At 41.9% G+C, this 57671-nt stretch carries 45 protein-coding genes and 1 tRNA gene (1 of these 46 running past the window's edge); 23 read left to right on the top strand and 23 right to left on the bottom strand.

What is annotated here, in order from left to right:
* Together AC1DYB_RS09240 and AC1DYB_RS09235 are read left to right on the top strand one after the other, a co-directional pair.
* Positions 1 to 541, top strand: the 3' portion of a protein-coding gene (locus tag AC1DYB_RS09240; protein WP_477434292.1) for an aminotransferase-like domain-containing protein. It extends 911 nt beyond the left edge of the window; the window shows 541 of its 1452 coding nt (coding positions 912-1452); the start codon falls outside the window, past its left edge; the stop codon is at positions 539 to 541.
* Between the two features lie 199 nt (positions 542 to 740).
* The gene (locus AC1DYB_RS09235; RefSeq protein WP_477434290.1) at positions 741 to 1322 is read left to right on the top strand and encodes a porin family protein; all 582 of its coding nucleotides are present in this window, start codon (positions 741 to 743) and stop codon (positions 1320 to 1322) included.
* A 621-nt stretch (positions 1323 to 1943) separates the two neighbouring features.
* On the opposite strand, the gene AC1DYB_RS09230 is transcribed toward AC1DYB_RS09235, so the two are convergent.
* On the bottom strand, positions 1944 to 5369 hold the full coding sequence (locus AC1DYB_RS09230) for a ThuA domain-containing protein (protein ID WP_477434288.1): 3426 nt from the start codon (positions 5367 to 5369) through the stop codon (positions 1944 to 1946).
* Between the two features lie 234 nt (positions 5370 to 5603).
* Here AC1DYB_RS09230 and AC1DYB_RS09225 point away from each other — a divergent pair, with 234 nt between their 5' ends.
* A complete protein-coding gene (locus AC1DYB_RS09225; RefSeq protein ID WP_477434286.1) occupies positions 5604 to 6278 on the top strand; it encodes a DUF6624 domain-containing protein in 675 nt (224 codons plus the stop codon).
* 239 nt (positions 6279 to 6517) lie between these two features.
* Here AC1DYB_RS09225 and AC1DYB_RS09220 read toward each other — a convergent pair.
* Positions 6518 to 6629: transfer RNA gene (locus AC1DYB_RS09220), tRNA-Asp, on the bottom strand.
* A 152-nt stretch (positions 6630 to 6781) separates the two neighbouring features.
* Between AC1DYB_RS09220 and AC1DYB_RS09215 the strand changes: the two genes are divergently transcribed.
* Positions 6782 to 7258, top strand: a complete 477-nt coding sequence (locus AC1DYB_RS09215) for an Lrp/AsnC ligand binding domain-containing protein (protein ID WP_076373882.1) — start codon at positions 6782 to 6784, stop codon at positions 7256 to 7258.
* Positions 7259 to 7653: 395 nt separating this feature from the next.
* On the opposite strand, the gene AC1DYB_RS09210 is transcribed toward AC1DYB_RS09215, so the two are convergent.
* A complete protein-coding gene (locus AC1DYB_RS09210) occupies positions 7654 to 8370 on the bottom strand; it encodes a hypothetical protein (RefSeq protein WP_295718298.1) in 717 nt (238 codons plus the stop codon).
* A gap of 56 nt (positions 8371 to 8426) precedes the next feature.
* On the opposite strand from AC1DYB_RS09210, the gene AC1DYB_RS09205 reads away from it, so the two are divergent.
* Both AC1DYB_RS09205 and AC1DYB_RS09200 read left to right on the top strand, forming a co-directional pair.
* Positions 8427 to 9137, top strand: coding sequence for an SAM-dependent methyltransferase (locus AC1DYB_RS09205; protein WP_477393521.1), 711 nt, complete (start codon positions 8427 to 8429; stop codon positions 9135 to 9137).
* 3 nt (positions 9138 to 9140) lie between these two features.
* Positions 9141 to 10736, top strand: a complete 1596-nt coding sequence (locus tag AC1DYB_RS09200; protein WP_477434284.1) for an FAD-dependent oxidoreductase — start codon at positions 9141 to 9143, stop codon at positions 10734 to 10736.
* Here the strand turns inward: AC1DYB_RS09200 and hflX are convergent.
* Positions 10730 to 11914 (bottom strand): GTPase HflX, encoded by a 1185-nt coding sequence (gene hflX, locus AC1DYB_RS09195; RefSeq protein WP_477434282.1) that lies wholly within the window; start codon positions 11912 to 11914, stop codon positions 10730 to 10732. The genes AC1DYB_RS09200 and hflX overlap by 7 nt on opposite strands.
* A 192-nt stretch (positions 11915 to 12106) precedes the next feature.
* Between hflX and AC1DYB_RS09190 the strand changes: the two genes are divergently transcribed.
* From AC1DYB_RS09190 to ruvC, 5 genes are all read left to right on the top strand, one after another.
* Complete coding sequence (locus AC1DYB_RS09190) at positions 12107 to 14077, top strand: DUF3857 domain-containing protein (RefSeq protein WP_477434280.1); 1971 nt, start codon at positions 12107 to 12109, stop codon at positions 14075 to 14077.
* 86 nt (positions 14078 to 14163) lie between these two features.
* Complete coding sequence (locus AC1DYB_RS09185) at positions 14164 to 16098, top strand: DUF3857 domain-containing protein (RefSeq protein WP_477434278.1); 1935 nt, start codon at positions 14164 to 14166, stop codon at positions 16096 to 16098.
* Positions 16099 to 16105: 7 nt separating this feature from the next.
* Positions 16106 to 18046, top strand: coding sequence for a DUF3857 domain-containing protein (locus AC1DYB_RS09180; protein WP_477434276.1), 1941 nt, complete (start codon positions 16106 to 16108; stop codon positions 18044 to 18046).
* A gap of 10 nt (positions 18047 to 18056) precedes the next feature.
* Positions 18057 to 18695 carry a leucyl/phenylalanyl-tRNA--protein transferase gene (gene aat / locus AC1DYB_RS09175; RefSeq protein WP_477434274.1) on the top strand — a complete coding sequence of 213 codons (639 nt, stop codon included), beginning with the start codon at positions 18057 to 18059 and terminating at the stop codon, positions 18693 to 18695.
* Between the two features lie 19 nt (positions 18696 to 18714).
* Complete coding sequence (ruvC, locus tag AC1DYB_RS09170; protein WP_477434272.1) at positions 18715 to 19296, top strand: crossover junction endodeoxyribonuclease RuvC; 582 nt, start codon at positions 18715 to 18717, stop codon at positions 19294 to 19296.
* A 236-nt stretch (positions 19297 to 19532) separates the two neighbouring features.
* Here ruvC and AC1DYB_RS09165 read toward each other — a convergent pair whose 3' ends face one another.
* From AC1DYB_RS09165 to AC1DYB_RS09155, 3 genes are all read right to left on the bottom strand, one after another.
* Positions 19533 to 19925, bottom strand: a complete 393-nt coding sequence (locus AC1DYB_RS09165; protein ID WP_295718304.1) for an HIT family protein — start codon at positions 19923 to 19925, stop codon at positions 19533 to 19535.
* Positions 19926 to 20038: 113 nt separating this feature from the next.
* Entirely contained in the window at positions 20039 to 20512 is a 474-nt protein-coding gene (gene greA, locus AC1DYB_RS09160) for a transcription elongation factor GreA (protein ID WP_295718269.1), read from the bottom strand.
* Positions 20513 to 20780: 268 nt separating this feature from the next.
* A complete protein-coding gene (locus tag AC1DYB_RS09155; protein WP_477434270.1) occupies positions 20781 to 21710 on the bottom strand; it encodes an NAD(P)-dependent oxidoreductase in 930 nt (309 codons plus the stop codon).
* A 193-nt stretch (positions 21711 to 21903) separates the two neighbouring features.
* Between AC1DYB_RS09155 and AC1DYB_RS09150 the strand changes: the two genes are divergently transcribed.
* Positions 21904 to 22458: a hypothetical protein gene (locus AC1DYB_RS09150; RefSeq protein ID WP_477434268.1), complete on the top strand. Its 555-nt coding sequence runs from the start codon at positions 21904 to 21906 to the stop codon at positions 22456 to 22458.
* 59 nt (positions 22459 to 22517) lie between these two features.
* On the opposite strand, the gene AC1DYB_RS09145 is transcribed toward AC1DYB_RS09150, so the two are convergent.
* Positions 22518 to 24410 carry a DUF4153 domain-containing protein gene (locus AC1DYB_RS09145; RefSeq protein WP_477434266.1) on the bottom strand — a complete coding sequence of 631 codons (1893 nt, stop codon included), beginning with the start codon at positions 24408 to 24410 and terminating at the stop codon, positions 22518 to 22520.
* 141 nt (positions 24411 to 24551) lie between these two features.
* Here AC1DYB_RS09145 and AC1DYB_RS09140 point away from each other — a divergent pair, with 141 nt between their 5' ends.
* Together AC1DYB_RS09140 and AC1DYB_RS09135 are read left to right on the top strand one after the other, a co-directional pair.
* Positions 24552 to 25535, top strand: coding sequence for a pyruvate dehydrogenase complex E1 component subunit beta (locus AC1DYB_RS09140; RefSeq protein WP_477434264.1), 984 nt, complete (start codon positions 24552 to 24554; stop codon positions 25533 to 25535).
* 113 nt (positions 25536 to 25648) lie between these two features.
* Positions 25649 to 25867: a zinc ribbon domain-containing protein YjdM gene (locus tag AC1DYB_RS09135; protein WP_295718256.1), complete on the top strand. Its 219-nt coding sequence runs from the start codon at positions 25649 to 25651 to the stop codon at positions 25865 to 25867.
* A 54-nt stretch (positions 25868 to 25921) separates the two neighbouring features.
* On the opposite strand, the gene AC1DYB_RS09130 is transcribed toward AC1DYB_RS09135, so the two are convergent.
* Positions 25922 to 27475: a tetratricopeptide repeat protein gene (locus AC1DYB_RS09130; RefSeq protein WP_477434261.1), complete on the bottom strand. Its 1554-nt coding sequence runs from the start codon at positions 27473 to 27475 to the stop codon at positions 25922 to 25924.
* Positions 27476 to 27662: 187 nt separating this feature from the next.
* Here AC1DYB_RS09130 and AC1DYB_RS09125 point away from each other — a divergent pair, with 187 nt between their 5' ends.
* Complete coding sequence (locus AC1DYB_RS09125; protein ID WP_477434259.1) at positions 27663 to 28172, top strand: hypothetical protein; 510 nt, start codon at positions 27663 to 27665, stop codon at positions 28170 to 28172.
* A 220-nt stretch (positions 28173 to 28392) separates the two neighbouring features.
* Here the strand turns inward: AC1DYB_RS09125 and AC1DYB_RS09120 are convergent, their stop codons facing one another.
* The 3 genes from AC1DYB_RS09120 to AC1DYB_RS09110 form a co-directional block, all read right to left on the bottom strand.
* A complete protein-coding gene (locus AC1DYB_RS09120; RefSeq protein WP_477434257.1) occupies positions 28393 to 29088 on the bottom strand; it encodes a molybdopterin-dependent oxidoreductase in 696 nt (231 codons plus the stop codon).
* Positions 29089 to 29303: 215 nt separating this feature from the next.
* Positions 29304 to 30377, bottom strand: coding sequence for a peptide chain release factor 1 (prfA, locus tag AC1DYB_RS09115; protein ID WP_295718247.1), 1074 nt, complete (start codon positions 30375 to 30377; stop codon positions 29304 to 29306).
* A gap of 211 nt (positions 30378 to 30588) precedes the next feature.
* Entirely contained in the window at positions 30589 to 31362 is a 774-nt protein-coding gene (locus tag AC1DYB_RS09110) for a UDP-2,3-diacylglucosamine diphosphatase (protein ID WP_477434855.1), read from the bottom strand.
* Positions 31363 to 31509: 147 nt separating this feature from the next.
* Between AC1DYB_RS09110 and AC1DYB_RS09105 the strand changes: the two genes are divergently transcribed.
* Both AC1DYB_RS09105 and AC1DYB_RS09100 read left to right on the top strand, forming a co-directional pair.
* On the top strand, positions 31510 to 31740 hold the full coding sequence (locus tag AC1DYB_RS09105; RefSeq protein ID WP_295718241.1) for a hypothetical protein: 231 nt from the start codon (positions 31510 to 31512) through the stop codon (positions 31738 to 31740).
* A gap of 121 nt (positions 31741 to 31861) precedes the next feature.
* The gene (locus tag AC1DYB_RS09100) at positions 31862 to 32206 is read left to right on the top strand and encodes a hypothetical protein (protein ID WP_477434255.1); all 345 of its coding nucleotides are present in this window, start codon (positions 31862 to 31864) and stop codon (positions 32204 to 32206) included.
* Between the two features lie 54 nt (positions 32207 to 32260).
* Here the strand turns inward: AC1DYB_RS09100 and AC1DYB_RS09095 are convergent, their stop codons facing one another.
* Positions 32261 to 33016, bottom strand: coding sequence for a hypothetical protein (locus AC1DYB_RS09095; RefSeq protein WP_295718236.1), 756 nt, complete (start codon positions 33014 to 33016; stop codon positions 32261 to 32263).
* A 317-nt stretch (positions 33017 to 33333) separates the two neighbouring features.
* Here AC1DYB_RS09095 and AC1DYB_RS09090 point away from each other — a divergent pair, with 317 nt between their 5' ends.
* Together AC1DYB_RS09090 and AC1DYB_RS09085 are read left to right on the top strand one after the other, a co-directional pair.
* The gene (locus AC1DYB_RS09090; protein ID WP_477434253.1) at positions 33334 to 35454 is read left to right on the top strand and encodes a prolyl oligopeptidase family serine peptidase; all 2121 of its coding nucleotides are present in this window, start codon (positions 33334 to 33336) and stop codon (positions 35452 to 35454) included.
* Between the two features lie 444 nt (positions 35455 to 35898).
* Entirely contained in the window at positions 35899 to 38163 is a 2265-nt protein-coding gene (locus tag AC1DYB_RS09085) for a Tex family protein (RefSeq protein ID WP_477434251.1), read from the top strand.
* Positions 38164 to 38477: 314 nt separating this feature from the next.
* Here the strand turns inward: AC1DYB_RS09085 and AC1DYB_RS09080 are convergent, their stop codons facing one another.
* The 3 genes from AC1DYB_RS09080 to AC1DYB_RS09070 form a co-directional block, all read right to left on the bottom strand.
* Positions 38478 to 39380 carry a LysR substrate-binding domain-containing protein gene (locus AC1DYB_RS09080; RefSeq protein ID WP_477434249.1) on the bottom strand — a complete coding sequence of 301 codons (903 nt, stop codon included), beginning with the start codon at positions 39378 to 39380 and terminating at the stop codon, positions 38478 to 38480.
* A gap of 8 nt (positions 39381 to 39388) precedes the next feature.
* Positions 39389 to 40171 carry a hypothetical protein gene (locus tag AC1DYB_RS09075; RefSeq protein WP_477434247.1) on the bottom strand — a complete coding sequence of 261 codons (783 nt, stop codon included), beginning with the start codon at positions 40169 to 40171 and terminating at the stop codon, positions 39389 to 39391.
* A 258-nt stretch (positions 40172 to 40429) separates the two neighbouring features.
* A complete protein-coding gene (locus AC1DYB_RS09070; RefSeq protein ID WP_295718225.1) occupies positions 40430 to 41437 on the bottom strand; it encodes an aspartate-semialdehyde dehydrogenase in 1008 nt (335 codons plus the stop codon).
* A gap of 261 nt (positions 41438 to 41698) precedes the next feature.
* Between AC1DYB_RS09070 and AC1DYB_RS09065 the strand changes: the two genes are divergently transcribed.
* From AC1DYB_RS09065 to AC1DYB_RS09050, 4 genes are all read left to right on the top strand, one after another.
* Complete coding sequence (locus AC1DYB_RS09065) at positions 41699 to 42649, top strand: NAD-dependent epimerase/dehydratase family protein (RefSeq protein ID WP_477434245.1); 951 nt, start codon at positions 41699 to 41701, stop codon at positions 42647 to 42649.
* Between the two features lie 136 nt (positions 42650 to 42785).
* Positions 42786 to 43511 (top strand): YebC/PmpR family DNA-binding transcriptional regulator, encoded by a 726-nt coding sequence (locus AC1DYB_RS09060; RefSeq protein WP_295718220.1) that lies wholly within the window; start codon positions 42786 to 42788, stop codon positions 43509 to 43511.
* Between the two features lie 138 nt (positions 43512 to 43649).
* Entirely contained in the window at positions 43650 to 43868 is a 219-nt protein-coding gene (locus tag AC1DYB_RS09055; protein ID WP_295718217.1) for a DUF2442 domain-containing protein, read from the top strand.
* Positions 43869 to 43951: 83 nt separating this feature from the next.
* A complete protein-coding gene (locus AC1DYB_RS09050) occupies positions 43952 to 44944 on the top strand; it encodes a hypothetical protein (protein ID WP_477434243.1) in 993 nt (330 codons plus the stop codon).
* Positions 44945 to 45212: 268 nt separating this feature from the next.
* Here AC1DYB_RS09050 and AC1DYB_RS09045 read toward each other — a convergent pair whose 3' ends face one another.
* From AC1DYB_RS09045 to AC1DYB_RS09015, 7 genes are all read right to left on the bottom strand, one after another.
* A complete protein-coding gene (locus tag AC1DYB_RS09045; protein WP_477434241.1) occupies positions 45213 to 46568 on the bottom strand; it encodes a glucoamylase family protein in 1356 nt (451 codons plus the stop codon).
* A gap of 22 nt (positions 46569 to 46590) precedes the next feature.
* A complete protein-coding gene (locus AC1DYB_RS09040; protein WP_477434239.1) occupies positions 46591 to 48261 on the bottom strand; it encodes a glucoamylase family protein in 1671 nt (556 codons plus the stop codon).
* Between the two features lie 99 nt (positions 48262 to 48360).
* On the bottom strand, positions 48361 to 49194 hold the full coding sequence (locus tag AC1DYB_RS09035) for a LamG domain-containing protein (RefSeq protein WP_295718208.1): 834 nt from the start codon (positions 49192 to 49194) through the stop codon (positions 48361 to 48363).
* 16 nt (positions 49195 to 49210) lie between these two features.
* On the bottom strand, positions 49211 to 50692 hold the full coding sequence (locus AC1DYB_RS09030) for a RagB/SusD family nutrient uptake outer membrane protein (RefSeq protein ID WP_477434236.1): 1482 nt from the start codon (positions 50690 to 50692) through the stop codon (positions 49211 to 49213).
* A 20-nt stretch (positions 50693 to 50712) separates the two neighbouring features.
* A complete protein-coding gene (locus AC1DYB_RS09025; RefSeq protein WP_477434234.1) occupies positions 50713 to 53736 on the bottom strand; it encodes a SusC/RagA family TonB-linked outer membrane protein in 3024 nt (1007 codons plus the stop codon).
* 259 nt (positions 53737 to 53995) lie between these two features.
* On the bottom strand, positions 53996 to 56890 hold the full coding sequence (locus AC1DYB_RS09020) for a ligand-binding sensor domain-containing protein (RefSeq protein WP_477434232.1): 2895 nt from the start codon (positions 56888 to 56890) through the stop codon (positions 53996 to 53998).
* A 240-nt stretch (positions 56891 to 57130) separates the two neighbouring features.
* Positions 57131 to 57671, bottom strand: a 541-nt coding sequence (locus AC1DYB_RS09015; RefSeq protein ID WP_477434230.1) for an integrase core domain-containing protein, incomplete at its 5' end; no start/stop codon positions are given.

Genomic DNA, 57671 nt, shown 5'->3' with positions numbered 1-57671 from the left:
TTATCACTATCAAAACAAACCCCTGATGCCGCTGGCGAGCGCCGATGATGCCGGTATGGTGTTGTATTGCGGTTCTTTTTCAAAAACAATATCACCAGCTATAAGGGTTGGGTATTTGGTTGGCCCCGAAAATGTTATTGAACACCTTGCGCAACTTCGCAGAACCATCGACCGGCAGGGCGATACAATGCTCGAAAACGCCATGGCTGAGCTATTACAAAATGGCATTATTCAACGACACCTACGTAAATCATTGCGGATGTACCAGGAACGGAGGGATATTTTTTGCAGTCTGATGGGTGATTTCCTTAAAAACTATGTTGATTTTAAAGTGCCTGATGGCGGCATGGCCGTATGGACACATTTTGATGATAAGATTAACCTGCCCGATCTGGCTCAGGGTGCATTAAAAAAAGGACTCTACTTCCAGGGCGAAAATAATCTGTCGGCCCCTAATTTTACCCGGTTGGGCTTTGCATCCTCAACACCTGCAGAGCTGGAACGTTGTGTAGAAATACTGGCCAAACTACTTGCAAAATGACAAGCAGTAAGGTCATGCTGATTTATTTTTATCTCTTTATAAAAATAACGCTTAAGCAACGTTTAAAAACTTGGCGCGTCAATTGATAGGCAATAATAAGGCTATCAATAGGGCCAATTTTATAAACTATCTATGTTTAATAAGGGGTTTGTGCTATTGATGTATAAAAAACAGCTACGCCCCGCTAAAATTAAAAATTATGAAAAAGTATTTATTGAGTGCAGCATTACTGGTAGCGGTAAGCATCAGTGCAAAAGCACAGTTTTCTTTAGGCGTTAAAGGTGGCGTCAATTTTTCAAAAATCAATACCGATAATTTAAAAGAATCAACCCTCACAGGTTACCAGGCAGGTTTATTTGCCCGGATAGGCAATGGCCTTTATTTGCAGCCAGAGCTTTATTTAAGTGGAACTGGCGGTAAATTCAGTGCTAATAATAATGGCACCGACTACAGCGGAAAAGTAAGATTCACTAACCTGAATGTTCCACTTTTGGTTGGTAAATCCTTTGGTGCAAAGGATTTGAATTTTCGCGTTATGGCTGGTCCTATATACACTTACCAGTTAAATAAGAGCGAAAGTTTTTCAAATAATTTTAACAATGCTTACCAGGATTTTGGCAACTATAACAAAAGTACTTTAGGTTTCCAGGCCGGGGCAGGTGTTGATATCGGTGCTATAACTGCCGATCTGCGTTACGAAGGTGGTTTATCAAAAGTAAATTCAAATTACGGTCAGCGCCAAAACCTTTGGGCTTTAAGTGTGGGCTTTAAAATATTTTAAGATGAGTTGAAGGTTGTTTGTGAGGACAGTTAGATGTCCGGAAGAAATAAATTTAGGGGCAATGTGCGATTCCTTCCTCGGGGAAGGGGAGATAGGAGTTAAATCAGGCGTTCAAGTACCGTTGCAGATGGCATGTCGGCGAGACCCCTCCCTGCCATTGCGCACATTTCAGCCGCACCCCTCCCGTTGGGAGGGAATTAAAAGAGACTTCCCAAAGCCTATAGCAAGGACACAAACAACGATCGAACAATACAAAAAATCCCGACAAGTTAACCTGTCGGGATTTTTTGTATTTGGTAAGTCGGATGTTCGGAAGGATAAAAAGCCGGGCAATGTGCGATTCCTTCCTCGGGGAAGGGGAGGTAGGGGTTAAATCAGGCGTTCAAGTACAGTTGCAGACGGCATGTCGGCGAAACCCCTCCCTGCCATTGCGCACATTTCAGCCGCACCCCTCCCGTTGGGAGGGAATTAAAAAAGTCTTCCCAAAACCTATAGTAAGAACACAAACAACAGTTTTAAATAAAAAAAATCCCGACAAGCTAACCTGTCGGGATTTTTTGTATTTGAAACTTTTCTTTTTAAACCCTCTTTGCTTCACTATAAAGCTTGGGGCTAAAGCTCCTATTTAGCGCTAAATATTAAACCTGTAACACCTGCCTGCATCGCAACAGGTTTTATTGGTTTGTAAATAAAATATAGCTGATGCATTTTGCCATCGGTAACCGGGCTAACGGTTATATGGGCAATGCCCCCTTTTTGATCTTTAGCTGGTGTTGGTAAGCCGCCTTTACCTATTAATTTGCCATCTGGTGCATCCATCCTCAGCTCAAAATTAAGGCCGATTGTTGGCGCTACCTGCCAAAAGGTAGTCATATTTATCGATTTAACGCCAGTAAGATCAATGTTATCCACCGCAAACCAGCCCTCATTTTGTGGGAGGATAAGCAGGTTAATGCCATTGAATTTAAACGCGGTAAAGCCATTAAACTTCTCTGCGCCGGTAAATGTATAGTTGCTGCTGTTTAAAGTAGCTACACCTGCACCGGTTAATGCTTTGATGGCACCGGTTGCATCATCTGTATATTTGGCCGATAATACCAGGGTAGCAGCAGGCTGTTTACCCGGATCTGGCATAATGACGCCTGATGGAGGTAAGGATTTCTTCTGATTATTTTTATTGCTTAATGACATTACCCAGGTGATGATCTGCTCCAGGTCGCCTTTTTTAATGTTCGGGTGAGCAGACATTGCTGTTTCGCCCCAAACACCCGCGCCGCCTTTAATTACTTTTTGGCTAAGCTTGTTCATGGCATCAGGATCTTTCTGGTATTTGGTGCTTACATCAGTAAACGCAGGCCCAATTGATTTGCCCACTTCCTTATGGCAGCTTTTGCAATCCATAGTAAGCATTAGGGTTTTGCCGCTGTTTTCTGGCGCTGTCTGTTCCAGTTTAGATGCTTCTATTGGTTTCTTATATCCGTCTATATAATCCACATTAACGATGATGCGTTTAGGGTCAATCTTTTTAGTATCTGCGCCATCGGTTACAGTTACAGCGTAACTTAACGGAGAGCCCGGAAGATAAAATGATTTATTACCACCAACTAATTTTACTGTTACCTGTGGCTGCTCGTTTCCGGCATAGATATTTACCGGCGAACTTTTGCTCACTGCACCCTGGCTGTCTTTTGCTTCCACAGTAATTTTGTAATCACCTGGTTTGGTGTAAGTATAGTCAAGTTGCGGAGCATCGGTTTCTTTGGTAGTTCCATCACCTAAAGTCCATTTATAGGTAATTTTATCACCTTCGGGATCTTTAGCCTGCGTGGTAAGCTTAACAGCAAACGGCAAAAGCCCAGATGTTTTATCCACTTTTAAATTGGATATTGACGGCGGCCTGTTGCCTGCGATGTAGTCAATCCGTATTAAACCGGCATCCGGGTTATGGGTAAACCAGCCGCTTCCGTACTCTAAGCCATATAATCTTCCATCCGGTCCAACTTCCATATCAATCATAGAATTTGCTTTCAGGCCCGGAAAAAACGGCTCCATTTTATCAAAATCACCTTCTGGTGTAAGGCTAACAGCTTTTATCCAGCCGCGCATCCACTCGTAGGCTAAAAATTTGCCATTGTAATAATCAGGCAAACGGGTTTCGGCAGGGAACATATCGGTATAATAAACCGGGCCTGCCATGGCGTTACGACCACCTGAACCTACTTGCGGGAAATCGGCCGATGCCCCATAAGGGTACCATATAAATGCAGGTTGTGCAGGTGGTAAATCAGTTAAACCGGTATTGTTACGAGAGTTATTTACCGGGTGTTTAGGATCAAATGCTGGTCCGGATTTGCCGGTGGCGTAATCATAAACATGGTAAGGCTTGTTGTTGCCAACAAAATATGGCCAGCCAAAATTACCGGCCTTGCGGGCCTGGTTTATCTCATCATAACCCATTGGGCCACGGTTGTCAAGGCTATCATTATGCGCATCCGGGCCAACCTCGCCCCAGTATAGGTTGCCATTTTTCTGATCTACAGAGATACGGTAAGGGTTTCTATCGCCCATAACATAAATTTCGGGGCGTGTTTTTGGCGTGCCTTTAGGGAACAGGTTTCCTTCGGGGATATCATAAGTGCCATCGTCCTTTAATTTTATACGCATGATTTTACCACGCAGATCGTTTGTATTACCAGCCGAGCGGCGGGCATCAAACTGCAGGTGACCCGGTCTGTCATCCAAAGGAGCATAGCCGCTGGTTACGTATTTTTGTCCTTTTTCATCAAAAGGGGTAGAGTTATCACCTGCCGAGAAGAACAAGATTTTATCAGGCCCCGGTCCAAAAGCGATGGAACCACCGGTATGGCAGCAAATTTCGCGCTGGGCTTTTACTTCCAGTATTACCTTCTCGGTTTTTTTATCAAGTGTATCGTTCTTAAATGTAAACCTCGATAGGCGGTTTACCGAGCTATCGGCAGGGCTATAATAAATATAAACCCAGTCGTTATTGGCAAAGTCGGGATCTTTAGCCAGGCCAAGCATACCTTCTTCGGCATTTACGCCTGGTGTGTGCAGTGTTTTGTAGTACACATCAAAAAAGCCCACCTGTTTAACTTTTTGAGTTTCGTGATTGTACCGCATGATTTCGCCGCGGCGCTGTACCACTAAAATATCCAGGTTGGGCAGAACTGTCATTTCCGTAGGCTCAAAAAACTGACCGGTTGAAAGCTGGGTTTTAGAAAAACGGTCTTCATCTGGCGGCAATTGTGATTTTGCTTTGGAGTAATCGAGTTCTTTATTTTCGCCAATGGTATATTTGATACCAGCAAGCAGCATTTTTAGGTAGTTATCATCTTTATAGCTTTCTTCGGTATGCCCCATTGCGGTGTAAAACGCACGACCGCCATCAAAATCATGGTACCAGGTTGCAGGGTGTAAGCCCATTCTTTTACCTCCCTTATAGGTGCTTTCATCAAGCGTGATCAACACGTGAACATCGGGGGCAAGGGCCTTTTTAAAGCTATAAAACTCATCTGTACGTTTCCATACTTTGGGCAGGTGTTTGGTAGCATCATTAGTAGCATCAACTACGTTATAGGTACCTGGCTGCACATTAGGATTTTTATCGTGAATGCCCGGGTGGTCATAAAACCAATCGCCCATGAGGCGGCCATACCATCCCCAGTCATATTCGGTATCCGCTGCGGCATGTACGCCTACATAACCACCGCCGGCTTGTATATAGCGCTCAAACGCGGCTTCCTGGCGGTAATCCAGTACATCTCCGGTAGTGCTTAAAAAAATAACAGTCGAATATTTTTTAAGGGTATCCTCATTAAACATTGCTGGGTTTTTGGTGGTGTCTACCTCAATGCCATTTTCTTTGCCCATTTTTTGGATGGCTGCAATACCGGCATCTATTGATGTATGGTGGTAGCCCATGGTTTTTGAAAATACAAGCACGCGGGGTTTGCCTGGTCGGGCTTTGTTACATGAAAAGTAAGTGCAGCTGAGTGCTACAAGGACCAATAGGGCGATTTTCTTCATATTGATTAAATATGGGTTTGGTTAATTGGATTTAGATATTGGTATTCCGGAGCTATTTCTGCAATTGATACAATCGATTGGCAGTTTCCAAATTTATAATAAAATATTGAAGTGTCAATACCAATGTGTTAAAATGACACAGTAATATTTGTAATACAAACGAAGTTTGGGTTCATATAAACTTGATTATTGTTTATCTTGTAAGGTGTGGAATTAACCGGCCACAATATCTGTATGAAAACCTTATTCTTTTTCTTTGCGCTTTTGCACATCTGTTCATTATCTATGGCGCAGGTTAGTACCTTCCAAATAGACAGCAGTAAGTTTAATAAACTTTTAATGGTTACTTTAGATAGCCTTTACAAGCAGGACCAGGTACCCCGGAATAAATATGGGAATGCTGTTTATAATAAACTAAGTGCACATGTAATTGATAGTTTAGAGAAAATAATGAGGGATGCAGACGCACGAAACCTCATCGTGGTGAATAAGATAATAGCACAATATGGTTGGCTTGGCCCCGAAAAGGTAGGAGTAAATGCGAGTGAGGCCTTATTCCTGGTTATTCAGCATGCCGATTTGAAAACACAGAAAACGTATTTACCTATGATAAGAACAGCCGAAAAAAACGGCGAAACGCTATCAAGTAACCTGGCTATATTGGAAGATAGGATAAACATGCGCGAAGGTAAAGCGCAGTTGTACGGCAGCCAGGGATTTACAGATAAGCAAACTGGTAAAAAATATATTTACCCTGTTAAGGATGTTGATCATCTTGAAGAGCGGCGTAAAGCTATGGGGATGACTGCGATGAAAGATTATTTTAAAGGATGGGATTTGGAAGATTATAAAAAAAGCCTGCCCGAAATTGTAAAAGCGGCCCAGCAACAGGGCATACTTAACAAATAGTGTTTATTGAATAGCAAAAAGCCTTCAAAACAGCAAAGCCCCTGATGGGCAGGGGCCTTTACTAACCAATTATAAACCTAAATTATGAGAAGAGCTGTAGGAGAAGGAGTCGAACCTCCACGGAGTGGTTATTTTTATTGCTAAAAGTTTCCCAAATTCTCCGCCACCGCGACAAGGAGGTGTGTCTGCCAAAAATTTCACCATCCTACAGTATATAAATCCCGTCTTTCATGGATTTGCTGTTGGGGAAGGATTCGAACCTCCACAGAGTAGTTAGCCCGCTTCGGGTTTTCTATGATCTCCGCCACCGGGACAAGGAGGTGTGTCTGCCAAAAATTTCACCACCCAACATTGTTTTTGTTTTAAAGAACGATTAGCATTTTGTCATTTGCTTGATACAAATCTAATAGACCTATCAATTCCTTGCAAATATTTCAACAAAAATATTTTATTTTTATTCAAATTTTAATTAAACTTGTATTTCAATATAGATATTCAAATTTATGTCCCACAGAAAAGCTCAAAATTTAGAAATTGATAATCTCGATATACAGATTTTATCAATATTGATGAAAAATGCTACCACTCCATACACTGAGATAGCTAAAGAGTTGATAGTTTCTGGCGGAACCATACACGTGCGGATGAAAAAGTTGGAGGAGATGGGTGTAATTAAGGGAGCCAGTTTGGAGGTAGATCCGCAAAAATTAGGGTACGATATTACTGCTTTTTTGGGCATTTATCTGGAAAAAGGCTCGCAATATAACGAGGCTGTAAAACAGTTAAAAACTATAAAAGAGATAGTTGAGTTGCATTATACCACCGGCGAGTGGAGTATTTTTGCCAAAATTGTATGTCACGATACCACGCACCTGCGCGAAGTTTTAAACGAGCAGATTCAGGGTGTTAAAGGCATTCAACGTACGGAAACCTTTATTTCATTAGAAGAAAGTATAAGGAGGCAGATCACTTTGGAATAAACTTTACTTAAAGATTTTAATGATTTTTTAAGAAAGGCTGTTATGTTGAGTTTGTGCTTAGCGTAATGGTCTTTTTTTGTGCGGAGTGAATTGTCTGAACCGAAATCTTTTGAATTGAGGAATAACAGAATTTAATTTTAAGCTGTTTTTAGAGGCTGTCTGAGTTTGATACATTAGTTTTTTTATACTTCTAATGAAGTATATATCCGCGCGTCATTGCGAGGTACGAAGCAATCTCCAAGCTGCACAAAGAGGCTCTACAAGGTCGATCTACCTGTGTAGAGATTGTTTCTTTTGTTAGACCAAAGGCAATGACAATCTATTTATTTAATTTTAAAGAGCCTCTTAGGAAATTCTGTTAATTCAAAAAATTCGTTTAATTCCGGTTCAGACTGCTACGCTGCCTTTGATATATATTTCACGAGGCTCCTTTTGGCCACCGGCAATAATGTTTGCTCCAGCGGGAAGGTGATATCGCTGTGCACATAATATACTGCCGGGTTGGGCATAAACTTATCGCGTTTTAATAAATTCAGCTTAATAGCTTCGGGCGTATTAACAATGCTATGCTCGTAGGTATCAATGAAAGTTACGTTGATGCCCCGGTATTTATCGTCCTTACCCTCAAAAATAGTGATCTGGTATTCATAGATCCAGCCGGTACGTTCCTTGCCGTTACGTAGAGAGAAATAGCCATGAAAGGGCATCAGTGGCATAATACCTACCGGATTGATATTAAGGTGACTTTCTACAAAATCATAAATTTCTTTGCCTGTTTGTATTGCCGGGTTCATTTTTGACATAGCGTAGGAGATGATCATTTCTATCTCCTGCATGCTTTGATCGTCCTGAATTATTTTTTGGTACGTAAGCTTTACGGCATCAATATCCGCCTGGGTTAATCGCTGCGGAAAAGCCTGCTGCATCAGCGATTTGTTCTTTTTAAAATCTACAAGGTTATTGTAATGAAATATCAGGTCGGCAAGGTTGGGGTATAACTTGCTTTTATCAAAATGACGGTTAATTTCCTGTAAATAATTAAGCAGGAGATACTTTTTATGCTCAAAATCAATGTATCCCTCAATAAACCAGTTAACACCTAATGGTTTCATATTTTTCAAGCTCCTTTCAATAGCTTAAATTAAACAAAAAACACCAACTTTGCAATATGCCCTATGGAACCCTTTATTTAATACCCGTACCGCTTGCCGAAGAAGCGGCAGCCAAATCATTTACACCTTATTTGGTTGATACGATTAATAGTATCAAAGAATATATTGTGGAGAATGAGAAAACCGCCCGCAAGTTTTTAAAAGAGGCCGGATTAAAAACCCCGCAAAGCGAACTCGTAATTCATGATTATAGTAAGTATAGTCGTGATACTGGCACAGCCGATTTTTTTAAAGGTTTACAGGCCGGTAACGATGTAGGCCTCATGAGCGAAGCCGGTTGTCCCGGTATTGCCGATCCCGGCGCCGAAATTGTTGATAAAGCCCACCGCATGGGTATAAAAGTTGTGCCATTGGTTGGTCCAAGTTCTATTTTGCTGGCGCTGATGGCTTCGGGATTTAACGGGCAAAGCTTTACCTTTAATGGTTACCTGCCAATTGATAAAGTGCTTCGCAGCAAAAAGATTAAAGAGCTGGAAGGTCTGGCCACCAGGCTTGATCAAACACAGATATTTATTGAAACGCCTTTCCGTAATAATTCTTTACTGGAAGAAATTTTAAAAACGGCATCGCCCAAAACAAAACTGTGTATAGCTACTGACCTTACCGCCGCTACCGAATTTGTGCAAACCAAAACCATTATGGAATGGCAAAAAAAGGTGCCCGAACTGCATAAGCGCCCAACTATTTTTTTACTTTTTCATGGATAGTTAATGACCATTACGCAGCAACATACCAGCGTGTTGATAGTAGGTGCGGGGCCATCGGGATTAATGATGGCAGCCCAGCTATTGCGTTATGGTGTGCAGCCCGTAATTATTGATAGCAAGCAAGGCCCAACGGATAAATCCAAAGCGTTGGCTGTGCAAGCCCGTTCGATGGAAATTTTCAGGCAGATGGGGCTTATCGATAGGGTCATTGCTGACAGCAAGGCCGTTGCGGGAGCAGTTATTAACCAGGAGGGGCTTGAAATGGCATCATTAGCCCTTGATGGCATCGGCGAAGGAGTAACTGCCTTCCCATACATTTATATGTATCAGCAAAGTAAAACGGAGCGCCTCCTGCTTGATTATTTAACGCTGAACTGCTGTCCCGTTTATTGGGATACTACCTTTATAAGTGTTGACCAGGATAAGTCAAAAGCAACCCTGCAGCTGCAAACCGGTGATGAAACGCAAACATTAACATGCGACTGGCTGATAGCTGCCGATGGCGCTCGCAGCCCAATCCGCAAGCAATTACAGTTACCCTTCAACGGTGATACCTACCAACATCAATTTTATGTAGCCGATGTTAAAATTGAGGATGTTTTAGGTGATAAAGTGAATCTTTATTTATCAAAAAAGGGATTCGCCGCTTTTTTCCTGATGCCCGAAGAGCACTATTGCCGCATTGTTGGCAACCTGCCCGATGCGTTTGATAACCGCGAGGACATACAAATGGAAGATGTATTGCCTTATCTGGATGGTATAACCGGGGCGGGCGTAAAAATAGAGCACACCAACTGGTTTGCTACTTATAAACTGCATCATCGCATGGCGGGTAAATTTAGAGATCATCGCTGCTTTTTAATAGGCGATGCAGCGCATATTCATTCGCCGGTTGGTGGGCAGGGGATGAATACGGGTTTGCAGGATGCCTATAACCTGGCCTGGAAATTGGCTGGTGTTGTTAATAATCAGCTTAAAGAATCAATTTTGGAAAGCTATGCCACCGAACGGATGCCGGTGGCCCGGGAACTATTGAATACTACCGACCGGATTTTTAAAATGATCCTCTCCCGTAACTTGTTTGTAAACTTATTTAAGAAATGGTTGTTGCCGGTAGTGCTAAAAAATGCCTGGAGCAAGCCCGGATCAAGGCAAACATTTTTTAAGCGGATATCGCAAACGGGTATTAGTTATCGCGATAGCAAGATCAATCTTAATCTGAGCCATGCCACCAAAATAAAAGCTGGCGACAGGTTGCCTTACCTTAAAGTATTCGACGAAAAAAAACAACTGGAAACCGATTTGCATGAATGGTGCGCAAAGCCCGGCTTTACCATGATTGCCATTGGCAAACTGCAGGAGATTGACCTGTTTACCCTTGCCAAATGGATCACGCAGAAATATCCTTCCAATCTTAATTTTTTTTACCTGCCGCCTTCAGCCAGAAACCAGCAGGTATTTGATGTTTTTGAGATCAGGGAAAACCAGAAAAAAGCACTTATCATTCGGCCCGATATGCACATCGGTTTTATCAATGATGTAATTGATATTGAAATGATGGATAATTACCTGCGTAATATAGTTGGCTTTAATCAATAAAGCAGCTGATCATACGGAAACCTACTGGTATGTATAACTTTTACTTCTTCATAAAGCAGGCTCCTGAATTCTTCCACGTTTTCTTTTTTTGTGGCTGATATAAATATGGCGGGGCTGTTGTTTTTAGCCATCCAGCTATGTTTAAAATCATCAAGGGTAAGCGGTTCTGCCTGCTGGTCTAACTGATGCTGCTCGGGTTTAAAGGCATCTATTTTGTTAAATACCGTGATCATTTTTTTATCAATAGCGCCAATATCTTTCAGGGTTTCATTAACCGTGCGAATCTGATCTTCAAAGTTGGGGTGCGAAACGTCAACTACATGCACTAAAATATCGGCCTCGCGCACTTCATCCAGGGTCGATTTAAAACACTCCACCAAATGGTGAGGCAACTTGCGAATGAACCCTACCGTATCAGATAGCAGGAAAGGCACATTTTCAATTACTACTTTACGTACCGTGGTATCAAGTGTTGCAAATAGTTTGTTTTCGGCAAAAACATCTGATTTGGATATCATATTCATGATGGTTGATTTGCCCACGTTGGTATAACCTACCAAAGCAGCACGCACCATCTGGGTTCTGTTTTTGCGTTGTGTTTCGTTCTGTTTATCAATCAGCTTTAACTTATCTTTTAGCAGCGATATTTTATCCAGGATTAAGCGCCTGTCGGTTTCAATTTGTGATTCACCTGGTCCGCGCATACCGATACCACCCTTTTGGCGCTCAAGGTGAGTCCATAAACGGGTAAGGCGTGGTAATAAATATTGTAGCTGTGCCAGTTCAACCTGGCTTTTGGCCTGCGCGGTTTGCGCGCGGTTTGCAAAAATATCCAGGATCAGGTTATTACGATCAAGGATCTTAACCTGCAGTTCCCGCTCAATATTGCGTAATTGCGATGGGGTAAGCTCATCATCAAAAACAACCATATCAATTTCTTCCTCTATTACAAAAGCTTTGATATCCTCCAGCCTGCCAGAGCCTACAAAAGTTGACCTATCCGGTCGCTGCAGTTTCTGGGTAAAGGTTTTTACCGTTTCGCCGCCGGCAGTCATCACTAAAAACTCCAGTTCCTCTAAATATTCCTTATTCTGCTCATCAGTTACATGAGGTGTCATCACGCCAACCAAAACAGCTTTTTCCTGCTTCACAGCAGTATCATAAAATTTTTGCTTCATTAACTATGGTTTATCAATCAAAGTGCCAGTTTACTAATATATACACAAACCGGTATACTTTGTGCCAAAATAGCATGTATAATGTAATCTGGGAACAGGCAGCTCTATAAAATTGGTTAACAATGCCCTTTTTATAAAATGTTTATACTTATTGTTATATTAGACCACCGTTATTTCCCTTATCACATTAATATGAACAAATTTTTTACTCTCCTGGCGACTGTAATATTTGCGTTTACTGCACATGCGCAAACTACGCCTACTATTATGCCCTTTGGCAAAATTGATAACGCCGATCTTGAAATGACCAAGTGCGATTTTGAGCCCGATGCCAATGCAGAAGTACTTTTTAATAAAGGCGACGTTTATTACGACGGCGTTTTTACCATCCAGGGCGAGTATCATAAACGGATCAAAATATTTAATGATAACGGTAAAGATGAAGCCAACATCCGTATTGAGTATTATGGGGGCAACCGGTTGGAATATGTTAATGATATACAAGCCGAGACCATTAATTTAGTTAATGGCAAGCCCGAAATTACAAAGCTTGATAAAAAGCTCATTTATACGCAAAACATTGATAAGGTACGCAGTGCCATAGTTTTCTCGATGCCAAATGTGAAAGCCGGCTCTGTTATTGAATATAAATATAAGTATCATACAGAATCCATCAGCAATTTTCCTTCCTGGGATTTTCAGCAAAAAATACCTGTACGATACAGTGAGTTGGATACAGCTATTCCTGATCTGTTATATTTTAGGGAAATAAGCCACATTTGGCAATCCTATTTTAAATCTGAGCACTCCAGCGAACCCCGAAGTACTGGCGGCGGCGGCAATGCGTTGACATATAATGAAGAAAAGCGAAAAAGGATATTGGTAAATATTCCATCGCTGCATGATGAGCCTTATATGAGTTCATACGCCGATAATTTGATGTCATTGCATTTTAATCTTACCTCAATAAAATCAAGCTATGGCTTCATGAAATCCTATTCAGATACATGGGCAAAGGTTGGTGGCATAATTGCCGATGATGAAGATTTTGGCGGCCAGCTTAAAAGAAAACTAACAGGCGAGGAGCTGATTATTAATAAAGCGAAAGCCTTAAAAACCGATGATGAAAAGATAGCCTTTGTATTTAACCAGGTTAAAAACGCGATGAAATGGGATGGAATAGACAGATGGTATACTACCGACGGCACATACCGTGCCTGGGAAAAGAAAACCGGCAACTCGGCCGAAGTTAACCTGATTTTATACCACCTGCTGAAGCAATCGGGAGTAAAAGCATACCCGATGATAGTGAGTACGCGCGAGCATGGAAGGGTTGATGGATACAATACTTCATTATCGCAGTTTAACCGGGCTGTTGTTTATGTGCCTGTTGATACCGTTAAAGAATATATTCTGGATGCTACCGGCAAATATAATTTGTATAACGAAACACCTGATGTTTTGCTTAACTCATCGGGTTTATATATTGATAAGGCTACAGATCAATATGATATCGTTTTTATAACTAAGGAAGCGCCGGTAAGGCAGGTAGTTATTGTAACCGCCGATATTTTGCCCGAAAGCAAAATAACAGGTACCGCGGATATCAGCAGCTTTAGCTACAATAAAATAAACAGCACCCAGCGCTATAAAACGGACGGTGAAAAAAAATACACCGATTTTATACGCGATAATGACAACAACCTTAAAATATCATCCATAAAAATGAATAATTTGGAGATTGATACGTTGCCATTGACGCAAAATATAACCTTCAACCTGGAGCTAACCGGATCAGACGGGACCTATATTTACTTTAACCCCAATTTATTTACTACCATGCGCACCAACCCGTTTTTGAGCGAAAACCGGGCTACCGATATTGATTTTGGATATCTGAACCGGTATGAGCTAATGGGCAATTATAAAATGCCGGCCGGTTATAAAGCCGAGGCCCTTCCCAAAAACGTGCGCATCATTATGCCAGATCAAAGTATCAGCTTTAAGCGTTTTGTTGCCGAGCAGGATGGTTATATATCCGTGAGGTATGTTATTGATCATAATAAAGCGCATTATTCAAAAGATGATTATGCCGAAGTAAGGCAGTTTTATAAGCAAATGCACGAGATGCTTAACGAGCAGATTGTATTAAAAAAGATATAGTATTTTCTACTTCATTGGTGCCCTACAAATAGCCGCATAAATAGTTTTATTTATTATTATATTCGTCCTGATTAAACCTTATTACAATGAATAAACTTTTTACCCTGCTATTGGTAGGGGCACTGGGCTTTTCTGCAAGCGCCCAAACTGCAACTCCTGTACCCACCGTTCAATCCTTCGGAAAAGTTGATAAAGCCGACCTTGAAATGACCAAGTGTAGCTTTGAACCGGATGCTAATGCCGAAGTGCTTTTTGATAAAGGAGATACCTACTTTGATTCGCAGTATTATGTTAATACTGACAGGCATAAACGAATTAAAATTTTTAATGACAACGGTAAGGATGAAGCCAATATCCGGTTAGAATATTATAGCAATAACCGCGCACAATACATAACAAGCCTGCAGGCGCAAACCATTAATTTGACAAACGGCGCTGTTGAAATCATTAAGGTAGATAAAAAACAGATATTTACCGAGGTGGTTGATAAATACCGCTCGGCCATAGTGTTCTCATTTCCTAATGTAAAACCGGGATGTATTATTGAATATAAATACAGATTAACCAGTGTTTCGGTATCGAATTTTCCTGATTGGTATTTTCAAGGCAATCTTCCTACCCGTTACAGTGAGTTAAATACTACTATACCCGATATTTTAACTTATAAAAGACTTCCAAACCTTCACTCGTCTTATGTGGTTGATAAAACAAACTCATCAAATACCCACACAGAGGCTATGGCCAATATAATATCCTTAAAGGACGAACCTTATATGGATGCCCGTGATGATAATTCTGAACGCATACTTTTTCAGCTGCTGAGTATTCGTATCCCAGGCTATTTTTATCCAAACTTTCAGGATTCATGGATGAAAGTTGGTGAAAACAGGATGAATAACGAAGATTTTGGCGGCCAGTTGAACAGGAAGCTTACCGGCGAAGAACTAATTATTAGCAAAGCAAAAACCCTTAAAACGGACGATGAAAAAATAGCATATGTTTATAAAGAGGTTAAAAACGCGATGAAATGGAATGATGTTTATGGCATTAACAGTACTGATGGTACACCAAAGGCCTGGGAAAAAAAGGTAGGTAACTCGGCAGAAATAAACATCATACTTTACCACTTACTTAAAAAATCTGGACTTAAGGTTTACCCCATGATGGTAAGTACGCGTAAAAATGGTCGTATAAATCCGGGATATCCAAGCGTTTATCAATTTAACAGTATGGTTGCTTATATACCGGTTGATAGTGCTAAATACTATGTGCTTGATGCCACCGGTAAATACAATCTTTACAACAAAACACCTAACACCTTTTTAAATTCGTTTGGCTTTTACATTGATAATGAAAACAAGGTATATGAGCTCCAGTTTTTACAGGAGCAAGAACCTGTTCGCCAGGTTGTTTTGATAACTGCCGAAATTAAGCCCGATGGCAAAATGAATGGTACGGCCGATATCAGCAGTTTTAGCTATAACAAAATGTACTATACAGAAAAGTACAAAAGGGATGGCGAAAAAAAGTATGGCGATTTAATCCGGGATAATAACAACAACCTCAAAATATCGGCCCTAACATTTGAGAACATGGATGTTGATACGCTGCCACTAAGGCAAAAGCTGAATTTTGATCTGGAGCTTACGGGGGGCGATGATAACTATATTTACTTTAATTCAAACCTGTTTGCCGGTCTTAAAACAAATCCGTTTTTGGCCGAGAACCGCTTTACCGATATTGATTTTGGTTATCGTGATAATTATGCCATAACTGGTATTTTTAAAATACCTGCAGGCTACAAGATAGATGCTATGCCCAAAAGCCTAAGTATGGCAATACCTGATGGAACAATGGTTTTTAAGCGTTTTGTTGCCGAGCAGGATGGCTCAATCATGGTGCGCTTTAGCATCGACCATAAAAAATCATTGTATTTCAAGGAGAATTACCCGGAGTTCCGTGAGTTTTGTAAAAAAATGTATGATATGCTTAACGAGCAAATAGTACTTAAAAAGGGCTGATAAAATTATGTTTACTAAATATTATACCCGGCTGCTGTTAACCACAGCAGCCTTATGCGCATTATACAACCAAAGCTACAGCCAGGATAAAAACATCCCTAAAGAGTTGTATGTGGCTGCAACTATTCCTGACTCGTTAAAGGAGGATGCAAATTCTGTTGTTAGGTACTCCAGTGAAGAGGCCGTTGTAAAAGGACCCGGAAAAATGCTGATTAAGCATCACAGTATAGTAACCATCTTAAATGAAAAGGATGATAGTGAAGCTATAATGGAGATGGGTTACAATAAAAAGTATGATTCTTATAGCGATATTGAGATGAATATTTTTGATGCAACAGGTAAGCAGATAAAAAAATACCGCAAAAGTGATATGTACGATGGTTCTGCAGCTAATGATGAAACCATGGTTACAAACGAAAGGTTTTTAGCTGTCAGGCACGCTATTGCTGCCTATCCAATAACAATTGAGAAAATTTACGAAGAGGACGAGAGCAGCTTTATAGGCTTAGATACCTGGTATATCCAGGATCAGGTTGAGCAGTCTGTTCAGGTTTCGTCTTATAAAATTTCAGTTAACCCCTCTGTTGGGCTTCGGTTTAAAAATACCAACACAAAGATCAAACCCGAAAAAGGGAATACCGATGGTTTAGAGACTTATTCGTGGAGCGTTAAAAATTTAAAAGCCATAAAAAAGGAAGAGAATGTTTTATCCTGGACCATTTTGCCTAAAATCTCGTTCGCTGCAAGTTCATTTGATTGCTATGGCTACCCCGGCGATTTTAGTAGTTGGCAGTCTTTTGGTAACTGGATTAAATCATTATATAGTGATGCCTGTGTATTAAGCCCTGAGCGTACTGCAGAGATAAAAAAAATGACCGATACGATAAAGACGGATAAAGATAAAGCCCGTTTTTTATACAATTACATGCAAAAGAGCATGCGCTATGTAGGCATTCAATTAGGAATAGGCGGATATAAACCTTTTCCGGCAAGCTTTGTAGATCAAAAAAAATATGGTGATTGTAAGGCTTTATCTAATTACATGCGGGCTTTGCTTAAAGCCGTTAATATTGATTCTTATTATACTATAATAAGATCTGCCACTAATAGCGAGCCTATTGATGTCTCTTTTCCAGCAAACACGTTTAACCATGCTGTTTTATGCATTCCTTTTAAAAATGATACTACATGGTTGGAATGTACAAGTAATACAAGGGCTTTTGGAAAGTTAGACCCATCCACACAAAACACAAAAGCTTTAATAGTAACAGAAAATGGCGGCAGACTGATAAATACTCCCAAAGGTGTAGCTGCCGATAATCAGTTTAACAGCGAAGTTCATATTGTATTGGATGCCGATGGGGGAGCTAAAGCGCAGTTAAAGATATTTAGCACCGGAATCTACCGGTCTGATTATATAGGTGTTGAGGCCTTAAAAACGGATGAGCAAAAAGAGTATATCATTCGGGACCTTAAAATGAAACAGCCTTCGGTATTTGATTTTAAGCCATCAACAGATAAAGACGGCATAAAAGAAGTGGAGATTAACCTGGAATATGATAAATTTTGTGACATAGCAACGGGCGATAAGCAGTTTTATAGGCCATGTGTATTTTCCCTATGGCAAAAAACAGTGCCTATTCAGGAAAAGCGGAAAAATGATTTTTACTTTACCGCTCCCTTGCAAAAATCATGCGTAACCACAATTGATCTTCCGGCCGGATTTGAAGTAGAAACGCTGCCAACTAACCAAACTTTGAAATTTAGCTATGGCACCTATGATGTAAAATATGTTTATGATGCGGCCAAAAATCAGGTAACAAGTACGGCTAAATTTAACCTTACAGATTACATCATGCCTGCAGCCAAATACACCGAATTACAGGTATACCTTGATGCTGTGGTTAAAGCGCAAAATAAAAAACTGGTGATACACCGCAAAGCGTAAATTTGCCCTGATGATATTCAGGCTTGATGAACAGTTATTATTTCCTGAGCCCGATCTGGCCGAACCAGACGGGCTTTTGGCTGTAGGCGGCGATCTTTCAACACCAAGGTTGCTGCTCGCTTATCAAAACGGCATCTTTCCCTGGTATAGTGATGATACGCCCATTCTTTGGTATTCGCCTCATGAACGTTTTGTGCTTTATCCGCAGGAATTAAAAATCTCTAAATCAATGCGGCAGGTGCTGCGGTCAGGCAAATTCAGGGTTACCACCAATACCTGCTTTGCCGAAGTGATAAAAGCCTGCTCGGTTGCCCCGCGTGAGGGGCAGGACGGTACCTGGATAACGGATGATATGCAGGCTGCTTATATTAAACTCCATGAGGATGGTTACGCCCATTCTGTTGAAGTATGGGAGCAAAACGAATTGGTTGGTGGCTTATATGGTATGTGGGTTGGTGAAGTTTTTTGTGGCGAAAGTATGTTTAGTCGCGTGAGTAATGCTTCAAAAGCAGCCTTGATCTACCTGTGCCAAACTAACAGGTTTAAATTAATAGACTGCCAGGTACACACCAGTCACCTGGAATCAATGGGGGCAAGGATGATAAGCCGCGAGCAATATATAGCCGTTTTGCACAATAGTTTGCTTTGATTGGTTAACTTTGAAGGGTATGCAGCAGGCCAACACAAAAGAGAGAATAATTTTAGGCATCGACCCCGGCACAGCAGTGATGGGCTACGGATTGGTTAAGGAAACAGGCCCCAAAATTGAGCTTATTGCCCTTGGTGTTGTAAAAATGGAGAAGCTGGATGATCATATGCTGAAGCTGCAGCGCATCTTTGAAAAAACGGTTGCCCTTATTGACAACTACCACCCGGATTGCCTGGCCATTGAAGCCCCGTTTTATGGTAAAAACATACAGGTAATGCTTAAACTGGGCAGGGCGCAAGGGGTGGCAATAGCCGCCGCACTATCGCGCAATTTGGATATTACAGAATATGCTCCCCGTAAAATAAAACAATCTATAACCGGTAATGGTAATGCCACCAAAGAGCAGGTAGCAGCCATGCTGCAAAACCTCCTCATTTTTAAAGAAACTCCCGACTTTTTGGATGCCACGGATGGACTGGCCGTAGCTGTTTGTCACTCTTTCCAAAGAATGAGCACCGGCAGCAAATCCAGCTCGGGCAGTAAAAAATCTTATTCGGGCTGGGATACTTTTGTGAAGGATAACGCGAAGAGGGTAGTTTAGATGTGCAGATTTCAGATGTGCGGGTGTGCAGATGTGGAAAGGGTGCACGTGTTGAATAGCTATAAAAACGCGTCATTGCGAGGTACGAAGCAATCTCCATACCATACAGAGCGAACAAATAGGTGTTAAACTTTTACAGCGGACCTGCCTGTGTAGAGATTGCTTCGTACCTCGCAATGACGCGGTTTTATAAGTATCGCATGTTAAAAAAAACATTTGAAAGTTTAGTACATCCTTTAAAACGCCGCCTTGATCTTATCCTTGGTAGCGCTTAGCTCCTCATTGGTAAAGCTCAATTTGGGGCGGGAGAAGTTAAGGTCATTCACCTGGTTCATGGGGATGAGGTGGATATGTGCATGTGGAACTTCAAGGCCAATCACCGCTACACCAACCTTTTTGCAGGGGATGGCTTTTTTAATGGCAGTTGCCACTATTTTAGCGAAAATCTGCAGGCCCGTATAGGTTTCATCATCAAGATCGAAAATATAATCAACTTCCTTTTTAGGGATCACCAGCACGTGGCCTTCTGCCAGCGGACTAATATCTAAAAAAGCCAAAAACTCGTTACTCTCGGCCACAACATGTGCCGGGATCTCGCCTGCTATAATTTTTGAAAAGATGGTCATAATGGGTGAGTGGTTGATAAAGTTGATTGGGTGAGTGGTTGCATTTACATATGGTTTATAGGTTGATTAAATGAATTGTTTTGAACACACTCACTTAATCAACCATTCACCAATAACTACCTACTCACTTCCAGTATTTCAAATTCAATTTTTCCTGCCGGTACAGTGATCTCAATTTTTTCGCCCACTCTTTTGCCCAACAAGCCCTTTGCAATAGGTGATGCTACAGATATTTTACCGGTTTTCATATCGGCTTCGCTTTCTGCCACCAATTGGTAGCTCATGGTAGCGCCGTTTTTAAGGTTCTTTATTTTTACTATAGATAAAGCAAGCACCTTTGATAAATCCAGTTTAGATTCATCAAGCAAGCGTGCGTTTGCCAAAGTTTCCTGCATCTGGGATATTTTAGCCTCATGAAGCCCTTGGGCTTCTTTTGCGGCATCATATTCCGCGTTTTCTGATAAATCGCCTTTATCGCGGGCTTCGGCAATAGCTTTTGATATATCCGAACGTCCGGTTGTTTTTAACCTCTGTAACTCTTCTTTTAATTTCTCTAAACCCTCTTTGGTAAAGTATGATACCTCTGCCATAACACCTAAATTAATTATTGTTTATTCTATTGGTTATCCAAAAAAAACCGCCCTCCCTTTATAAGAAGGACGCAATGACTATAAAAACAAACAAGACTATATGGGCCATGCCTACATAGTCTTGTTTCTGTATTTAACGAAGATAAGTGATTTAAATTTTAAATACCAAATTTTTTTGGAAAGGTGAGTGGTTGATTAAGTTGATTAGGTGAATGGTTTGCTAAATGGTATTAAACATCAAACCTAATTAACTACTCACCTAATCAACCTAATTAATCAAATTAATCAACTTCTCGGCCATTACTTCACTTATTTTACGGTACGAGTCGAATGTCCAGCCGGCAACGTGCGGGCTTAATATTACTTTACCGCTTTGGCGCAGTTCATCAAACCAGGCTTGTTCTGTAAGTGCAGGGAATTTTTCTACTTCCAGTACATCAAGCCCGGCACCTATAATTTTGCCCTGCTTAATGGCATTTAACACCGCGCTCACTTTGGCGGTTTTACCACGCGATGTATTGATGAAAAATATAGGCTTTTTAAAATGGAACAAATACTCGTCATCCACCAGGCCGTTGGTTTCGGCGGTGAGGGGTACGTGTATGCTCAATACGTCGCTATGTTTAATTATCTGCTCCATGCTTACCTCGCGGGCATATCTATCGCTAAATCCGGTTTTGTATTTATCATAAGCAATTACATCAACCTGGAAACCAGATAGTTTACGGGCAAAGCTGTGCCCCATATGGCCATAGCCTATGATGCCTACCGTTTTGCCTTTCAGTTCGTGCCCGCGGTTGCCTTCACGATCCCATTTACCCGCCCTGATCTCGGCATCGCCCCGGTTAAGGTTGTTCATAAGGGACAGCAGTAAGCCTATGGCGTGCTCGCCTACGGCATCAGAATTGCCTTCGGGAGCATTAATAAGGGTTATACCTTTTTGTATGGCGTAGGCCTCGTCAATATTATCCATACCGGCACCGGCGCGACAAACAAAACGCAAACTGGTAGCTATGTCAAATACTTGTTTGGTTACCAAGAATTTAGAACGGATAACCAATCCTGCGTAGTCGCCGATGATCTGAAGCGCCTCTTCGGCTTTTATTGTGGGCCTGTAATCGCATTGGTATCCCCTGGCTTCGGCCTGCTCCATAAAAATGGGGTGTACATCATCAACAATAAGAATGTTATTTTTCAACTGAACTATAATTTTTTATGAACCGCGAATTTACTAAACAACCATGATAGTTACATAGTTACCCATTAATACCTTTACTTATTACAAAATACCGACTAATAACCTGCCACATTTGCCAGCAAAATAAACTGGCACGGGAATAGCAAGGATAATGCAGGAGACCTGGTCCCGCTAAAATTAAAATCTAAATACCATGATGTCAATAAAAAAAATAGGCACCGATATAAAGCTCTATTCTGAAAAGCTCTCGCACGATGGGTTTAAACAGGTATTTGACCATATAGATCAATTCAAGATTAAAAAAGGAGTTGATAAAATGGGGCTTGATAAATTTATAAATCAATGCGCTATAATGGCTGCCGGCACCGGGGCCTTATCAGGCAGCGGCGGCGTTTTAACCATGGTAGTAGGGATGCCTGTTGATGTAGTGAACCTGATTACGCAACAATTTAGGGTAACTATGGCCATTATGTACTACAATCGGGGCAGCTACCAAATGGGCTTTGAAGAATTTATGAAGCTGGTGGCTATTTCTTTTAAGGTAGAAACCGGCGTAGCCCTCTCCAAAACAATGATGGAGGGTATAGCCGAAAAGATAATCCTTAACCTGGGAGTACGCACAGCCGAAAGATTAATACCCGTTGTAGGTGCTGTAATTGGCGGCACAACCAATTACCTGTTTATTAAACGGATGGCGAAATCAGTTAAAGAGTTGCAGAGTGTACCTGTGGTGATACAGGTGGGTTAAAAGTTCCGGTGCAATAAAAAGACGATGGGGTTTACTCATCGTCTTTTTTATTTGAAGGCCTATTTTCGTTTTATGAAATAACTAATAGTTATAAACATAAACTGAGGTTTTTTATCCTTTATTTTTGAAAATCTGGTATTTTCAATCTGGAACTTGACATCAAAATTTTTACCATGACTTGTAAGGGATAAAAACTCCGCTGGTATTTTATAAATACCAGCGTAATCCTTTGCTGATGGTTTAAACGTATTTAGTTTTTTTGGATCCGCGAACAAGCCCTTAATAACATCGGCAGGATCAAACCTAAATACCTCATTGTTTATTGTTAAAACAGATACCTTATTGACGAGAGTTCTGTGACTAAATCTTATAGAATTTAGACTATCGTCAAGACTGTCAACGGTGTAACCAGGACTAAAATTTAAATTATAACCGCTGATATCTTTTATAGACGATGCCACATTAAATTCATAGTCGTCGCTAATTTTTTCTATGTCATTATTGGGGAAATTGTAAGGCTCGAAGTGGCCAAGTCCTAGTTGAGTTTTAGCCCACTCATATTTAACTTCCCGTAACTCGTACTTACTATACCAATCGGATGCGGTAAAGTTTTTATGTTTTAGTTTTTCTAATGAATCCGATACTGTCCTTAGATTTTTATAAAAATAAGGCTGTAAAGCCGAAAGATCATATTTGCTAATAAAATATTGCAGGGCTGCCACCGCATGATTGCCATCTTTTATACTAACCTTGGTGCTATCGACGGACAAAAACTTCCCCTCCTTCAGCGCATTATTCTTTTCAAAAAAATGAACAAGAATGCGCCGTTGTGAATACATACTCACTGAAAACGCGCTCTGCGGTCCATAAACTGATAACAACGTTAGTATGCACAGTGATATTGGGATGAGCTTAATATTTTGCTTTTTAAAAGCTAGAAAGTAAACCGATATAAATAAAAGCCAGCAAGCCAATGCAATTAAAAAGTATCGCCACTCGGTAATGCCATACATAAATACCCGTGCGCCAACCGCCACAAATAGCAGAATGAGTAGAGGAATGAGTAAAAAATAAAAGCTGCGGGCATAGGTTTTAATCCATTTGTTACCATCACGATCCTTAATTGGATAAACAAGCAGTAGTGAGAGAATGCCAAATACAGCATAGCTTAATATCAGATTGGATACTAATCCCTTGGGTAAGCTCCATTTTATTAATATTTTAACCTCATAAGCCAGCAAGATGAGCACATAGATAGACGATAGCGGTATCAATACATACTGTGTAAATATTTTCAAACCCTTTGGATAGCTCAAATCGTCATCAAGTGAACGCAGATCAACAGGTACTCCGGCTAAAAAGAAAGTTGTAGTAAACATACCTACAATCCAAACCCATAATATGGCATAGGTATCCCACTCAAAATTAAAATTGAATAAAAAGTTGGTTGCACCTATGGCCGCAGCAATTCCTAAAAATAGTACTACACCGTAAAGTACACTTGTTAAGAAGCGCAAAAACAAAGTTTTATTAAATTGCCAGAAACCGTTGAGCTGCCCTTTTGCAGTAAACCCGGCAAACGCGACCAATAGGTGAAAGGCCAGGCAAATTAAAAAGAACCGGATATAATCTGCCTCGCGGGCGGTCGGGTCGATAATAAATATCAGCAAGGCGGCAAAAAGAGCCGCACCCAGTTTGATTAAAAAAGTATTTCGCTTTGCTATTTCCCGGCTTTGGGTATATAGCGTGGCTGATAAACTTAGCAGCAAGCCCAGGTTGGCTATCATTATGCCACGCATCAGCCAACCCTCATGTACACGGTTAAGGTGCCTCAATTCTACCTCAATGGTGCCGGCTATGGTACCAATTAAAGCAAACAAGAGCTCAAACGGATAGCGTTTTAAGGTAGATATAAAGCTTTCGGCAAGTGTTTTTAGCGACGGGAATTTCATTGTGGATAGGGTTTATACTACCAATGTAGCATATTTTGTAAAATATATGTGTTAAAAATGCAAAGTACATGACCTGCAATTGCATTTCACACATTAGTGATTATATTTGCGGTCGCAAAAAACATCATTTTATATAATATAATGAGAGAAATACAATTCAGAGAAGCGCTACGTGAGGCCATGGTCGAAGAAATGCGCAACGACGATAAAATATACCTGATGGGTGAAGAGGTTGCTGAATACAACGGAGCCTATAAAGTAAGCCAGGGTATGCTGGATGAATTTGGTGCTAAACGCGTTATTGATACGCCCATCTCTGAATTAGGCTTTGCCGGTATAGGCATTGGCTCGGCCATGAATGGATTACGCCCCATCATCGAGTTCATGACCTTTAACTTTTCGTTAGTGGCTATCGATCAGATCATCAACGGTGCAGCCAAGATCATGTCAATGAGTGGTGGCCAGTTTTCGGTGCCTATCGTTTTTCGCGGTCCAACCGGTAACGCGGGTATGCTTAGCTCACAGCACAGCCAGTGCTTTGAGAACTGGTATGCCAACTGCCCGGGTTTAAAAGTGGTAGTACCATCAAACCCATATGATGCAAAAGGTTTACTAAAATCAGCAATACTTGATCCGGATCCGGTTATTTTCATGGAATCTGAATTAATGTATGGCGATAAAGGCTTAGTGCCCGAAGAAACTTACTATATCGAGATTGGTAAAGCTAAAGTAGTATCTGAAGGTACTGATGTAACTTTGGTAGGTTTTGGTAAAATCATGAAAGTGGTTATTGCAGCAGCGGCCGAACTTGCTAAAGAAGGTATCAGTGCCGAAGTGATTGACCTGCGTACAGTACGCCCTATTGATTACGCTACTGTTATCAATTCGGTTAAAAAAACAAACCGTTTGGTTATAGTTGAAGAAAGCTGGCCTTTAGGTTCAATTGCTACCGAGGTTGCTTTTAAAGTACAAAAAGATGCGTTTGATTACCTTGATGCGCCTATTCTGCGTATTATGGGCGGCGATGTGCCTTTGCCTTATGCACCAACTTTAATACAGGAATACCTGCCAAACCCAGAAAGGGTTATTAAAGCGGTTAAAGAGGTAATGTACGTTACCAAATAATACACGATTACATGATTTTTAGGATGGACAGGATTTCCTGTCGCCTTTAGATTTTAAATATACAAAGAGCCCCGTATTCAACTACCGGGCTCTTTATTTTTATACAGTTAACAATGGAAACATCAAACGTAAAAGACAGCAACGGCAACATTCTTAAAGATGGCGATTCGGTAACACTGATTAAAAGCTTAAAAGTTAAAGGTGGCGGTACCACCCTTAAGCAAGGCACATTGGTAAAAAAGATCCGCCTTACCGATGATGACCAGGAAGTGGATTGTAAAATAGATGGAATGAGCATTGTGCTCAGGACTGAATTTTTGAAAAAGAGATAGTGGGTTATTCGGGTAAGGACTTGAGCCCTTACCCGGATTTAATCCTATTTCAAGCTATTTTGCTGTATTGTTATTCGCCATGGTAGCTATATAATCGGGCGTTTTGCGGATGTTATCAAAATCTTCGTCATTAGCCGCAAACTTTTTTGAATAGCCGGAATCAATAGCTTTTTTCAGATAAATATTAGCTTCCTCGGGTTTGTTCATGATTGAAAATACACAGGCAATATTATAATAATGGTTAAGCACATCATCAGGGTTTGGCGTGCTCAAAACCTGTTGTTGCAATAGTTTCATGGCCAAATCCTGGTGGCCTGTATAAAATTGTGAAAAAATATAGCTTACCGTTGCTTTTGAAGTATCCAACTCCATAACCTTATTAAAGTCGGCCATTGCCCTTTCGTTGTTAAACAATCTTTTTGCATATAGCTTGCCCCTTGTAAAATACGATGACTGGTCATTGGGATTCAAAATAATGGCAAGATTACATTCGTCCATGGATTTTTTATTTTCTTTGAGAATATAATAATTCGCGGCGTTATGGCAATGTAGTATAGCAAGCACCTCTTTGTCATTTTGGTAAAAATCAAGGGCTTTAGTGAAGTTTTCAATAGCGTGCATGCAGTCGCCTTGCTCACTATAAATGCCACCTCTGGTCCAATGCATATACCCTTTTTGTGGGTCTAAAGCTATTGCATTATTTATATCCTCAAGGGCTTTTTTATATTGGTGTATATCTGCTTCATTAATGGCTCGGTTATGATACAATCTTGCCAGGCCCTCTTTATTGTTATTAAAAAAAGGAATAGCTGTGGTATAATCATTAATGGCCAGTTGATAGTCGCCATTGTTTCGGTACGCTTGCCCGCGGTCTTTGTAAAAATTACCATTTACAGGGTTCATCCTTATCGCTGTATTCAAATCATTTATCCCTTCTTGGTATTGCTTTTGTTTAATTTTAACATTTGCCCTATTGGCATATAATAAGGCAATAAATTTTTGATTATCCTGGTTATTAAACATGGCTGTTGTATAGTCATCAGCAGCCAATTGGTAATCGCCGTTAAGTTCATATGCCAGGCCCCTATTCCAGTTTGCGTACTTGTTCCTTTTATTTAGATCGATAGATTGATTATAATTATAAATAGCTTCCTTATATTTTTTCAGGTTTCGCAGAGCGTTGCCAATATTATTATATAATGTTGATAGGTTGCTTTTATTACCAGCATTATAGGAAAGGGCCCTGGTAAAGTTGTCAATAGCCAATTGGTAATCGCCGATACTATCATATGCTCTTCCCAGGTTCCAATATGCATCGCCGTAATTAGGATCTACGCTTAATGCCGTTATTTCATCTTTTATAGCATCTTTATATAAATCAGTGTCTATTTCAGCAAGCGCCCGTTTATCAAGTAAAGAAACCAACAATGCTTTGTTTTTTTTGCTGTCGTTTATTGCCTTAGTGAAATTTTCAATAGCTCCTTTATAATCTTTATTCCCATAAAGGGAATCGGCAATTGTTTGGTAATCTTTTTTACTTTGGCAATAACCAGGAGTTGCAGAAATAACAAAAGCGAGTAGCAAAAAAAGAGGCAAGAATCTTTTCATATTGGCTCAATAAGTAATAAAGTAATGGCAATTGAATGTAAGTATTATAGTGTTCTTATCATATAAAATATCGACCTTTTTGATGAAAACTTTATAAATACCATGGCGGCTATTAAATTGGGCATATTTATGACCCGCTAATGAATGCCTTTTTATATAAAATCCCTATTTTAGGCACACAAACACCATGAGCATGCGAAATCTCTTTTCAAAAGGCATAAAGTCCTTTTCTTTGATCTTGTTAGTATCGGCCATTTGCGGCACTGCGTCAGCCCAAACTACACCTGCGGTAAAAACCGAAACTGTAGTTAAAACTCCCGCAGGGTTAATTACCCCAACTATACTGATTGAAAAGTTTTTTAAAAGCTATGATAAAGAGAGTACCACAAAAGCGATGATTGATATATTTAAAACCAATCCGCTTATTGATACAAATAGCCTGGTACGCCTAATTACTAAAATAGATACCACCCGCAGTATAATAGGCCCATATATGGGTAAAGATTTAATTGTGCAGCGTAAGGCATCAAATAGTTTAATACTTTACAGTTACCTTGTAAAGCACCAGACACAACCGCTAAGGTTTACTTTTATGTTTTATAAACCCAAAAATGAATGGGTAATTTACCGCCTTTATTTTGACGATTCGGTTAGCAGTGAGTTGGAACAATCTGCTAAAATATCAGCAAAACCGTAAGGGAGCTAAAGGCTTAAAACAGAAAGCTCTTTTCTGAGAGACTTCTAAACATAAACACCCTTCATTGCGAGGTACGAAGCAATCTCTACATAGGCAGATCGAACTAGCGTAGTCTCCTCTGTACTGCATAGAGATTGCTTCGTACCTCGCAATGACGCCGCGGATATGTATTTCATTAGATGTAAAAAAAAACCAAGGCTTTCTGCCTTAACCTTTCAGCTTAGTCGCTGTAACGGTCGTTACGCCAGGGGTAGGCGGTGTTTGAATAGCCGCGGTCTTCCCAAAAGCCTAATTTATTTTCGGTTAAAAACTCAATACGCTTTATCCATTTGGAGCCTTTCCAGGCATAAAGCTGTGGGGTGATCATGCGTACCGGGCCGCCGTGCTCTATTGGTAAGGGTTGGCCTTCAAAAGTATGCACCAATAATACGTCGGGCTTTAAAGCTTCTTCCAGCGATATATTGGTGGTGTAAGTATCATATCCATAACACATCACGTGGGTAGCATTTTCATGAGGATGTACCAGGGCGGCAAGATCAAGCAGGCTTACACCTTTCCAGGGCATATTAAGTTTTGACCATGTGGTAACACAATGAAAATCGGAGGTGTCTTTTGTTTGCGGCAGATCCATAAACTGTTTCCAGGAGAGTTTTACCGGGTTTTCAACAGCGCCATCAATAGTTAGTCGCCAGCGATCAATAGGTATATTGGGCTGATATCCCAGATCAAGCACCGGCCATTTTACAGTTATAGTTTGCCCTATTGGTACAGACGGCATACCATGCCGGTTTATTCCGCCCGATCCGCGTGGCGCATCATCCGCAACAGAAGGCGTAAGCTTCATCTTTTCCTCAAACCGGGCCTTCAACTTCATCCGGGCCTCAATAATACGATTCAGTTTTTCTTGCTCTTCCATAATATTAAAGTTACGAAAAAGCTTAAAGCACAAAGCGGAAGGCCGAAAGCTTTTTTTGGGAAAAAGAAAAGGCTTAAAGCATTATGCTAAAAGCCTTTAATATAAATAGGTGGAGCTTAAAGCACAAAGCGGAAGGCCGAAAGCTTTTTGAGGGGAAAAAGAGAAAGCTTTTGAATAAAAGGCTTTCGGCCTTTAGCTTTAAGCCTTCTGCTTTCTTAAGCTACAGTTCCTTCTTTAAGTTTTTCGGCATTTTCTGCAAACTGTAAAGCTTCCATTATCTCCTGTAAGTCGCCGTTTAGTACACCGGGCAGGTTGTATATGGTAAGGCCAATACGGTGCTCTGTTAAGCGGCCCTGTGGGTAGTTATAGGTACGCACCTTGGCCGATCTGTCACCGGTTGAAACCATGGTTTTACGCTTTTTAGAGGTTATTTCCAGGTGCTTTTGAAGCTCCATTTCATAAACCCTTGAGCGAAGTACCTGTAATGCTTTATCGTAATTTTTTAACTGCGATTTTTGATCCTGGCATTGTGCCACAATACCCGTAGGGATGTGGGTTAACCTTACGGCCGAATAAGTGGTATTCACCGACTGTCCGCCCGGGCCGGATGCGCAGAAAAGGTCCTTACGGATATCGCTCACCTGTAAATCAATATCAAATTCATCAACCTCTGGCAATACCACAACCGATGCAGCCGATGTATGCACACGGCCTTGTGTTTCAGTATCCGGTACCCGTTGCACGCGGTGTACGCCCGATTCATATTTTAATGTACCGTAAGCATCCTCGGCATTAACGTTGAATACAATTTCCTTGTAGCCACCACTGGTACCTTCGGTATAATCAACCAATTCGGTTTTCCAGCCGCGTTTTTCGCAATAGCGCATATACATGCGGTAAAGATCGCCGGCAAACAAAGCAGCTTCGTCGCCACCAGTTCCGCCACGGATCTCCACAAGAGCATTTTTAGAATCCTCGGGATCTTTAGGGATCAGCATCAAACGGATCTGCTCTTCTTTTTCTTCCTGTTGAGTTAACAGCTCGTCCAATTCAGATTTGGCCATATCGCGAAACTCTTCGTCCTTTTCAGTAGCCAAAATTTCCTTATTGCTGTCAATATTGCTCATGATGTTGCGGTAAATGTTATACTCGTCAACAATCTTGGCCAGGTCTTTATATTCTTTATTCAGCTGGGCATAGCGTTTCATGTCCTGCATTACTTCAGGATTGCTCAATTCGCCTTCAACGTTTTTCCAGCGTTGATATATCAGTTCTAATTTCTCTAACATAATCTGTTTTCAATAGCTAATTGAAGCAGCTATATGGATGATGGCCCGGCTAAGAAATGCGTTACGTTTCGGTCGGTTTACAGGCTTGCTTCAAAAAACGCACAAAAATACGCATTTTAGTGCATATATTTTTTCAGGCGATTGTAAGTTCTGCTGAAATAGTAAGCCCTTAGCAAATGCCCGGCTTTATATGGCCAATTGCTCCAAAAATCTACTGATTTTGGCCCTCAACCACAGGTTTTTCAAAATATTCCAGCTTTAGCTCATGCCCATCAAATACGGCATAGGTATAATAATTTACCCATTCGCCCAGGTTAATGTAGCGGCTATCGGCGTTAAGCTGTATATCAAGGGGTAAATGGCGGTGACCGAAAATGAGAAAATCGTAATAGTTGGTTTTTAGTTCTTCCCGGCAAAAGCTAACCAGCCATTCCTGTTCACCAGGTTTGGGTATTTCTTTTTTCAAATTGCTTAAGCGGCTATTGGTTGACCAGTAATTGGCAATGCCCACGCCCAAATTAGGATGCACCCTGGCAAACAACCATTGGCAAAACCCGCTGCGAAAAAAGTTTTTTAATAGTTTATAAAAATTGTCGCCCGGTCCAAGGCCATCGCCGTGATGAAGGAAAAGTTTTTTGCCATGCCGCTCAATTGTTAATTCATCGCTAATGATAGTTGCGCCAAGTTCATTTTTAAAATAATCAAACATCCACATATCGTGGTTGCCCTTAAATAAATAAAGCTTTACACCGGCATCGGTAAGCTCGGCCAGCTTGCCCAAAAAACGAATGTATCCTTTGGGTACTACCGCTTTATATTCATACCAGAAATCAAAAACATCGCCCATCAAAAAAAGTTCGGCGGCATCGGCTTTTATGCTGTCAAGCCAGCGTACTATCCTGTCTTCGCGTTCGCGGCTGGCAGCGTATCCACCGGTGCCTAAATGAAAATCAGAAGCAAAATAAAGTTTGTTACGGGTTGGCATACCTGGCAAAAATACATTTAAAGGCTGAAAGGAAAAAATGAGTATTTCCCCTGGAAACGCGCTGTTTTTGTGAAGAATATACATACATATATGCAAACAACAGGTTATCTTTAGGGTTATAAAAGATATATTAAAACAATAGAAATTATGCCACTTCCAGAAAATCCAAATCTTGACGATAACCAGGATGAAAAAGATACCGGTAATGATTATGAACAGAATGAAGGCCAGGACACCGGTAACCAACGCCTGGATAATGATGTAGCCGATACTGCCGGCATTGAAGCCGCTACCCGCGCCTCGGAGGCTGCCTTTACATTAAACCTCGATGATGACATCCCCCCGGTTCAGGACGATAAAAACGAGAAAAAAAAGTAAACATGAATATTTGCGGGTTTGCCGCAATTGAATTTAATAACACTAATTTTTAATGGATAAATTAAACATGTCCATTAAAAATTAGTGTTACTCGCAGTTTTTCGTGTAATTAATACTCCTTATGAAAAAACTCATACTGCTTTCTTTTTTTGTAGTTGCTGTTGCAGGCACAGCCCGTGCTCAAAATAAGTTTAACGCGGCTGATTTTAAAGCCAAGCTGGGTAAAACCGGTACCTTGTGCGATACTGTTTACTCCTTAAAAATAGTAAGCGATACACTTACCCTGCTTAATATGGGTGCCGCTTATCCCCGGCAAAAATATACTGTTGCAGTAAAAGGCAATAAAGTAACGCTCGATTTGGCAAATATTAAAGGTAAAGCCATGTGCGTTACCGGCGTTTTTGAGCTTTTTAAAGATCAACCCGAGGTAGTGGTCAGTCGGCCAGATCAATTTGAAATGCATTAAAACAAAAAAGGCAACCCGTTAGCAGGTTGCCTTTTCCATGTTTATATAGGTAGATTAAAATTCTTTGTACAAGCCAAATAATAATTGACCTTCTGTAATTGCCTGGTTAGCAACAGTACGGCCAACCACAAGCGTACGAGCGGTATAAGTAATTTTGGGCCCTGTTGAGTTAACGTAATTGCCTTTAAGAAATAAACCCCAACCTGCACCTGTATTTAAACGGATAGCAGCGCTGCCGCCATAGGCAAAAGCAAATTTATTGGAGCTTTGCTGAATAAACTCCCCGGTTTGCGCATCTACGCCTTGTATCTGCACGGCAACCTGTGGTGTTGCAAAGCTTTTTATCGCTCCGGCTGATGCCCTAAAATCAAAAGCGAATGAATGCCATACCAAAGTGTACTGTGGCCCTAATAAAATGTTAAGGCTTTTGTAGCGTTTGTTGGCTGTAACTACTGATCCATCGGCTTTGTAGTCATCAGTATAACCCTGTGAAAGTTTCAGGTCATCATCATAGGTTAAGTTACCTTGATCCTGGTAGCTTACGGTGTAACCTAAAGCGGCACGTTTGAAAAAATAATGTGCACCATCAATAGAATAAACGATGCCCTTTTTTGCAAAACCAGCTTTAGGGTTGCTGTAATCAGCTACTTTAAATGCGCCAAATGGTTTTGATATACCTGCACCTAAACTTATGTAGCTTTTTGATTTTTCGGGGGCCGCGTCATCATCCTCTTTAACATCCTGAGCTTTTGAGTTAAGCGCAATCAGCATACAAAAAGCTGCAGCAAAAAGTGTAAAAGTTTGTTTCATGTTGTAATAGTCCTAATAATAAATAAGGCTTGCTTTTACCCTTCTTATTTGGTTTAGCAAACGTGTAAAAAAAAGCATTATTATCATTAACCATACTGATCATCAAAAAATCAGTTGCCGGTAAATAATAAAATGTGCCCAAATGGCAAAAGCATCAGCAGATGCCTCATTTTAATTACGGCTGCTAATATAGCTTGCCCTGCTCAATTAAATGGCAGCAAAGGCCAAAATTAACAACTTTTAACCTTTATTAGCCCACTCCTTTGCGGGCATCTGGCTCAAATCCCTATCTTTAGTTCCCTGTAATTTAATTTGAGATGAAAAAAACAACCTGTTTATTTGCATTAGCTGTTTTAGTTTGCAGCCATACCTACGCGCAACAAATGAATAGTAAAGCACTCCAATACCCCCAAACAAAAAAGGTTGATACCATTGATACTTACTTTGGCACCCAGGTGCCCGATCCTTACCGCTGGCTGGAGAATGACCAGGCCACTGATACCAAGGCATGGGTTAAGGAAGAAAACAAAGTAACCCAAAGCTACCTTAAACAGATCCCTTATCGTGAAGAGATGCGCAAGCGACTGGAGCTTTTGTGGAATTATGAAAAATACAGCGCCCCGTTTAAAGAGGGCAAATACACTTATTTTTATAAAAACGACGGTCTGCAAAGCCAGGCAGTATTGTACCGCCAGGTAGGTGATAACGGAACACCCGAAATGTTTTTAGATCCTAACCATTTCTCGGCCGAGGGTACTACTTCATTGCAGGGGATAGATTTTACAAAAAACGGAGATCTGGCTGCATATCAGATCTCGGAGGGTGGATCAGACTGGCGCAAGGTGATCGTCATAAAAACAAGTGATAAAAGTGTTGTAGGCGATACGCTTATTGATGTAAAATTTAGCGGACTGGCCTGGAAGGGTATCGACGGATTTTACTACAGCAGTTATGATAAGCCAAAGGCTGGCAGCCAGCTTTCGGGATTAACGCAGTATCATAAACTATTTTACCATAAACTGGGCACTCCGCAGAGCACCGATAAGCTTATTTTTGGTGGCGATAAAACCCCGCGCCGTTATATTGGAGCTTACCTTACCGAGGATGAACGCTTTTTGGTGATCACCGCGGCCACATCAACCACAGGGAACGAACTCTATATCCAGGATTTGAGTAAACCGGGCAACCAGATTGTGAACGTGGTTGATAATTTTGATAACCAGCATTCTGTATTGGATAATGTGGGCAGCAAGCTTTACATCATCACCAATATATATTCGCCAAACTTTAAAATTGTTACGGTTGATGCTGAACACCCAAGCATTACCCATTGGAAAAACCTGATCCCCGAGACTAAAAATGTATTGAGCGCCAGCACAGCAGGCGGGAAAATTTTTGCAGAATACTTAAAAGATGCCACCTCGTTTGTACAGCAATTTGATATGAACGGAAAACTGGAGCGTACCATAACCCTGCCGTCGGTAGGTACTGCCACAGGTTTTGGCGCTAAAAAAGAAGAGAAGGAAACCTATTATACTTTTACCAGCTACGTATACCCATCAACTATTTTTAAGCTGGATATTGCGAGCGGGCAATCAACGGTATATAAAAAATCGGGCGTTAAGTTTGATCCCGAACTGTATGAATCCAAACAGGTGTTTTATACATCGAAGGATAAAACCAAGATCCCGATGATCATCACCTATAAAAAGGGCACTGTGCTTAACGGCGAAAATCCATTGATGCTTTATGCTTATGGTGGCTTTGGGGTGAGTTTAACCCCGGCATTCAGCACATCAAACATTATCCTGCTGGAGCATGGCGGTATTTACGCTGTGCCCAATTTGCGCGGCGGCGGTGAGTATGGCGAAACATGGCACCGTAAGGGCATTAAAATGAAAAAACAAAACGTGTTTGATGATTTTATTGCCGCTGCAGAATATCTTATCAAAAACAAATACACCTCAAAAGAGCATCTGGCAGTTTCGGGAGGATCAAACGGCGGCTTATTGATTGGCGCTATGCTTACCCAGCGCCCCGACCTTTTTAAGGTGGCCTTCCCGGCAGTAGGTGTTATGGATATGCTGCGCTATAACAAGTTTACCGCAGGTGCCGGATGGAGCTATGATTATGGCACAGCCGAGGATTCAAAAGAAATGTTTGAATACCTGTATAAATATTCGCCATACCACGCGCTAAAACCACTGGAATACCCGGCAACAATGGTTACCACTGCCGATCATGACGACCGTGTGGTGCCTGCACACTCCTTTAAATTTGGCTCGCGCCTGCAGGAATATCAAAAAGGTACAGAGCCTGTATTAATCCGAATTGAAACAAACGCAGGGCACGGTGCAGGCCAGTCAACCGCGCAGGTAATAAGCGGTCAGGTTGATAAATGGGCCTTTATGTTTTGGAATATGGGCATGAAGTGGTAGTAGGGTTAAAAAGGTGATAGAATTCCGATTCTGTATGTCCGCAAGTTGGTTAGCATGACTTTGATTTGGCTAAAGCCCCTTGCTTCTTTGTTTATCCGTCCCATAAATGGGACGGCAATGAATTAAAGCGTTATTTGCCTTCAATTCATTGCTGTTAGTTTCAACCAACGGATAGAAAGTATATACAAGGATGGCTTTAGCCTAAATATATAGAATGACGGATGGAGGTTGTGATAGCGAAGAACACACCCCTGCTGTCACACTATCCAACGCGATTTATGTTATTATGGGCTACCAATCTGCACGAGCCTAAGCTGATCGCATCCCTACCTTTTCCCTTTCGCTTTTATCCTTTCACATCCTATTTCCCTTCCTCAATTGTTAACAATCTTTTTTTGAATTGTAAAGGTATTCTTCTCAACTTCGCAGTCCGAAATTTGATGTATGATATCTCATTCTAAAAAAATAGCTGCAGAGCTTTCTATTTCAGAAAAACAAGTAAGCGCAACATTAGCATTGCTTGATGAAGGCGCAACCGTTCCGTTTATTTCCCGTTACCGTAAAGAGGTTACCGGTACGCTTGATGAAGTACAGGTTGCGGAGATCCGCGACCGTGCACAACAACTGCGCGATCTGGACAAACGCCGCGAGGCCATCCTGAAATCGCTTACCGATATGGGCAAACTAACGCCCGAGCTGGAAAAACAGATCAACGAAGCCGAAACTATGGTTACGCTGGAGGATATTTACCTGCCTTATCGTCCTAAGCGGAAAACTCGCGCTACCGCCGCCCGCGAGAAAGGCCTGCAACCATTGGCCGACCTGCTGCTGGAGCAACGGAAAGCCGACCTGCAAACCGAAGCCGCAACTTTTATTGATGCCGAAAAAGGGGTTAATAGTATTGAAGAAGCATTGGCAGGGGCAAGGGACATTATTGCCGAAACCGTAAGTGAAAATGCCGAAGTGCGTACCCGCATCCGTGAACTGTTTGTTGAGAAGGGAACTTTTCAGTCAAAAGTTATTGACGGCAAGGAACAGGAGGGCATTAAATATAAAGACTATTTTGATTGGACCGAGCCTGTAAAATCGGCCCCATCGCACCGCATCCTGGCTATGCGCCGTGGTGAAAAGGAGGAAATTCTTTGGCTGGATATAAAACCTGCCGAAGAGGAGGCCATTGCAGCATTGGAGGACAGCTTTGTTAAAGCCAACAATCCATCGGCCGACCAGGTAAAACAGGCCATTGCCGATGGCTATAAACGCCTGTTGAAGCCATCTATGGAAACAGAGGTGCGCCTGCTTACCAAAAAGAAAGCAGATGAAGAAGCCATCCGTGTGTTTGCCGAAAACGCCCGCCAGCTTTTGTTGGGTGCACCGCTTGGTCAAAAACGGGTAATGGCTATTGACCCCGGCTTCCGTACCGGCTGCAAGCTGGTTTGTTTGGATGAACAGGGTAAGTTGTTGGAGAATACAGCCATCTATCCACATACCGGCGCAGGACAGGCAAGGGAAGCCGAAAAAACAGTACAACATCTTTTTCAAAAATATAACATCGAAGCTATTGCTATTGGTAATGGTACCGCCGGTCGCGAAACAGAATTGTTTGTGCGCAACCTTAACCTGCCGGGTGTAGCTATTGTAATGGTGAACGAAAGCGGGGCATCTATCTATTCTGCATCTGATGTGGCAAGGGAGGAGTTTCCGGATAAGGATATTACGGTGAGAGGTGCGGTTTCTATCGGCAGAAGGCTGATGGATCCATTGGCCGAACTGGTGAAGATTGATCCAAAATCAATTGGAGTGGGCCAGTACCAGCATGATGTGGATCAAAACAAACTGCAAACTTCGCTGGATGATACCGTAATGAGCTGCGTAAATGCGGTTGGTGTTGAGCTGAATACGGCATCTAGGCAAATCCTGGCCTATGTATCGGGGCTTGGGCCGCAACTGGCGCAAAATATTGTGGAGTACCGCGATCAGAACGGGGCATTTAAACAAAGATCTCAACTTAAAAAAGTTCCCCGCCTTGGCGAAAAAGCTTTTGAGCAGGCAGCAGGTTTTCTGCGCATTCATCATGCAGAAAATCCGCTTGATTCAAGCGCGGTACACCCTGAGCGGTATAGTTTGTTGGAGCAGATAGCGAAAGATATGAAATGCACGGTGAAGGACCTGATGGGTGATGCAACCTTACGCAGAAGTATCCCCTTGCAAAAATACACCTCTGAAACGGTGGGTTTACCTACCCTGAACGATATCATGGCCGAGCTTGCCAAACCGGGCCGCGACCCTCGTGAGCAGTTTGAGGCATTTAGTTTTACTGATGGGGTAAATGCCATTGGCGATTTAAAGGTAGGCATGAAGCTGCCGGGCATAGTAACCAATATTACCAATTTTGGTGCTTTTGTTGATATCGGCGTACACCAGGATGGGCTGGTACATTTAAGCCAGATCACCAATCGTTTTATCAAAGATCCTAACGAGGTGCTTAAGGTTCATCAAAAGGTGGAGGTTACGGTTACCGAGGTTGATGTAAACCGCAAGCGGATCGCGCTATCCATGAAAGAAAATGATAAAAGCAATCCATCCGAAAGAAGAAATGAAGATAGAAGGCCAGCGGGGAATAAACCACAATTCAATAAAAGACCCGAGCCTGCACCAGAAACGGATATTGCCATAAAATTGGCGGCTTTGAAGAATAAATTTAAATAGGGGGAGGGCTACTCTACAAGCTCCCTCATGTCATACGAGCGCAGCGTGGCAATCGGGAACTTTGCAGGATGGACTTGCATGGTTCGCGATTGCTTCGTCGTTCCTCCTCGCAATGACATTTTTTGTAAAAAAAGCTTTTTGTCATCCTGAACGATAGTGAAGGATCTACTCTCCACTATGCTTTTCCGCCCTGTATAGTCTGCGAATAGATCCTTCGTTCCTCAGGATGACAAACCTTTTAAAACGTCATTTCTCCTTCATAGTTTCGCTAAATTTCATCACGCGCAAAGCCGCGGCTACTGATAAGCTATCGATCACTTCCCCTCAATATGCTGCAATGCAAAATTGATGAAGTTGCTTGTTAACCCATAATCTTCTGTACCCTTACGGCGGATGAAGAAGAAATCGCGGGTGATCTTGAGGCCTTCTACAGGCACTTCCACCAGGTCGCCTTCGGCGAGCTGACGTATAATAGAGGGGCGGGGCATAAAGCCCAGGCATTGATCGGCCAGCAGGAAATTTTTCAACGCTTCGGTACCGCCAAGGCGGATCTTTACCGATAGATCGGCCGGTTTTATATGTAATGCTGATAGCGACTTTAGCACAGCGTTCAATGTGCCCGAGCCGCGTTCACGTACGGCCAATGGCGTTTTTACAAACTGCTTTAAGGTTAATGATTTACCCGCCAGCGGACTTTTAGCCGAACATACAGGGATTACCTCATCACTCATGAATGGTTTGTAGGATACCGTAGTGAGTTTGTTATCAACTTCGATAATGCCAATATCCACCTCATGATTAAGCAGTGCGTTCAGGATATATTCGGAGTTTCGGTTAACCAGCTGTACATCCACATTGGCATACTCGCGCTGAAAGCCGGATAATATCGATGGCAATATATAAAGCGCGATGGTAGTACTTGCCCCTAAACGCAAATGCCCGGCCGCTTGCGACAGGTTGCTCAATACAGATAGGTCATATTCTATTTTACGCTCAATCTCGGTAGCTTGCTGCAGGTATTCGTTCAGCTTGTTACCGGCTTCGGTAAGCAGGATGCTGTTGCCCTTGCGCTCGAAAAGGGGTACTTTATATTGATCTTCCAGCGCTTTAATGTGCTTGCTGATGGCTGGCTGGGTCACAAACAGTACTTGTGCTGCTTTTGAGAAACTCAAATTGGCGGCAACTTCCATAAAAACCCGGTGAGCGAAAGAGATCATGGGCGAAGTTAACTTTTTACTTTCTCAAAAAACCTACCCGTAAATTTATAGGTAATCAGTTTATGGGTCATTTTTCCACTATAATCAACTAATGGGGTATGAATAGTTTTGGTGCCATTATCAAAATAGATACTTGGGAAGGCTTTCCAATCGGCCACCGAAAGCAGGCTGTATTCATAATATAGCCTGCTTAATACAGCGGTGGGGGTTTTTACCATGGGTACACGGCCATTCAATACGCCTTTTTCAATGGCATAGGCCCTGATACCCTGCCCTGCTTTATTGGCCGACATTACAGAATTGTACACCGCTAAATAAATTGTTTTGTTGTTGGCCACAAAGGTGTAAATCTTCGGGAACCAATAGGCCTCTTTTCCGGGTTGGTCCATTTTTAATAATGATAGCGTTTGCCCGTCAACCCTGTATTGCAGTATGTTGTTAAAATCGTATCCTACAGTGCCTAATTTGGTATCCCAGGAATAGGCGCGGAACATGCCATCTGCAGAAGTTGCGATAACCAGGCGTTCCTTTACCAGCGAGGTAAATTTAAAGCCAATAGTAAATGGATATTTGGAGGTATAGTACTTAAGTTTATATGCAAAAATACTATTCATTTTTTTGAGCGAATCAATAGCTTTCCACTCTTTTTTGTGCGCCCCGTAATAATTTATCCTTTGAAAAATGCGCAGCAGGTCGTTCTCAATATCCTGCGGGTTACTGCCTGTTTGCGCAAAAGAATTTGCAGAGATGGTGCAGCAACAGAAAACAACAAATAGCTTAAAGGCTTTCATTGGGAAACAAGTTAGCAAAAAATGGCGATATTGATAAGCAATAGTTATAATTAATAACTATTACTTGCTTTTTTATTGCGCTAATAAGTGTGGAATGAAATAAAACGGCAATAAAAGGAAAGGAGCCAGCAGGTTTTCATCGAAAATATTTATAAAAACAAAATAGGGATAATCGTTTGATCATCCCTATTCTGATTTTAGGTTTTTGATTGATTAAGTTAACAGCTGTTAATCTAATCAACCATTCACGCAAATAGCTTACGCTTCAACCGGCTGGCCGATCAAATGTTTGGCAGCTAAATATTCTGCAATTTGTACAGCATTGGTAGCCGCGCCTTTACGCAGGTTATCAGATACTATCCAGCAGTTTAAAGTATTGTCCTGGCTTTCATCACGACGCAAACGGCCAACAAAAACCTCATCTTTATCATGCGCGTCAAGCGGCATAGGGTATTTGAGGTTCGCAGGATCATCAACAACGATGATTCCCGGCGAATTAGCCAGTAATTCCCGTACTTCGCCCAAATCGAAATCATTTTCAAACTCGATATTTACCGACTCTGAGTGACCACCCATAACCGGGATACGCACGGTAGTGGCAGTTACCTTAATACTGTCATCGCCCATGATCTTTTTGGTTTCCAGAATCATTTTCATTTCCTCTTTGGTGTAACCATTTTCGGTGAAAACGTCAATCTGCGGAATAACGTTCAGATCGATAGTGTAAGGGTATACCTTTGGCCCATCAACACCATTACGTTCGTTAAATAACTGATCGACAGCTTTTACGCCGGTACCTGTTACCGATTGGTAGGTTGAAACAACCACCCTTTTTATTTTATATTTATCGTGCAGTGGCTTTAAGGTCACCACCATTTGTATGGTTGAGCAATTTGGGTTGGCAATGATCTTATCGTCAGCGGTCAATACATCAGCATTAACTTCGGGCACAACCAGTTTTTTGGTTGGATCCATACGCCAGGCGGATGAGTTATCAATAACGGTTGTACCAGCCGCCGCAAATAACGGGGCCTGCTGTAATGAAGTGCTTCCGCCGGCGCTAAAAATAGCTACATCCGGCTTCATCTTAATCGCATCCTCAACAGAAACCACCTTAAACTGCTTACCCTTAAAAGTAATTTCTTTACCAATACTTTTCTCTGAAGCTACGGGAATTAATTCTGTAACGGGGAAGTTGCGTTCTGCAAGAACCTGCAACATTTTGGTGCCTACTAATCCTGTAGCACCTACTACTGCGACTTTCATTGTGTTAATTTGTTTTTAAATGTAATGAAGCTCCCTTCTGGGGTTCATTGATTGTTAATTTGTTATATAATAAAACATTAAACTTCAAAGATGCATAATTTTTTGGATAATCTACTTAGTTGGTAGTTAATTAGTGAATAGTTAGTGGTTGATATTGGATCGGGTTGGTTATAAATATGCACACTTGATTGGCAATATGGGGTTTCCCAGACCGTCAACATTTCACCCAAATTCCTACCTTTGCCTAAACTCAAAAACTGAATGAGCGAAAAGATTTTAGTGATCGGGGCCAATGGCCAGATAGGAACCGAACTGGTAATGGCTTTGCGAGGTATTCACGGAGCAGAAAACGTAATAGCATCTGATATTAATGATCCAACCTACGCTATACGCAACAGCGGACCCTATGAAATTGTAAACGTGCTGGACAAAGATAACCTGCACCATATTTTTGATAAACATCGCCCAACCCAGGTTTATCTGCTGGCAGCCATACTATCTGCCGTAGGCGAGCAGAAACCTAAAATGGCCTGGGATCTGAATATGACCGGTCTGCTGCATGTACTTGATTTTGCTGTTGAGTTTAAAACAGGCAAGGTTTTCTGGCCAAGTTCTATAGCTGTTTTTGGTCCGCATTCGCCGCAGTTTAATACGCCGCAGTATTGTGTAATGGACCCCAATACCGTATATGGTTTTAGCAAATTGGCCGGCGAACGCTGGTGCGAATATTATTATACCAAATATGGCGTTGACGTGCGCAGCATCCGTTACCCCGGCTTAATTGGCTGGAAGGCATCACCCGGTGGCGGTACTACCGATTACGCCGTACATATATTTCATGAGGCATTAAAAAAAGGCAAGTATGAAAGTTTTCTTTCTGCGGATACCGCGCTGCCAATGATGTATATGGAAGATGCCATACGGGCAACCATCAGTTTGATGGATGCACCGGCAGAAGACGTTAAGATACGGTCATCATATAACCTGGCGGGTATAAGCTTTACCCCGGCGCAACTGGCCGAAGAGATCAAAAAACATATTCCTGCCTTTGAGATGGGTTATGTAGAAAGTGATCCACGCCAGGCCATTGCCGATAGCTGGCCAAAATCAATTGATGATAGTAGCGCGCAGCAGGACTGGGGCTGGAAACTGGAATACGATCTGGGAAAAATGACGGCTGATATGCTGGAGAATTTAAAAAGGGTTATATAGTTATATATAGAGGCAAAAGTATAAAGGCGAAAGGATAAAGGTTTTACCTTGTTGTTTTACAAAATTTATATAAAAACAAATTATATTCGCTGAGTTTATGGTCTGTAGAACATAGATGATGGATAAATAAAAAGTTATGGGAAGAGCATTTGAATTCCGCAAAGAGAGAAAGTTTAAGCGCTGGGCTAAAATGGCAGTGCAGTTTACCCGTTTAGGTAAAGAAATTGTAATGGCTGTGAAAGCCGGTGGTGGTGATATTAATACCAACTCGCGTTTAAGAACTGCTGTTCAGAACTCCAAGGCTGTTAACATGCCCAAAGATAGGGTGGAAGCCGCTATAAAAAGGGCGACCAGCCGCGATGAAAAGGATTACGAAGAACTGGTTTATGAGGGATATGCGCCCTACGGTGTAGCCGTTTTGGTAGAAACCGCGACAGATAATACCAACCGTACCGTTGCAAATGTGCGTAGTTACTTTACAAAATATGGAGGCTCGTTGGGTAAAACAGGATCGCTTGATTTTATTTTCACCCGTAAATCTGTTTTTACTTTTGAACCCGGCGACCGCGACCTGGAAGAACTGGAATTTGAACTGATTGATGCCGGCCTTGAAGATTTGTTTGTGGAAGCAGATGAAGAAGGTAACGATATTGGCGTTATACATACAGCCTTTGAAGATTTTGGAAAAATGCAAAAAGCGCTTGAAGAGTTAGGTGTTGAAGTAAAATCGGCCAAGCTGGAGCGTGTTCCGCAATCATTCCATGAAGTAACCGAAGAACAGGTTACCGATATTATGAAATTGATTGACCGCTTAGAGGAAGACGACGACGTGCAGGCGGTGTACCATAATATGGCAGAGTAAACGGATTTCGGATTTCTTCACCACTCGTCATTGCGAGGAACGAAGCAATCCCCGGTCGGCAGGTCAGCTGTTCAAGTTCGCTCTGTATATTAGGGATTGCTTCGTGCCTCGCAATGACGGGGATTAAAAATTAATACTATGCCACTATTCAGCTCACGTAAGGAAGAAAAGAAAGTTAAGGTAACCTTTGCTAACGGCTTGCTTTTTGTTGAAAAAGCTGATGGCAAGCAGCAGGCTTTCCCGCTGGAATGGTTCCCCAAGCTGATGAACGCTACCGACGAGGAGCGGAACGACTGGAAACAAACCGATAAGGGCATTCATTTTAATCAGTTGGATGTGGACGTGAATTTCAATTGATTTGAAAATTTGAATATGTGCCAATTTGAAAATTAAAAAGGTATTTTCAAATCTTCAAATTACCAAATCTTCAAATTAATCAAATGGTTTTCGAAGAGTTTTTTAAAAAGAAAAAGATTGACCTGGCAGCTTTGCAAGCCGCGGAGGGATCGCTGTTTTCTGAATTTAAAGAGCACTTTGAACAAATGGGCGAAAAGAGTTTCGATCATACCAAAAAATATTGGTTCAATAAGCTCAGGCGCAGGTTTCCTGCTCCGCAGGAAATAAAAACGGAGAAGTTTAACACACCAAATCCTATTGCCGAGCAAACTATAGTAGAAAGTTTGACAGAACCAGTAACACCTTCGCCTAAAGTTGGTTTTACACCTAAATTCAGGGCAGCTATTACTCCCAAACCTGTGGAAGAAAAGCAGGAGGAAGTTAAATCGGCAGAGGAGACAACACCCGCCGAAAACAGTGCCTCAAAACCTGCTTTTAAGCCCCGTTTTAACCCAGGGATGGTGAAGCCTAAACCTATAGAAAGCACGGAGGTTAATGAGGAAAAGCCCGAAGTAAAAGAGGAGTCAGCCGCCCCGCAGGCAGAATCACCTGTTGCCAAACCTGGCTTTAAACCGCGCTTTAACGCGGGTATGGTTAAGCCTAAACCTGCAGAAAGTGCAGATATTAATGAGGAAAAGCCGGAAGTAAAAGAAGAGCCGGTTGCCCCGCAACCAGAAACACCCGTTGCCAAGCCAGGCTTTAAACCACGCTTTAACGCGGCTATGATGAAACCAAAGCCAGTTGTTGAAGACGCTGCACCTGCAGAAGAGAAACAGGAATCGACTCCTGAGCCGGCAACGGATAAAACAGAAGAGAGCCCAGCCCCAAAGCCTGCTTTTAAACCGCGCTTTAATGCTGCGATGATGAAGCCCAAAACTGTTGAGACAGAGGAAAAACCCGAGGAAAAAGAAGAAACAATTTCACCGTCGGTTGAAGGGGCTGAAACAAAGTCTATCGAGGAAACTCCGGCCGCCAAACCCGCTTACAAGCCAAAGTTTATTATGAAAACCCTGCCTAAAAAACCGGAGCAGGAATAGCATGTAATCAAAAAGGCCACGATTTCGTGGCCTTTTTGATTACATAAATCTATGCCATTGCACACTTCGGGATTGTAAATGAAGTATTTGCAAAAAAAAACTTTGTCATCCTGAACGCAGTGAAGGATCTACTCTCCACCATGCTTCTTCACCCTGTAAGGTTTGCGAATAGATCCTTCGTTCCTCAGGATGACAAACCTTTTAAAACATCATTTTTCACCTTCAGCGTTTTGAAAAATTTTATCACTCGGCGATAGCGTGACTCATTTTATTTCTTTGCAATTGCCGGGCTTTCAAAACCGAGCTTAGTTAAGCCGTGCTGCACTTCGGGGCTGCTCATGAAAAGTTTCCAAAGCAGGCCGGTGCGGTAATTTTCTATCATCACTACAATTGGACCCTGATCAATGGCCAGGTATGATTTTGCATACCAGTTATGCGATTCGCTGAAGGCATCGGTAAAGCCATATTCGCCCCAGATTTTATCGCCCAGGTCATAATAAAAATGGCGTAGTGCTTTCATGGATTGCTCCGGTGTGTATGGAAATGCTGATAATGCGGCCGTTGGTGTTATTACTCCAAGATCATTAGTGGGCGAGTGCGCATTGTAGCCTTCAAAGTTATCACTTGCGGTAAGTCCCCAGCAGTTTTCGCCGTAACCTTTAAATTTTTTAGGATTATCTACGCAGTAAGCATAGTTAATGAGGCTATGGTTTTTATTCTGTTCCCAATAATCGGCATACTGATCTTTTAACCCTGTGGGATTTAGACCCATGAACGAGTATTGTGAAAAGAAGAGCGGTCCGCCAAAATCAAAGCCTAACGGCAGTTTATAACCATAAAAGGTTTTGCCGTTTTTGAAGAAATCGCTTTGCGCCCAGCCTCTGTGGTAAACATCGGCGCTTACAGGGTATCTATCTGCGGATGCAGCCAGCACGTACGTTATAAGGCATTCATTAAAGCCGTGGATAGGGAAATTCATAGCCCAGCCGTTATTGGGGCTCCAGTGCCAGTAAAGGGCGTCTCTGCCATCGCGGGTGTACCAGCTCCACTCCATTTCGCCCCACATCCAGCTGATTACGTCGCGGATGCGTTGCTCTTTGGGATTGTCGGCTGTAAAATATTGTTTAGCGCATAAAAGCCCCTGGAATAAATAGGCCGACTCCACAATATCGCCACCATCATCCTTGCGGCCAAAAGGGATTATCTTGCCTGTTTCGCCGTTCATCCAGTGCGGGAATGCACCGTGGAAGGAGTTTGCTTTAAATAAAAAGTTAACCATTTTCACCATCCTGTCAACAGCCTGTTCATGGCTTACCCATTTGCGGCTATCAGCCACAATAAGCGCCATAATGCCAAAGCCAGATCCCCCGGTGGTTACTACCTCATCGCCATAATCAAACGACTTATTGCTGCGCTCGCGGGCAAGACCGCTTACCGGGTGCCCAAAATCCCAAAAATAACGGAACGTTTGGCGTTGTACCACATCAAGCAAAGCGCTATCAGTAAGGTTTTTTATAATGCCTACTGGTTTAATGCCATCCGCTGTTGTGGTTTTTGACTGCTTTTGTGCAAAGCAACATAGGGCAAGCATCAGCAAAAAAGGGGTAATTATAATTTTTTTCATGTAAAATATCGTTATTAAGATTTTATAGATTAGGACTACTGAATCCTAAGTTTTTCATGCCGGTTTTTACTTCAGGAGCACTCATAAACAAGTTCCAGAGCAAGCTGCTGCGGTAGTTCTCTATCATCACAATAATAGGTCCCTGATCAATAGCCAGGTATGAATCTGCAAACCAGGGGTTGGTTAAATTGAAGGCATCATAAAAGCCATACTGTCCCCACAGTTTATCGCCAAGTGTATAGTAAAAGAACCTTAGCGCCGCCATAGATTGTGTTGGCGTATAAGGCAAAGATGCTATGGCCGCAGTTGGCGCAATTACTCCAACATCATTGGTTGGTGAGCTTGCAGTGTAGCCTCCTTCAATATCACTTGCGGTAAGCCCCCAGCAGTTGGCACTGTAGCCGCTGTTGCCTTGTGGGTTGGCAACGCAGTAATTATAATTGATGGTGGCATGCGCCTTGTTCTGTGTTTCATAATTGGCATAGGCGTCGTTTAAGCCTTTTGGGTTGATGCCTAAGAACGAGTAATGCGCAAAAAACATTGGGCCACCCTGTGCCGGACCGAGTGGCAAGGTAACACCGTAATAGTTATTGCCATTTTTAATGCCCCCATTATTGGCCCATCCCTGGTCATACACAATTTTGGGGATAGTATGAGTTGATGATGATGCCCCTAAAACATAAACGATTAATGCCTCGTTCCAACCGGTAATTTTCATATTGATGGCCCAGCCCTGATCCGGGCTCCAGTGCCAGTATAAAACATTTTGGCTGTTTTGGCGAAACCAGTCCCATTCTACACCGTTCCATAAAGTGTTAATATCGGTACGCAGTTGTGCTTCATTTGTGCCGGCGCCATTAAAATACTGGCGCGCGGTTATCAGGCCTTGCATCAGGTAGGCGGTCTCTACCAAGTCGGCACCATTATCCTGTGCGCTGAAGGGTACAACAGCCCCTGTATTGCCATTCATCCAATGTGGAAACGCGCCATGAAACTTTTGAGCTTTGGTATTCAAAAAGCCTACTATCTTTTGCATCCTGGTTAACCCATCGGCGTGCGATATAAAGCCACGGTTAATACCTGCAACAATAGCCATGATGCCAAAACCCGAGCCGCCGGTAGTTACTACATCGCCCGATGAATTGCGTTCGCGTGCCAGGCCGCTGGTAGGATGACCAAATTCATAAAAGTATTTTAGTGTTTGTTTCTCCACCAGGTCCAAAAGCTGATCATCAGTTATGGTGCTGAATTTTTTTGTACTATCGATAGCCGTAGTAAGCTGCACAGCCAATGCTGATTGCAGGTTGCCATTCTTTGCAGATTTTAGCGCTGTAGTAACATTTAGGGTATACTGTGTAATAGGCGATAAGCCCGTGGGAATTATCACAACCGTACTATCGCTGTTTTGGTAAGTAGTGCTAAAGGTAACAGTAGCACCGGCTTTACTGGTTATACTAATGCTGCTTGCTACTGATGACTGGTTAAGCGGGGTTGAAAATGTAATGGCAATTGCCGGTTTGGCATTAACATTTACATATTTAAACCCGTTGTTTTTTCCGTTCACTTTTAAAGCATTAAAGCTAAACGAGGTAACCGGCGGGATAACAGGAGTTGGGGTAGGTTTTGACCCTTTGCCACAGGCAAAAAGTATTAAAAACATGCCCATTCCAACAAAAAACTTTAAATTCTTCATGTTTTTAACGCAATCGTCCTATGCAAAAGTTAGTCACGATGTTCAGCAAATAAAAAAAGGTTACCCTGCTTGCGCAGGGCAACCCAAATCAATCAACCTTTATTTTCCTCTTCCTTCAAGTTTTACAATAGCATTCACTTCAGCATCTGTAAGCGCTTTGTTGTATATTCTTACTTCATCAAGCTGGCCGATTAAATAGCTGGCCCAATCTTGTTTGCTGGTGGATGATGTTTGGCTTGGCGTAGTCTGGAACTGCACACAGCCAAATACCATTTTGCCCGCATTTGTAAAATTTGCAGGACCGGTTAGCCCGGGTACTGTGCCGCTATTAACTTTTGAACCATTTACATATAGCTTGCAGGTATTTGTTGTTGCATCATATGATACACCCAAATTTGTCCAGTTATTAAACAAATTGGCTACCCCATCTACAGAATATGTTCTGTCGTTATTACCCTGGGCAATATGGACTCTCACTTTGCCATTATCGGCAGTACTTCCATTTTCAAAAAAGATTTCCAGATTGCCCCAGAAACCATCTGTTTTTGCTAATGTGAAAACACCTACTATACCTGTTGATGGTGGAGGTGTGTTTATCCACTCAGTAATAGTAAAGCTTTGGATAGCAGTAACGCCCGGACCCGGAGTTGTCAAAACGTAGCTGTTTAAGGCACCCTGTAGGGCCTGGCCTTTTACACCTTTACCAAACTTGGTACCCGTTGCCACACCTACAGAATTAGAGATGCTATCCTTTAAATTTCCGTTAAAGCCCCAATAGCCTACTAAGCTTCCTTTAGCTACATCATTTGAGCTGGTAAAGCCTCCAATATCCAGTTTAGGGGCATAGCTGGCAGGATCATAACTTTTTTGACATGATGATAATCCTAAACCGGCAATAGCGGCAATTACCATACTTATATATTTTCTTTTCATGAGAATCATTGTTTAATTAATTATACCCTTTGTTTTGTGTTAATACACCTGCACTTAGATCGATCTCATTTTGTGGGATTGGCCAAACCTCATTGATGCCTGCCTTAAAGCCCTTAGGACCAAAAACTGTTACAGCGCGGCCTTGGCGGATTACATCGAAATAACGATCAAATTCCATGGCCAGTTCAACCTGGCGTTCATGCCATATAGCATTGCGCAGCGCGGCTTGGTCTGTTGTGGTCACTTTTGGTAAAATGGCATTGTTGCCGGCCCTCGCCCTTGCACGTACTAGTTCCAAATCTGTTAATGCTTTTGCGGCATCGCCGGTTTCGTTGGCTGCTTCGGCATTCATTAACAACACATCGGCATAACGGATTACACGGACGTTCTGATCCTCGCCCTGGTTTGATACCCATGGCACATTGAATGGCACGTATGATTTTTGATTATACCGTGGATTTGCTCCTGTTAATGAAATTGCATCACCTTCTGGTGTAGTTTCTCCCCTGAAAATGATAGTTGCATCCATACGTGGATCGCCTGGTTCAAAGGCATCAACCAACGCTTGTGTTGGCACGTTAAAGCCCCATCCACCGTTCGGTTCGCCTGCTACACCCTGTATTTGAGAGTATTGGCTGGTTGATGCACCGGAAATGCTTGGTAAGCTTTGACATTGTATTTCGAAAACCGATTCAGAAGAGTTTTCATTAGCTATTCTAAACAGTTTTTCGAAGTTGGGGAATAATGAATAGCCCAAGCCCATAACCTGGTTAGTGTAGTTTAAAACATCTGCCCATTTCTTTTGGTACATGGCAACTTTAGCATGTAAAGCTAATGCAGCGCCTTTGGTTGCACGGCCAATATCTGCAGAGCCGTATGATTGTGGCAATACAGCAGCAGCATCGGTTAAGTCTTGTTCAATAGCGGCATAAACAGTAGCTTTCGCGGTGCGTGGCAGGTTATACTCGCTGGCATCCTTTGCAATGTGCTGCCTTAAAACCACGTCGCCAAATGCACGTACCAACCTAAAGTAGTTGTAAGCACGTACAAATTTAGCTTCGGCAAGGTAGCGGGTCTTCAGGTTGTCATCCATGCTGATTTTTGGTAAGTTATCAAGCACCTGATTACAAAGATTAATGCTTTGATATTGCCCGTTCCAAAAATCCTGAAGCTGGCCATCGGTAGCAGTAACCGTAAAATTATCATAGGTATTCATGAAACTGGCATCACTTGGTGTGCTGCCTTTTTCTGTTTCATCAGAACCTAAGCTTTCAACGGCCATTGGTGCAAAAGCTGTTTCTTTCCACTCTCTTAAATTAGCGTATATGGAGTTTACGGCTTTGGTAGCGTCATCCTGTGTCTTAAAAAATTCGGCACTGGCTTGCTTACCTTGCGGCGGCACATCTAAAAAGCTTTTTTTGCACCCCTGCATAATTATCATTATTGCAAGTGCACCAATACTTAGTGCATTTACATAATTGTTTTTATTGCGAAACATATCTTAAAATATTTTAATTGTTAAAATGTAGCGTTGATACCAAAATTGTAAGTGGCATATAATGGGTAGGCACCGTTATCGATACCAGCATTAATACCAGGCTGATCGCCCTGTCCACCTATTTCTGGGTTGAAACCTTTGTACTTAAAGAAGTTTAAGGCGTTTTGCGCATTGGCATACAACCTAAGCCTCTTCAGGAATATTTTTGAAGCAATGGCCGATGGTAATGTATATCCAAGCTGCATATTACGTACCCTGAAATAGCTGCCGCTTTCAACAAAAAATGTATTTGGTTTATAGTTGTTACCACCGCCTATGTTTGCAGATGGGTAGGTAGTTGAAGTACCATCGCCATGCCAGCGATGATCATAAAAATCTTGCGTAAAGTTTTCAGAACCGTAACGCAGGCCTTTATTTGCGTTATAAACATCAACACCGGCTACTCCCTGGAAATCAAGGCTTAGATCAAATGCTTTGTAATTAAATGTTGTGTTAAAACCATATAAATATTTAGGATTTGGGTTGCCTATAATTGTACGGTCTTTAGCATCAATAACTTTATCGCCGTTCAGGTCTTTAAACCTAAAGTCGCCTGGTTTGGCATCCTTTTGAAGCGAATTGGCAATTTCTGTAGTGTTTTGGAAAACTCCATCAACCACTAATCCATAAAATTCGCCAATTGGCTGGCCTAATATGGTACGGGTACTATACTGCCCGCCTGTAGCCGCCGCGCCGCCTGCATAAATTGGGTTTGCACCTGTTTGGGTAGATAATACCTTGTTGTTGTTGATACTAAGGTTACCGTTAAGACTGTAAGAGAAATCTTTGCTTATATTATCCCTCCAGCCTAAAGTAAACTCAAAACCGCGGTTTTGGAAGCTGGCCTGGTTGCCAATGATGGTTCCGCCATCAGTGCCTAATGAACCTAATACCGGGATAGAAAATATGGCTTGCTCTGTTTTCTTGTTGTAAAAATCAGCCTCAAATGTTAACCGGCTTTTCATGAAACTCATTTCTAAACCTACGTCGGTACCAACACCACGTTCCCAATAAGTAGTTGGAGGTACAATTGCTGTAATATTTGCACCTGTAGCCGGTTGGCCGTTGTAAATTGCTGTGAAAGCTGCGGAGTTATTTACTGTTAAGGTTGATAAGTTGGCTGGCACGGATGCATTACCAATTTTACCCCAGCTGCCCCTCAATTTCAGGTTATCAAAAATCTGCTGATTTTTCATAAATTCCTCATTGCTGATAACCCAGCCGGCTCCTACCGAAGGAAAATAACCCCAGCGTTGGTTGCCAATGAATTTTGAAGATCCATCTCCACGTATGGAAGCATTTAGTAAATACCTGTTTTTAAATGAATAGTTAACACGACCAAAATATGACTGGTAAGTAGCCAAATCGCCACTGTCATTAACTGTTCTGGTATCATTTGACCCCAAACTTAAGTAAAGGTCGCCAGAGCTTGTATACGGTACATTTTGTGCAGTTGCATTAATGTTGTATGATTTATAACGCTGCGCAGACTGACCTACCAAAACGGTTAGGTGATGATCCTTAGCTATGGTTTTATCATAAGTCAATGTGTTTTCCCAGATCCAATTGCGCACTTCGGCCCTTGAAACATTAAGATCACTGATGGCATTGAACTGAACGGAGTTGGCTTTGTAAACCGGGTTGTAACCTAAAACTTCGGCCTGGCCAAACTCGCCACCAAAGCTGGTGTGGAATGTTAATTCTTTAAGAATTTTAACATCGGCAAACATATTACCAGTTACGCGGTAGCCTTTTGATTTCTGGTTAAAAAAATCGATTTGTGCCTGGGGATTGTTGGTAGCGTTCCCGATAGGGAAATCGCCCGGATCGCCATACGTTCCATCATTATAAAATACGGGCACAATAGGTGCCGCTGTAAAGGCCTTATAGATAACTGCACCCGGTGCATCTTTTGAATTGTTGCCTTGTAAAACTGCATTGTAGCCCAGTTTAAGGAAATTTGTTGCCTGCACATCTTGTTGCATGTGTAAGGTTATCCTGTCATAATCGTTTCCCTTAACAACACCTTGCTGTTTTAAGTAGCCGGCAGAAAAAGTATAAGTTGATTTTTCTGTACTGCCACTAACAGTTAAGTCATGCTTCATGGTGAAAGCATTGCGTAAAATATCATTAAGCCAGTTGGTGCCTTGGCCAAATTTGGATGGATCGGCAAATGTAATAGGATCTGTTGGCTGGTTTATGGTATTAAGCTCGTTAATCAGCGTAGCATATTCAGCCCCGGTAGCCAGTTTTGGCTGATTAGTAACTCTTTGCCAGCCTGCGTAAGCGCTATAGTTGATGCTTGGAGCACCTTTGCCCTTTTTGGTGGTGATTAAAACTACACCATTGGCAGCGCGCACACCATATATTGATTCGCTTGATGCATCCTTAAGGATACTCATGTTCTCGATATCATTGGAATTTAAAAAGCTGATATCATCAAACCAAACACCGTCAACTACGTAAAGCGGGTTTGCGTTTCCATATACGGTACCTAAACCACGGATACGGATCTGCGGCGATGCGCCCGGACCGCCCGCATTGGTAATTTGAACGCCCGCAACTTTACCTTGTAAAGAGCTGACAACGTTTGTTGATGCTTGCTTGGATATTTCCTCGCCTTTAACTGATGCCACCGAACCGGTAACATCAAGCTTGCGTTGCGTACCGTAACCAACCACAACAACCTGCTGTAACTCGTTAGTTTGTGGTTGCAGGCGAACGTCAATAGCGGTTTGGCCGTTTACTGGCACTTCTTTAGATGCGTACCCTATATAGGCGAATGTTAAGGTAGCTGTACCGGCAGCATTAATGGTGAACGCGCCATTAACATCTGTTTGGGTGCCTGTAGTTGTTCCTTTAACTAAAACAGAGACGCCTATTAGGGCTTCACCTGTACTAGCATCTGCTACTTTACCCTTCACTGTTATGTTTTGTGCAAACGCAGCAGTAACGGAAAATAAGAACAATAACATCACCCCTGAAATAGTAAAAATTCTTTTCATAGTGGTTAATTAATAAAAACGGGTTAGAAATAATTGGTTTATTAGTCTACAAAGCTGTGTAGATAATGCAGTTAAATCAAAAAAATTAACTCAACATTAATACATCAACCATAACAAGCTTTCTCACGATGTGTTTTTTATTTTCTTAACTATTTGATAACCTGAAATTTAGATTGTGATAGTGTACGGCTTACATACTACAACAGTAAGGGCCTGTACACTATGTTTACTTATGGTTATGAGAGGTAATGATGTAGTATTATAACTCGATGAGAAACTCCACAAGGTTTTTATCGTGGTCGAGGTTGAGCTTTTTACGCAGGCGATAGCGCCTTATTTCAACACCGCGCAGGGAGATGTTTAAAAGCGATGCCATCTCTTTACTGCTCATGTTCATGCGCAGGTAGGCACATAGTTTAAGGTCATTTGGTACCAGGTCTGGGTGGCCTGATTTTAGTTTTTTGAAGAAGTTTTCATGTGCCTCGTTAAAGCTCTTTTCAAATATATTCCAGTCGCGCTCATCATTCATGCCCTCGTCTATAACTTTCTGGATACGGCGCATCTGATCATCGGCTAATTTTTTGCCGGTGCTATCTTTTAGATGTGCTATTTCTTCACTTATCTTTTGCAGTAATTCGTTCTTGTAAACCAAATTCATGGCCGAGTTAGCCAGCTCGCGGCTTTTACCTGCAAGATCGGCCTGTAACTGCTCGTTTTTTATGTTGATGATGTGCTGTTCATTGGCAAAGGCTTCCTGCTTTAAAAACTCCTCCTTTTCATGCTGTAGCTTTTCATGAATACGGTGCTGATGCCGCTTTAATTTAAGGCGATAATAATACCTTACCACGTAGTAGGAGAGTACCAGCAACAACGCGTAAAATGCCATAGCCAGGTTGCCCGCATACCATGGAGGTAAAATAACAAAGGTTAACGTAGTAATTTGTGATACGTTTTGATCATTGATTTTAGCGCGTACCTTAAAGTGATAAGTGCCTTGGTCAAGATTGGTAAATTCTTTCTGGCTTTGTTGCGTCCAATCGCTCCATTGGCGGGAGTAACCTTCTAAATAATACTGGAACTTTATTTTTGCCTGTTTATAATAAGGCAGCGAATAGGAGATGCGGATATTGTTTTGCGTATAAGGGATCTCGGTGACATTAAGGTTGTGGCTGTTTTCGCTGATGGCAAAAACTTTATCGGTAATGTTCTCCAGCTGACGGATCAAAACCCGGGGGATATCGATCTTATTGGGTAAAAGCGCGTCCTCATCATTCAGGATCACAAAACCATCATCAATACTGATGAGGTAGGTAGCATTATTGATGCGGTTTATAGTTTCGTAATGCTGCACCATTTGCCCGTTGAGGATGCTGAAACGGTTGGTATCGATACTTAACCTGCCAGGCGTTGAAAAATCGGCCAAAGCTACCCGCCCCTGGTTAATGAACCAGTATTTTTTGCCGATGGCTTTTATGATTTTACTGGATGTGGCAAAAGTGCCCAGCTTTTTGTTGAGCTGGGTGTATTTAAAAAAGCGATCGGTAATGTCATCATAAATATAAAAGCCCGAATCTGATGAAAACACAACGCGGTTATCAAGATCAAACACGTTTACGTTGAAACTGCCCGGCAAACCATATTTGCTATCGTAATATACTTTTGAGGTTACCTTTTTCAGATCGGCACTCAGGGTCACTTTATAAATGCCTTTATAGGCATGACTTACCCATATTTGCCCTTTGTTATCTTGCTCCACATAGCGGGATGGCTCGCCAAAGCCTTCAATTTTATGATCAAAGACCCAGTTGCCGGCTGCATCTTTTTTGAAAATAACCAGGCCGGTATAAGTCCCCTGGATGAGTTTGTCTTCGCTTAATTTTTTAATGGTCCAGCCGCCAGTTATGGTAGATATTTTGGTGATGGTATTGCCATTTACCTGGTAGGTGCCATCATTATGGCCACAAAGTAGGCGTCCATCCTGCAGGGAAAGTTCCCATACCTGCCCCTGTGAGCCGGGGATAAGTTTAAAGTCAAAAGACTGGAAAAGTTTGCTGTTATTATCGGCAATCCAGTCGCTGTAAAATAAGCCCTGGTTGGTGCCAAGGTATATTTTTTTATCAAATATGATACTGGAATATACGGTACCGAACTTGCCGGTTTTATCGAAATAAAAATATAATGGCGAGTTTACCTCAATCCGGTCTATGCCGTTATCCAAACCCGCCCAAAGGTTTTGTTCACTATCGGTATATAAGCTTAAAACAGTGTTGTTCTGTAGTCCGCTTGATTTATTGATGTGCTGCACTACATTGCCTGCAGTATCAACCACCACAATCCCGTTTAAAATAGTGCCATAAGCAAAATACTTGTCGGCTATTTTAGCCCCGTTATTGAGTTGATATGTTTTTAAAAAGTCGTTTGCCTGGTTTACCCATGGTTTTATGGTTTGGCCATCATAAATAAACAACCCGTTTTGGGCTGTGCCTATAATATACTTGCCTTTTTGAAACGGCAGCATGGAAAGTACACCGCTGGGCCCTAATATATTGCTACCCTCAACATACAACAAGCGATTGTTTATAAGCTCAAACAGGCCGGTTGATACCTGCTCAATAAAAAAGCGTTTACCGGCTTTAAACATGAACAAGTATGGGCTTGGTGCCTTGATGACCTCTATCTTCCCCTTTGAGTAAATGTAGATACATCCAAACGATTGGAAGATCACCCTATCGCCATCAACATATATTTTCCAGATCTCCTCGTTTATGGGCAGGAATTTTTTGGGTACCAGGCCAACAAGCGAATTGTATTTTAAAAAGCCTTTGTTGTCATCGGCCCAATAACCAAATTCGCCATAAGCACCTACGTAAATTTTCCCCCTGCCATCGGTAGATACTGAACGAACGATAAGGGAATTTGGCATATGGTGCTGCTGCCAGTATTTGCCATCAAAAGAAAGTAAGCCTTCGGCATTGCCAAAATACATAACACCATGCTCATCGCGCGTTACACTCCAGTTTTGATTGCCCGACTGGTACATGGCCTTCGTGTAATTTTGAACATAGGGTACACCTATGCTTTTTATATCAACCCCACTGGCATTTAGGGTAGTAATGCAAAATAGTGATATAAAAATGAGCAAGGATCTACGCATAGCATGGTATTAGCCTGTAAAGCAAACCAATTTTACGAAATTAAGCTTTGGATTGGATAAAATAAAAAATTAGTGTTGAGGGGGGAGAATGTCAGACTTACGAAGTCTCGTCATTGCGAGGTACGAAGCAATCTCTACACAGGCAGGTCGGACTTGCATGGTCGCTCTGTATAGCAAAGAGATTGCTTCGTACCTCGCAATTGTAAGGGTTTAGTAATTCGGTAACAGAATCAGGTGTTTTTATTTGTTGTTTAGGGTGACCATATCGATAGGTTTTTTACCATTGATGCCCTGATGTGGCCGTTCCCAGTTATAATAAACAAGATATTTGAGGAGTTCATCTTCCAGCTCTTCAAAGCTGTCGAAATCGGTATCTTCAATAAGGTCTTCTTTAAGCGTCCTCCAAAAGCGTTCCACCTTGCCGTTGGTTTGCGGCCGATAAGGCTGCATGTACCGCCGTTTGATGCCTGTTTCCATTAACATTCGCTCAAAAGGATGGTTCCGCTTTTGCAAACTTGTTGAAGTACCAAACTCCGGGCCGTTATCAGCAATGATCTCCTCGAACTGGATGCCGAACTCCCGTTTGAGCGCCTGCATGCAATGCATGGCAGTGAACATGGTGGTCAGCGCGGTGATGTCTTCCATCACCTGTGCCCAGGCCAGGCGGGAATAATCATCCAGCACGCAAAGCAGATATAACCTCCTATTTTGCCCTCTGATCACACTTTTACTTAGGTGATGACAGTCGATATGTCCTAACTGGCCCATGCGTTCTTTAATG

Source organism: Mucilaginibacter sp. P2_A4 (assembly GCF_056405015.1).
This window is presented reverse-complemented; position numbering and strand designations above follow the sequence as displayed.

Excerpts from the sequence above, each read along its gene's own strand:
- AC1DYB_RS09190 (WP_477434280.1), top strand. The coding sequence starts at position 12,107 with ATGAACAAATTTTTTACTCTCCTGGCGACTGTAATATTTGCGTTTACT.
- AC1DYB_RS09145 (WP_477434266.1), bottom strand. The coding sequence starts at position 24,410 with ATGAAATTCCCGTCGCTAAAAACACTTGCCGAAAGCTTTATATCTACC.
- AC1DYB_RS09025 (WP_477434234.1), bottom strand. The coding sequence starts at position 53,736 with ATGAAAAGAATTTTTACTATTTCAGGGGTGATGTTATTGTTCTTATTT.
- AC1DYB_RS09060 (WP_295718220.1), top strand. The coding sequence starts at position 42,786 with ATGGGAAGAGCATTTGAATTCCGCAAAGAGAGAAAGTTTAAGCGCTGG.
- AC1DYB_RS09205 (WP_477393521.1), top strand. The coding sequence starts at position 8,427 with ATGCCCTATGGAACCCTTTATTTAATACCCGTACCGCTTGCCGAAGAA.
- AC1DYB_RS09085 (WP_477434251.1), top strand. The coding sequence starts at position 35,899 with ATGATATCTCATTCTAAAAAAATAGCTGCAGAGCTTTCTATTTCAGAA.
- AC1DYB_RS09130 (WP_477434261.1), bottom strand. The coding sequence starts at position 27,475 with ATGAAAAGATTCTTGCCTCTTTTTTTGCTACTCGCTTTTGTTATTTCT.
- AC1DYB_RS09140 (WP_477434264.1), top strand. The coding sequence starts at position 24,552 with ATGAGAGAAATACAATTCAGAGAAGCGCTACGTGAGGCCATGGTCGAA.
- AC1DYB_RS09090 (WP_477434253.1), top strand. The coding sequence starts at position 33,334 with ATGAAAAAAACAACCTGTTTATTTGCATTAGCTGTTTTAGTTTGCAGC.
- AC1DYB_RS09065 (WP_477434245.1), top strand. The coding sequence starts at position 41,699 with ATGAGCGAAAAGATTTTAGTGATCGGGGCCAATGGCCAGATAGGAACC.
- aat (WP_477434274.1), top strand. The coding sequence starts at position 18,057 with ATGATATTCAGGCTTGATGAACAGTTATTATTTCCTGAGCCCGATCTG.
- greA (WP_295718269.1), bottom strand. The coding sequence starts at position 20,512 with ATGGCAGAGGTATCATACTTTACCAAAGAGGGTTTAGAGAAATTAAAA.
- AC1DYB_RS09180 (WP_477434276.1), top strand. The coding sequence starts at position 16,106 with ATGTTTACTAAATATTATACCCGGCTGCTGTTAACCACAGCAGCCTTA.
- hflX (WP_477434282.1), bottom strand. The coding sequence starts at position 11,914 with ATGAAGCAAAAATTTTATGATACTGCTGTGAAGCAGGAAAAAGCTGTT.
- AC1DYB_RS09100 (WP_477434255.1), top strand. The coding sequence starts at position 31,862 with ATGAAAAAACTCATACTGCTTTCTTTTTTTGTAGTTGCTGTTGCAGGC.
- AC1DYB_RS09105 (WP_295718241.1), top strand. The coding sequence starts at position 31,510 with ATGCCACTTCCAGAAAATCCAAATCTTGACGATAACCAGGATGAAAAA.
- AC1DYB_RS09095 (WP_295718236.1), bottom strand. The coding sequence starts at position 33,016 with ATGAAACAAACTTTTACACTTTTTGCTGCAGCTTTTTGTATGCTGATT.
- AC1DYB_RS09045 (WP_477434241.1), bottom strand. The coding sequence starts at position 46,568 with ATGAAAAAAATTATAATTACCCCTTTTTTGCTGATGCTTGCCCTATGT.
- AC1DYB_RS09075 (WP_477434247.1), bottom strand. The coding sequence starts at position 40,171 with ATGAAAGCCTTTAAGCTATTTGTTGTTTTCTGTTGCTGCACCATCTCT.
- AC1DYB_RS09055 (WP_295718217.1), top strand. The coding sequence starts at position 43,650 with ATGCCACTATTCAGCTCACGTAAGGAAGAAAAGAAAGTTAAGGTAACC.
- AC1DYB_RS09200 (WP_477434284.1), top strand. The coding sequence starts at position 9,141 with ATGACCATTACGCAGCAACATACCAGCGTGTTGATAGTAGGTGCGGGG.
- AC1DYB_RS09150 (WP_477434268.1), top strand. The coding sequence starts at position 21,904 with ATGATGTCAATAAAAAAAATAGGCACCGATATAAAGCTCTATTCTGAA.
- AC1DYB_RS09030 (WP_477434236.1), bottom strand. The coding sequence starts at position 50,692 with ATGTTTCGCAATAAAAACAATTATGTAAATGCACTAAGTATTGGTGCA.
- AC1DYB_RS09235 (WP_477434290.1), top strand. The coding sequence starts at position 741 with ATGAAAAAGTATTTATTGAGTGCAGCATTACTGGTAGCGGTAAGCATC.
- AC1DYB_RS09035 (WP_295718208.1), bottom strand. The coding sequence starts at position 49,194 with ATGAAAAGAAAATATATAAGTATGGTAATTGCCGCTATTGCCGGTTTA.
- AC1DYB_RS09110 (WP_477434855.1), bottom strand. The coding sequence starts at position 31,362 with ATGCCAACCCGTAACAAACTTTATTTTGCTTCTGATTTTCATTTAGGC.
- AC1DYB_RS09230 (WP_477434288.1), bottom strand. The coding sequence starts at position 5,369 with ATGAAGAAAATCGCCCTATTGGTCCTTGTAGCACTCAGCTGCACTTAC.
- AC1DYB_RS09125 (WP_477434259.1), top strand. The coding sequence starts at position 27,663 with ATGAGCATGCGAAATCTCTTTTCAAAAGGCATAAAGTCCTTTTCTTTG.
- AC1DYB_RS09070 (WP_295718225.1), bottom strand. The coding sequence starts at position 41,437 with ATGAAAGTCGCAGTAGTAGGTGCTACAGGATTAGTAGGCACCAAAATG.
- AC1DYB_RS09210 (WP_295718298.1), bottom strand. The coding sequence starts at position 8,370 with ATGAAACCATTAGGTGTTAACTGGTTTATTGAGGGATACATTGATTTT.
- AC1DYB_RS09185 (WP_477434278.1), top strand. The coding sequence starts at position 14,164 with ATGAATAAACTTTTTACCCTGCTATTGGTAGGGGCACTGGGCTTTTCT.
- AC1DYB_RS09020 (WP_477434232.1), bottom strand. The coding sequence starts at position 56,890 with ATGCGTAGATCCTTGCTCATTTTTATATCACTATTTTGCATTACTACC.
- AC1DYB_RS09040 (WP_477434239.1), bottom strand. The coding sequence starts at position 48,261 with ATGAAGAATTTAAAGTTTTTTGTTGGAATGGGCATGTTTTTAATACTT.
- AC1DYB_RS09120 (WP_477434257.1), bottom strand. The coding sequence starts at position 29,088 with ATGGAAGAGCAAGAAAAACTGAATCGTATTATTGAGGCCCGGATGAAG.
- AC1DYB_RS09215 (WP_076373882.1), top strand. The coding sequence starts at position 6,782 with ATGTCCCACAGAAAAGCTCAAAATTTAGAAATTGATAATCTCGATATA.
- AC1DYB_RS09080 (WP_477434249.1), bottom strand. The coding sequence starts at position 39,380 with ATGATCTCTTTCGCTCACCGGGTTTTTATGGAAGTTGCCGCCAATTTG.
- ruvC (WP_477434272.1), top strand. The coding sequence starts at position 18,715 with ATGCAGCAGGCCAACACAAAAGAGAGAATAATTTTAGGCATCGACCCC.
- AC1DYB_RS09050 (WP_477434243.1), top strand. The coding sequence starts at position 43,952 with ATGGTTTTCGAAGAGTTTTTTAAAAAGAAAAAGATTGACCTGGCAGCT.
- prfA (WP_295718247.1), bottom strand. The coding sequence starts at position 30,377 with ATGTTAGAGAAATTAGAACTGATATATCAACGCTGGAAAAACGTTGAA.
- AC1DYB_RS09225 (WP_477434286.1), top strand. The coding sequence starts at position 5,604 with ATGAAAACCTTATTCTTTTTCTTTGCGCTTTTGCACATCTGTTCATTA.
- AC1DYB_RS09135 (WP_295718256.1), top strand. The coding sequence starts at position 25,649 with ATGGAAACATCAAACGTAAAAGACAGCAACGGCAACATTCTTAAAGAT.